This window comes from Pseudobutyrivibrio sp. LB2011 (assembly GCF_000701765.1).
Taxonomy (GTDB): Bacteria; Bacillota; Clostridia; order Lachnospirales; family Lachnospiraceae; genus Pseudobutyrivibrio; species Pseudobutyrivibrio ruminis.
The window spans coordinates 115,343-173,013 of the sequence record NZ_JNJS01000004.1 but is presented as its reverse complement, the minus strand read 5'-3'; the positions used below and the strand labels follow the sequence as shown (position 1 = coordinate 173,013).

At 40.3% G+C, this 57,671-nt stretch carries 45 protein-coding genes and 1 pseudogene (1 of these 46 cut by a window edge); 8 read left to right on the top strand and 38 right to left on the bottom strand.

Translation table 11 applies throughout. The annotated features are described in order from the left end of the window. Positions 1-37: 37 nt before the first annotated feature. The 19 genes from T375_RS08180 to T375_RS08090 all read right to left on the bottom strand — a co-directional run bounded on the left by T375_RS08180 (position 38) and on the right by T375_RS08090 (position 26,304). Entirely contained in the window at positions 38-706 is a 669-nt protein-coding gene (locus T375_RS08180) for a GDSL-type esterase/lipase family protein (protein ID WP_044937186.1), read from the bottom strand. A gap of 157 nt (positions 707-863) precedes the next feature. Next, on the bottom strand, positions 864-2,045 hold the full coding sequence (locus T375_RS08175; protein ID WP_256377532.1) for an ABC transporter permease subunit: 1,182 nt from the start codon (positions 2,043-2,045) through the stop codon (positions 864-866). An 18-nt stretch (positions 2,046-2,063) separates the two neighbouring features. Next, positions 2,064-3,233, bottom strand: coding sequence for a multiple monosaccharide ABC transporter permease (gene mmsB, locus T375_RS08170; RefSeq protein ID WP_044937183.1), 1,170 nt, complete (start codon positions 3,231-3,233; stop codon positions 2,064-2,066). Positions 3,234-3,247: 14 nt separating this feature from the next. After that, complete coding sequence (gene mmsA, locus T375_RS08165) at positions 3,248-4,753, bottom strand: multiple monosaccharide ABC transporter ATP-binding protein (protein WP_442960135.1); 1,506 nt, start codon at positions 4,751-4,753, stop codon at positions 3,248-3,250. 119 nt (positions 4,754-4,872) lie between these two features. Next, entirely contained in the window at positions 4,873-6,003 is a 1,131-nt protein-coding gene (chvE, locus tag T375_RS08160) for a multiple monosaccharide ABC transporter substrate-binding protein (protein WP_044937179.1), read from the bottom strand. A 171-nt stretch (positions 6,004-6,174) separates the two neighbouring features. Further along, positions 6,175-7,224, bottom strand: coding sequence for a sugar ABC transporter substrate-binding protein (locus tag T375_RS08155; RefSeq protein WP_049960357.1), 1,050 nt, complete (start codon positions 7,222-7,224; stop codon positions 6,175-6,177). Between the two features lie 21 nt (positions 7,225-7,245). After that, a complete protein-coding gene (locus T375_RS08150; protein WP_044937177.1) occupies positions 7,246-8,838 on the bottom strand; it encodes a response regulator in 1,593 nt (530 codons plus the stop codon). Continuing rightward, positions 8,838-10,334, bottom strand: a complete 1,497-nt coding sequence (locus tag T375_RS08145) for a sensor histidine kinase (RefSeq protein WP_044937175.1) — start codon at positions 10,332-10,334, stop codon at positions 8,838-8,840. The genes T375_RS08150 and T375_RS08145 overlap by 1 nt, the downstream gene beginning before the upstream one ends. After that, a complete protein-coding gene (locus T375_RS08140; protein WP_044937173.1) occupies positions 10,327-11,373 on the bottom strand; it encodes a sugar ABC transporter substrate-binding protein in 1,047 nt (348 codons plus the stop codon). Before T375_RS08140 ends, T375_RS08145 begins: the two co-directional genes overlap by 8 nt. Before the next feature lie 42 nt (positions 11,374-11,415). Next, on the bottom strand, positions 11,416-12,426 hold the full coding sequence (locus T375_RS13240; protein WP_049960356.1) for a hypothetical protein: 1,011 nt from the start codon (positions 12,424-12,426) through the stop codon (positions 11,416-11,418). Positions 12,427-12,555: 129 nt separating this feature from the next. After that, positions 12,556-13,425 (bottom strand): CPBP family intramembrane glutamic endopeptidase, encoded by an 870-nt coding sequence (locus T375_RS13235; RefSeq protein ID WP_049960355.1) that lies wholly within the window; start codon positions 13,423-13,425, stop codon positions 12,556-12,558. 26 nt (positions 13,426-13,451) lie between these two features. After that, the gene (locus T375_RS08125; protein WP_044937171.1) at positions 13,452-15,908 is read right to left on the bottom strand and encodes a glycogen/starch/alpha-glucan phosphorylase; all 2,457 of its coding nucleotides are present in this window, start codon (positions 15,906-15,908) and stop codon (positions 13,452-13,454) included. Positions 15,909-15,967: 59 nt separating this feature from the next. Further along, positions 15,968-19,123: an isoleucine--tRNA ligase gene (gene ileS / locus T375_RS08120; RefSeq protein ID WP_044937168.1), complete on the bottom strand. Its 3,156-nt coding sequence runs from the start codon at positions 19,121-19,123 to the stop codon at positions 15,968-15,970. A gap of 98 nt (positions 19,124-19,221) precedes the next feature. Next, complete coding sequence (locus T375_RS13230; protein ID WP_049960354.1) at positions 19,222-19,758, bottom strand: DUF4190 domain-containing protein; 537 nt, start codon at positions 19,756-19,758, stop codon at positions 19,222-19,224. A gap of 123 nt (positions 19,759-19,881) precedes the next feature. Further along, positions 19,882-20,685: an enoyl-CoA hydratase-related protein gene (locus tag T375_RS08110; protein ID WP_044937166.1), complete on the bottom strand. Its 804-nt coding sequence runs from the start codon at positions 20,683-20,685 to the stop codon at positions 19,882-19,884. Positions 20,686-20,764: 79 nt separating this feature from the next. Beyond that, on the bottom strand, positions 20,765-23,347 hold the full coding sequence (locus T375_RS08105) for a bifunctional diguanylate cyclase/phosphodiesterase (RefSeq protein ID WP_044937164.1): 2,583 nt from the start codon (positions 23,345-23,347) through the stop codon (positions 20,765-20,767). Beyond that, complete coding sequence (locus T375_RS08100) at positions 23,347-24,018, bottom strand: DUF6320 domain-containing protein (RefSeq protein ID WP_044937162.1); 672 nt, start codon at positions 24,016-24,018, stop codon at positions 23,347-23,349. Before T375_RS08100 ends, T375_RS08105 begins: the two co-directional genes overlap by 1 nt. After that, entirely contained in the window at positions 24,018-25,265 is a 1,248-nt protein-coding gene (locus T375_RS08095; protein WP_044937160.1) for a condensation domain-containing protein, read from the bottom strand. The genes T375_RS08100 and T375_RS08095 overlap by 1 nt, the downstream gene beginning before the upstream one ends. A gap of 124 nt (positions 25,266-25,389) precedes the next feature. Beyond that, on the bottom strand, positions 25,390-26,304 hold the full coding sequence (locus T375_RS08090) for an alpha/beta hydrolase (protein ID WP_044937157.1): 915 nt from the start codon (positions 26,302-26,304) through the stop codon (positions 25,390-25,392). A 210-nt stretch (positions 26,305-26,514) separates the two neighbouring features. On the opposite strand from T375_RS08090, the gene T375_RS08085 reads away from it, so the two are divergent. Next, complete coding sequence (locus tag T375_RS08085; protein WP_033153446.1) at positions 26,515-26,712, top strand: YjfB family protein; 198 nt, start codon at positions 26,515-26,517, stop codon at positions 26,710-26,712. Positions 26,713-27,003: 291 nt separating this feature from the next. On the opposite strand, the gene T375_RS08080 is transcribed toward T375_RS08085, so the two are convergent. From T375_RS08080 to T375_RS08055, 6 genes are read right to left on the bottom strand one after another with little or no spacing between them, the layout of a single operon-like run. Then, complete coding sequence (locus tag T375_RS08080; protein ID WP_044937154.1) at positions 27,004-28,071, bottom strand: GntR family transcriptional regulator; 1,068 nt, start codon at positions 28,069-28,071, stop codon at positions 27,004-27,006. Positions 28,072-28,073: 2 nt separating this feature from the next. Next, positions 28,074-29,288: an LL-diaminopimelate aminotransferase gene (locus tag T375_RS08075; RefSeq protein ID WP_044937151.1), complete on the bottom strand. Its 1,215-nt coding sequence runs from the start codon at positions 29,286-29,288 to the stop codon at positions 28,074-28,076. A gap of 23 nt (positions 29,289-29,311) precedes the next feature. Continuing rightward, positions 29,312-30,100 carry a phosphoribosylformimino-5-aminoimidazole carboxamide ribotide isomerase gene (hisA, locus tag T375_RS08070; RefSeq protein ID WP_044937148.1) on the bottom strand — a complete coding sequence of 263 codons (789 nt, stop codon included), beginning with the start codon at positions 30,098-30,100 and terminating at the stop codon, positions 29,312-29,314. Positions 30,101-30,147: 47 nt separating this feature from the next. Beyond that, complete coding sequence (locus tag T375_RS08065) at positions 30,148-31,452, bottom strand: M18 family aminopeptidase (RefSeq protein ID WP_044937147.1); 1,305 nt, start codon at positions 31,450-31,452, stop codon at positions 30,148-30,150. Further along, positions 31,449-32,027 carry a flavin reductase family protein gene (locus T375_RS08060; protein ID WP_044937144.1) on the bottom strand — a complete coding sequence of 193 codons (579 nt, stop codon included), beginning with the start codon at positions 32,025-32,027 and terminating at the stop codon, positions 31,449-31,451. The genes T375_RS08065 and T375_RS08060 overlap by 4 nt, the downstream gene beginning before the upstream one ends. A 1-nt stretch (position 32,028) precedes the next feature. Then, complete coding sequence (locus T375_RS08055; protein ID WP_044937141.1) at positions 32,029-32,925, bottom strand: exonuclease domain-containing protein; 897 nt, start codon at positions 32,923-32,925, stop codon at positions 32,029-32,031. 315 nt (positions 32,926-33,240) lie between these two features. On the opposite strand from T375_RS08055, the gene pflB reads away from it, so the two are divergent. Next, entirely contained in the window at positions 33,241-35,499 is a 2,259-nt protein-coding gene (gene pflB / locus T375_RS08050; protein ID WP_044937137.1) for a formate C-acetyltransferase, read from the top strand. After that, entirely contained in the window at positions 35,499-36,233 is a 735-nt protein-coding gene (pflA, locus tag T375_RS08045) for a pyruvate formate-lyase-activating protein (RefSeq protein ID WP_044937134.1), read from the top strand. Before pflB ends, pflA begins: the two co-directional genes overlap by 1 nt. A gap of 13 nt (positions 36,234-36,246) precedes the next feature. Here the strand turns inward: pflA and T375_RS08040 are convergent, their stop codons facing one another. From T375_RS08040 to T375_RS13720, 12 genes and pseudogenes are all read right to left on the bottom strand, one after another. After that, on the bottom strand, positions 36,247-37,869 hold the full coding sequence (locus tag T375_RS08040; RefSeq protein WP_044937131.1) for a glycoside hydrolase family 13 protein: 1,623 nt from the start codon (positions 37,867-37,869) through the stop codon (positions 36,247-36,249). A 154-nt stretch (positions 37,870-38,023) separates the two neighbouring features. Then, complete coding sequence (locus T375_RS08035) at positions 38,024-38,728, bottom strand: adaptor protein MecA (protein WP_044937127.1); 705 nt, start codon at positions 38,726-38,728, stop codon at positions 38,024-38,026. A gap of 137 nt (positions 38,729-38,865) precedes the next feature. Continuing rightward, positions 38,866-39,774 (bottom strand): dihydroorotate dehydrogenase, encoded by a 909-nt coding sequence (locus T375_RS08030; protein ID WP_044937123.1) that lies wholly within the window; start codon positions 39,772-39,774, stop codon positions 38,866-38,868. Continuing rightward, complete coding sequence (locus T375_RS08025) at positions 39,774-40,538, bottom strand: dihydroorotate dehydrogenase electron transfer subunit (protein ID WP_044937119.1); 765 nt, start codon at positions 40,536-40,538, stop codon at positions 39,774-39,776. Before T375_RS08025 ends, T375_RS08030 begins: the two co-directional genes overlap by 1 nt. 24 nt (positions 40,539-40,562) lie before the next feature. Next, positions 40,563-41,483, bottom strand: coding sequence for an orotidine-5'-phosphate decarboxylase (gene pyrF / locus T375_RS08020; RefSeq protein WP_044937116.1), 921 nt, complete (start codon positions 41,481-41,483; stop codon positions 40,563-40,565). Next, on the bottom strand, positions 41,464-42,750 hold the full coding sequence (locus tag T375_RS08015) for a dihydroorotase (protein WP_044937113.1): 1,287 nt from the start codon (positions 42,748-42,750) through the stop codon (positions 41,464-41,466). Before T375_RS08015 ends, pyrF begins: the two co-directional genes overlap by 20 nt. A gap of 1,020 nt (positions 42,751-43,770) precedes the next feature. After that, positions 43,771-46,587: pseudogene (locus tag T375_RS13225) on the bottom strand (starch-binding protein); the annotation flags it as partial. Between the two features lie 435 nt (positions 46,588-47,022). Continuing rightward, complete coding sequence (locus T375_RS08005) at positions 47,023-48,345, bottom strand: aspartate kinase (protein WP_033153416.1); 1,323 nt, start codon at positions 48,343-48,345, stop codon at positions 47,023-47,025. 83 nt (positions 48,346-48,428) lie between these two features. Continuing rightward, positions 48,429-49,229: an ABC transporter ATP-binding protein gene (locus T375_RS08000; protein WP_044937108.1), complete on the bottom strand. Its 801-nt coding sequence runs from the start codon at positions 49,227-49,229 to the stop codon at positions 48,429-48,431. Next, on the bottom strand, positions 49,230-50,174 hold the full coding sequence (locus T375_RS07995; protein WP_044937105.1) for an ABC transporter permease: 945 nt from the start codon (positions 50,172-50,174) through the stop codon (positions 49,230-49,232). Beyond that, positions 50,174-51,235, bottom strand: a complete 1,062-nt coding sequence (locus T375_RS07990) for an ABC transporter substrate-binding protein (RefSeq protein WP_044937103.1) — start codon at positions 51,233-51,235, stop codon at positions 50,174-50,176. Before T375_RS07990 ends, T375_RS07995 begins: the two co-directional genes overlap by 1 nt. A 135-nt stretch (positions 51,236-51,370) precedes the next feature. Further along, positions 51,371-51,508: a hypothetical protein gene (locus T375_RS13720; RefSeq protein WP_167541216.1), complete on the bottom strand. Its 138-nt coding sequence runs from the start codon at positions 51,506-51,508 to the stop codon at positions 51,371-51,373. A 246-nt stretch (positions 51,509-51,754) separates the two neighbouring features. Between T375_RS13720 and T375_RS07985 the strand changes: the two genes are divergently transcribed. The 4 genes from T375_RS07985 to T375_RS07970 all read left to right on the top strand — a co-directional run bounded on the left by T375_RS07985 (position 51,755) and on the right by T375_RS07970 (position 55,169). Then, entirely contained in the window at positions 51,755-53,632 is a 1,878-nt protein-coding gene (locus tag T375_RS07985; RefSeq protein ID WP_044937100.1) for an OPT family oligopeptide transporter, read from the top strand. Continuing rightward, a complete protein-coding gene (locus tag T375_RS07980) occupies positions 53,622-53,966 on the top strand; it encodes a PqqD family protein (RefSeq protein WP_044937096.1) in 345 nt (114 codons plus the stop codon). Before T375_RS07985 ends, T375_RS07980 begins: the two co-directional genes overlap by 11 nt. A 198-nt stretch (positions 53,967-54,164) precedes the next feature. Further along, on the top strand, positions 54,165-54,563 hold the full coding sequence (locus T375_RS07975; protein WP_044937094.1) for a Fur family transcriptional regulator: 399 nt from the start codon (positions 54,165-54,167) through the stop codon (positions 54,561-54,563). Between the two features lie 18 nt (positions 54,564-54,581). Beyond that, positions 54,582-55,169: an NADH peroxidase gene (locus T375_RS07970; protein WP_044937091.1), complete on the top strand. Its 588-nt coding sequence runs from the start codon at positions 54,582-54,584 to the stop codon at positions 55,167-55,169. A 160-nt stretch (positions 55,170-55,329) separates the two neighbouring features. On the opposite strand, the gene T375_RS07965 is transcribed toward T375_RS07970, so the two are convergent. After that, positions 55,330-55,692 (bottom strand): hypothetical protein, encoded by a 363-nt coding sequence (locus T375_RS07965; protein ID WP_044937089.1) that lies wholly within the window; start codon positions 55,690-55,692, stop codon positions 55,330-55,332. 227 nt (positions 55,693-55,919) lie between these two features. Between T375_RS07965 and T375_RS07960 the strand changes: the two genes are divergently transcribed. Continuing rightward, on the top strand, positions 55,920-57,671 hold the 5' portion of the coding sequence (locus T375_RS07960; protein ID WP_044937085.1) for a methyl-accepting chemotaxis protein. The gene runs 69 nt beyond the window's last position; the window shows 1,752 of its 1,821 coding nt (coding positions 1-1,752); it begins with the start codon at positions 55,920-55,922; its stop codon lies off the right edge, out of view.

The window sequence follows — 57,671 nt, the reverse complement described above, 5'->3', positions numbered from 1 at the left end:
ACCTGCCGGCATAAAATGTCAACAGGTTTATTGAAAATTATTTTAAATTAGAATATACCTCATCAGCTATAAGCTCATAGCCCTTAGCATTAAAGTGAATTCCGTCAGTATAAAGCTCATCCTGACCCTCAGTAACACCGTACAAATCAATCACCTCTACGCCAGTCTCAGCCGCAACCTTTTCAATGATTCCACCCAATTCATCAGATACAACCTTCGGCTGAATATCATACTCTGCCACATCACTTCCATCCAATGAATAGCAATATGGACTACGCATCAAGTACACTGTAGGCTTAGTATCCAGCTGCTGATAAGACTCCACAAGCTCCTTCAGCCCTGCCTCATAGTCTGATGCATTCCAGTTATAAGTCTTTGTATCATTTGTTCCAAGCATAAGCACCACAATATCAGGCTTAGACTTCAGGGACTGCTGATACTCCTCCGACTCCACATAAGGCAAATCCCCAGATGCAGATGCCGTAGCATTGCGCAATCCAAAATTTGAAACAAGATGATCTGTCCCCATCTTTATTTGCAGCTGTGCTGGATACGCATCCGTATCCCTAGTCTTCAACACTCCACTTCCATAGGTAAGACTATCGCCCACGCAGGAAATCTTAATTCGCTCATCCTTGCCCCCAAAGAATCCCGAATTAAACAGCACAAAAAACACCAGTACAACCGCCGCCAGTAATATAACCATTTTCCTCTGTAAGAATCCTTTTATTATTTCCATACCTAAAATATTAGCACTCTTGGCCGCGATATTCAAAACAAAAGCTCGCGGCCAATGGGAGGTCGCGAGCTTTTAGTTATAATAACATTAAGAGAATATAATGAAGAAAATAAAATCTTATGTATTACTTTGTTGCGCTTTTCTTGTTGTTGAGGATTTCGAAGACTACGGCTCCGAGAAGTACTACGCCTTTAACAACCTTCTGCCAGTTGGCATCGATACCCATGAGGGACATACCAAGGTTGATTACACCGATGAGGGTAGCACCAACAATCATTCCGAATACTGTACCTGATCCACCGTATGCAGATACACCACCTACTACGCAGGCTGAGATGGCATCCATCTCGTAGTTTGTACCAGCTGTTGAGTTTGCAGCCTGGAAACGAGCCATTGTAAGGAATGCAGAAATAACTGTAAGTACAGCCATGTTCAAGTATGCGATAAACATGATTCTCTTTGTATCGATACCTGAAAGTCTTGTTGCCTCTGAGTTACCACCGATTGTGTAGAAGTAACGTCCGATATCTGTCTTTGATGTAATGAAGCTGTAGATAAGTACTATTACTGCTACCCAGATGAGTGAGTATGGTACACCACCAGCAAGTGAGAACTTGTATGCAAAGAGCATGATTACAAAGTCGATAAGTACACACTTAACGATTACTGCTACAAGGCTGTCTGCAACATAGCCCTTCTTAAGCTTGTTTGCACGTGATCTGAAAAGAAGAACTACTACGATGATTGAAGCGATAAGTCCAATTACAATACTTGTCATGTTGTACTGAACACCACCGATTCTTGGACCACCGAAAAGGTCATTCATCTTGCCTGAGAATAATGCACAAAATTCTGGTGGAAGTGGGCTGATGTTTGATGAACCGTTAAGTAATGCAACGCCCCATCCACGAAGTGCAAGGAAACCTGCAAGTGTAGCAATCCATGGTGGAATATTGATGTAAGCAATTACATATCCAAGTAAGCATCCATAGATGATTCCGATGAGGAGCATTACAAGGATTCCAACAGGTGTTGAAGCACCCATGTTTACCATTACTTTTGCTCCGATGATACCTACTAAGCAAACAAATGAACCGCAGGAAAGGTCGATGTTACCACCTGTTAACATACACATCAACATACCTATTGCAAGAACATATACATATGCATTCTGTGTAATCAATGCGTTGAACTGGCTTGGCATAAGCATTGTGCCATTAGTTGTAAAGTTAAAGAAGAGAACAACCAGGACCAGAACAATGAGCATTGTGTTTTCTTTTAATATTTTAAAAATCTTGTCTTTCACTTTTTCGCTCCTCCCTTCCTACTTTTTCTCTCTCTTAGACATAACATCAAAGATAACCGCTGCAAGAAGTACTAAACCTTTAACTACCTTCTGATAGTTTGCATCAACACCCATGATTAACATACCCTGGTTGATAACACCCATCAAAAGAGCACCAATGATTGCGCCGAATACTGAACCTGTTCCACCATATGCAGATGCACCACCGATAAAGCAAGCACCGATTGCATCCATTTCGTAGAACTGACCGTATGTAGGCTGTGCAGAAGCTGCACGAGCTACTGTAAGGATACCAGCAAAAGCTGCTAAGAATCCCATGTTTGTATAAGCGAAGAAGTAAACCTTCTTTGTGTTGATACCTGAAAGCTGTGTAGCTTTTTCGTTACCACCTACTGCATATAAGTAACGTCCGATTGTTGTCTTTGTTGTGATGTAGTTGTAAACAAGGACAATAAGGATAATCCATAATAATGATGTAGGAATTCCTTTGTAACCAGCAAGCTTATATGCTAAGAATAAAATTACAAGTGAAAGAATAACAAGCTTTGCGTAGAAGCTAGCTGCGCTTGTTGTAACGTAGCCTTTTCTAGAAGCTGATACTCTGTTTTTAATTGAGATTAATACATAAACTGCAACTGCAATAAGGCCTGCAAGTAAACATGTAATGTTGAGGCTTTCTCCATGGAAGAAATCAGGGATGTAGCAATCAGCACCACCACCAAATACATTAAGGAATGTTGTATTTGAAATAGAAACTGCATAACCATTTAATACTACATTTGATAAACCTCTGAATGCGTACATACCAGCAAGTGTTGCAATGAATGGTGGAACATTGATATATGCAACCCAGAATGCCTGCCATGCACCAACTAAAACACCAACAAGGAGCATTACAAGAACTGCAAACCATACGTTCATTCCCTTGCTCATCATTACTGCTCCAATACCACCTACGAAGCAGACAACTGAACCAACAGAAAGATCGATGTTACCACCAGTTAAGATACAAAGTAACATACCAGTTGCTAACACAAATACGTATGCGTTCTGTGAAAGCAAGTTGTTTACGTTCTGAGACAGAAGAATTGTTCCGCCTGTTCCAACGTAGAATATTCCGATAATAATCACCAGGGCGATAACCATGGTGTATTTTTTTAATGTGTCTTTAATATTAACTGAGACCATGTTTTCTCTCCCTTCTATGACTTCAAGATGCAAGACATAATGCTTTCCTGTGAAGCTTCTGCCCCTGCCATTTCGCCAACCATTTTACCTTCGTTCATAACGTATATACGGTCTGACATACCAAGTACTTCTGGAAGCTCTGATGAAATCATTATTACTGATTTTCCTGCTGCAACCAAATCATTGATGATGCAGTAGATTTCGTACTTAGCACCAACGTCAATACCACGTGTAGGCTCATCAAGGATAAGTACATCTGGATCTGCAAACATCCACTTAGCAAGAAGAACCTTCTGCTGGTTACCACCTGAAAGGTTTCCAACGTTCTGCTCAACTGTAGGACATTTTGTCTTGAGCTTATCTCTGTACTCCTCTGCTACCTGATATTCTTTATCCTGATCGATAACGCGTCTAGAACAAAGTGATGAAAGATTTGAAAGAGTTGTATTAATCTTGATTGGATTTGTAAGAACAAGTCCGTTGCCCTTTCTATCTTCTGTTACGTATGCAATCTTGTGCTTGATTGCATCCTTGATATTCTTTAAGTGAACTTCTTCACCGTTTAAGAAAAGCTGACCTGAAATGTTAGTTCCATAAGCCTTTCCGAAGATACTCATTGCAAGCTCTGTACGTCCAGCACCCATAAGACCAGCGATACCAACTACTTCGCCTTTACGGATATTCATTGATACTCCATCAACAACCTTACGCTCTGAGAACTGTGGATGGTAAACTGTCCAATCCTTTACTTCCATAGCGATGTCACCGATTTCTACACCGTGACGCTTAGGGAAACGGTCTGTCATTTCACGACCAACCATGCCTTTAATGATTCTATCTTCTGAAATATCATCTACACTCTTATCAAGAGTTTCGATTGTGGAACCATCACGGATAACAGTAATCTTATCTGCTACATAAGAAACTTCATTAAGCTTGTGAGAAATGATAATAGATGTCATTCCTTCCTGCTTGAATTTAAGAAGTAAATCAAGAAGTGCTCTCGAATCTGTTTCGTTAAGTGATGATGTTGGCTCATCAAGAATGAGGAGCTTAGCATTCTTTGCTAATGCCTTTGCAATTTCAACAAGCTGCTGTTTACCAACACCTATATCTTTGATTAAAGTACGGCTGCTTTCTGATAAACCAACCATCTTTAAATATTTGTCTGCTTCTGCGTATGTTTTGTCCCAATCAATAGCTGCCTTGCTTCCCTGTTCATTTCCAAGGAACATGTTCTCACCTATAGACATATAAGGGATTAACGCCAATTCCTGATGAATGATAACGATTCCTTTTTCCTCAGAATCCTTGATTTTCTGGAACTGACAAACTTCACCATTGTATACGATGTCTCCAGTGTAAGATCCAAATGGATAAATACCACTTAAAACGTTCATAAGAGTAGATTTACCAGCTCCATTCTCGCCTACAAGAGCATGAATTTCGCCTTCCTCTACCTTTAAGTTTACGTTATCAAGGGCTTTTACTCCTGGGAACTCTTTGGTGATTGATTTCATCTCAAGTATTGTTTTTCCCACTTAAGTCTCCCTCCTTAAAATAACTTTTATTTTCTTAAAAACATTCTCTTCTCTAAAATAGGGCAGGTTGCCCTGCCCTAAAAGCATTACTTTTTTTATTACTGAAGCTGATCTTCTGTGTAGTAACCAGAATCGATAAGAAGCTCTTTGTAGTTGTCCTTATCAGCGAATACTGGCTCGCAAAGGTATGAAGGAATAACTCCTGTACCATTGTCATATGTCTCAGTATCGTTAACATCAACTGTCTCACCGCTGAGGATCTGACCTACCATCTTAACAACCTGTGAAGCAAGTGTACGTGTATCCTTGAATACTGACATAGACTGCTTTCCAGCGATCATGTTCTTTGTGTTCTCAATATCGCAATCCTGACCTGTGATGATTGGATATTCACCCTTGTAGTTTGCTGCAAGTGCGTTCTCAACACCAAGTGCTGTAGAATCGTTAGAGCAGAGGCAAACGTCAAGATCTTCGTTAGCGTAGTTAGAAGAAAGAATTGTCTCCATACGTGACTGAGCTGTTTCTGTAGCCCATGCTGGAGTAGCAACTTCTGCGAAATCTACCTGACCAGACTTAACAACAAGTGTACCAGCCTCGATGTATGGCTTAAGAAGATCCATAGCACCATCATAGAAGAAACCAGCGTTGTTATCACCTGGATCACCAGCTGTGATTTCCATTGTGAATGTCTCTGATGTGTTCTCAAGATCAAGCTGATCAATGATGTACTGACCCTGAACCTGACCTACCTTGTAGTTATCGAATGTTGCATAGTATGAAACTGCATCTGAGTTCATAATCAAACGGTCATATGCGATAACTGGGATGTTATTCTCAGCTGCCATATCCATAGCTTCACCAAGTGATGAACCTTCGATAGCTGCAACTACAAGAACGTTACATCCTGAGTTGATCATGTTTTCAATCTGTGAAACCTGAGTCTGAACATCGTTTGAAGCGTACTGAAGGTCTACTTCGTAGCCAGCTGCTTCAAGCTCTGACTGCATGTTAGCACCATCCTGATTCCATCTCTGGAGATCCTTTGTAGGCATTGCAACACCAACCTTTGTTCCTGTTGCTGCTGTAGAACCACCATCATCTGTTGTCTCTGTAGCTGTATCCCCACCAGCTGCACCTGTGTCTGTTGTCTCTGTGCTAGTTCCGCAACCTACAAACATTGAAGCTGCAAGAGCACCTGTCAAAAGTACACTTAATAACTTTCTCTTCATTCTTTGAAAACCTCCCTTTCATTTAGGTTTGTTTGTTACTATAGATACGATATCATGAAGATGTCTGAAAATGGTTGTCACTTTCTTCACATTTTTGTCTAAATTAATTCACACAATGAAAAATGACTAGCACATTTTTGTGCTAGTCATTTTTTGTCATGCAAAAATTTGCTATTCATTTTCACCGGATTCCTCAGAAACATTCATATAAACGTCCTCTTTAGAATGGAATCCACTGTCTATAATCACTTCATCGATATTGTCTCTGGTCACTGCCACTGGCTCTGTAGCTACATATGGGATGTCGTACTGCCCGTCACTTATTGTGGAATCCACATCAATATCCTCTCCACTGGCAAGCTGCACAGAAAGCTGCGCTGCCTGTTCTGCCAATTTACTTACAGGCTTGAACACCGTCATCAGCTGTGTTCCCTCAACAATGTGCTGACACGCAGGTAAATCTGCATCCTGGCCAACCACCGGCTTTTCACCTGCCAGCTGGCATACAGCCAAAGCTCTGATTACAGATGTAGCCACATCATCATTGCCACACATTATGGCATCCGCCTGCTTGATAGTGTCCAAATTGTCATAAACATAGGCGCCACCTAACTCAGCCTTCCAGCCCTCGCAATAGTATGTGTCCAGAATTTCGATATTGTTCTCATTCATGACTGAATAGAAACCATCGTTTACCATAGGCACATTGCCATCAGTAAGCGGCCCGCAAATCATTACTACACTCTTAGCTCCAGAATCTGCCAAGGATTCCCCAAGCATTTGGCCTACCATGTTGTTGTCGAATGATATGTAAAGATCCGTATCTGCATTTGGAATTATTCTATCGTAGCAAACCACCGCAATATCCTTTTCCTTTGCGGCTTTGATTACGTCTGTTAGGGCTTCACCATCTACTGGAATTATTACCAGACAATCCACGCCCTTATCTATCAGATATGTAATCTGCTCGATTTGTTTATCCACATCACCGTTTGCATTTTGAACATTAACCGTCGCCCCTAAAGATGATGCTGTATCCACAAACACATCTCTATCCTTCTCCCAGCGCTCGATTACAAATGAATCAAAACACAAACCAATTTCAATACCATCTTCTTTATTAGAAGATGTACTTGCGCTATCTGCAGAGCTACTAGCGCATCCTGAAAGCATCGCAAGGGATAGTGTCATCACCACTATCTTTTTCATATATCCTTTCATTATTATTCACCCCAATAATTATTAGTTACATTTCGCGTAGTCTGTAGGTGTCTTTCCAGTATACTTTTTAAAGTTACGTGAAAAGTAGTTTGGATCCGGATATCCTACCTCCGCTGATATCTCCTTCATGGACTTGCTAGTTGTCTTAAGCAGCTTTTTGGCCGCCTCGATACGTAGCTTTGTAAGATAGTCGATGAAGTTCTCACCTGTCTCCTCTTTAAATACCTTTGAAAAATAATATGAACTGATATTAACCATTCGAGATATATCATCTAAAGTTAATTCCTTCATATAGTTTTCATCTATGTATTGCCTTGCTTTATTGACAACGCTCATTGACTGCTCTTCCTGCTTGTTTGCCACCCAAACAGCAGCAGCCTTCATCTTTTCAATAAACCAATGCTTTACTTCGTTTAATCCCCCAAGATTCAATAGCTCTGACAAATAATTTGCCCTGCTTTTAAACTCGTATACACGAGCTGTCTTTTCATAAGATAGATGCTCCGCCCAAAGAACGAACTCCAAGCATTTCAATCGAACACTGTCATTATCATTTGCGTAGTTTTCTTCCATCCACTCAAAGAACGCCTGTGATAATGCCACCGTCTCATTAACATTTCCAAGGGATATCTCGTTAAACAGACGCTTTTCCAAATCCATTGGATAACTTTCCTCGTACTGACATGCAACAGGCATATCATCCACGTGGGCTACATGGCTTGTGGTTGCAATCAGCACTGAGTTTGCTTCCTCGTATGATTCCGCCATTCTATCCAGCGGCTTCACCGAACCAAATCCGATTCGAAAATCCATATCGAATCTATCTGAAAGCTTTCGGCATAGTGCTCTTGCACTTTCTACCACATTATTTCTTTCATTATACGGCAATGTGCTACTGTCTGTTGGAATAAGTATTGGTATTTTATTAGACATTACCGCGCCCATGATTCCCTTTATATAGTCCTCGGTTATGGTGTGAATCTCTCGATATGATTTCTGAGCCTGAATGGAAACTGCTACAGCACTGGTCATGTAGTTTCCCACCATCTCTCTACCAAATACCATGCAGGCCATGTATCCATATTCCGAATCAATTCCCAGCAAGGTCTTGTAGTTATCAATATCCTCTTTAAAGTATTCCTTGAAAAGTAAATCCTGAATCAAACCATTTTCAATAATTGGCACTACAGTTTCCAGCTTTTCTCTAACTCGAAGGTCGTTGCTTCGCTTTGCTCTTTCACCATCGATTTGCCCCATTGCTTTATTTAGAATGTTGATGATTCCATCTCTACTAACCGGTTTGTTTAGGTAGTCCAAAACCCCCAGGGAAATAGCTTCCTTGGCATAATCGAATTTGTCGTACGCAGTCATTACTATAAATACGATATGACTGTTGGTCTTTCGAATTTCTCGCATAGCTTCGATGCCGTTGATGCCAGGCATCTGAATATCCATAAAGGCTATATCCGGCTGATACTCTTCTGCAAGCTCAATGACCTGTCTACCGGTTTTGGCTGTACGGATATCGCACTTGCTTCCGAATTCCTTTTCTATTATGAATTTCAATGAATCGATGACTATTCCCTCGTCATCCGCCAACATTATTTTGTACATTACATTTGTTCCTTCTCATAATCCTTCTTTGGAAGATAAAGAATTGTCTCCGTTCCCATCTTTTCTCCCTCAGATATAATATCTAATACATCTTCGCTTTCGTAGAAGATGTTAAGACGCTCAATACAGTTGTTTAATCCAACTCCATTGGATGTGGATTTAGCAGGATTGCTCTTGTATGTGCCATCCAAAACCTGCTCAATCTTTTCCTGTGTCATTCCAATACCATTATCTTTAATGCTGACACATATATAGTCCCCCAGCTCGTACACAGAAAGCTTGATTTTCTTGGTCCAATCAATATTCCTAAGGCCATAGTTGATACTATTTTCAACAATAGGCTGAAGTATCATACTAGGTATCTTTACCCCGAGAAGTGACTCATCAATCTCCTTGGTGAACTGGATTTCCCCTGCAAATCTTACATTTATGATGTAAATGTAGATGTCTACCAGCTCAATTTCCTCCCGCAAAGACACAACATCCTTGTTCTTTTTGATGTTGTATCTAAAGAAATCTGCCACCCTTTGAATGTAATTGCTGGTCCTGTCTGCCCCCTCCATCATGGCAAGCTGGGCGCCGGCATTCAAAGTATTAAACAAGAAATGTGGATTAATCTGCGCCTGCAAGTATCGAAGCTCTGCATCCTTAATATGGTTTTCCATTATCAGCTCGTTTTCTTTAAGCCTTCGTTCCACTTCCATAGATTCACGAAGCTTTTCGATATAGTTCTTTATAGATACAACCATTTTGTTGAATGCTTTTGTTACTACGCCAACCTCATCATTGCTCTTAACAGGAAGAAGCTCTACATTGAAGTCTCCCTGAGACACACTGTTGGCTGTGGCAGCCAGCTTTATAAGTGGGTCTGCAATAGTTGATGCGATAAGTACTACGAAAAACAAATTGGCAATACCGATAATTACAAGTGTTAAAATATTCAGCTCTTCCAAGGTTTGAAGGGCTGTCATCATAGCTCCATAGGATTTAGAGTTGTTGATGAACTGCTGATTGTTGAGGTTTGTAATGCTGGTATCTATGTAGCCATATGTTCTGGCAGCCTCCTCATAGATACTCTTATATTTTTCTACATTACCACCACGTTTACTTTCAACTGCCTGATTGGTAAGCTCCAGATAGTTTTCCGACATGTTTTTGATATTTCTTTCAAGGACTCTGTTTTCATTATCATCCTTGTTGTCATCCAGATTATCTACCAAATCAGAATACTCTTCTTCGTAGATATAGTACTGTTCCAAAGCATCACTGGTTTTGGTATTTAGATAGCCTGCTGTGGCATTTTGTAAACGGTCCAGACTCTCACTCAAATCGTTTAGCGTATTATTGCTGGCGTAGATAACATCCAGAGAATTAAGCATCTGGGCAGTTCCCAAGTACAGCATCATGTTTACAAGGAACAGCAGTACAGTAGGAATACAAAATGACATAATCATCTTTTGTCTGAGGGAGATGGATTTGCGTTTTATTTTACTCATTTTCCGCCTCCTCCATCGCTTCATCGATGTTGGTGGCATCGATTACATTTGCGTCAACACTGATGTAATCAGATACATATCCTGCATCCCTATATTCAATATATGCTTCTGCTGCAGATACACCAATGCTCTGTGCATCCACATATACTGTGCTAAGAATTACCCCCTGTTTAATTCCAGTAAGAATGGTAGGTGAAACATTACTTCCTAAAAGCATTATCTGACCAACCTTGTTGTAGTCAATCATGGCCTGATAAAAGCTTTCTGTAGATTCCTGGTCAAGACAGATTACAACTGGCGCCAAATCATTTTCCTTAAAGAGATTTTGGATATACTCTTCATTTGCAAAAGCATCCTTGCTTTCAACTGTACGTACTTCAAAATCCAAGTTTCCATTTGGCAATTCACGACCGTCCAATGCTGACTGCATATTATTAACAAAAGCACTTGCCTCTGTAGGATTGACTGTATTACCAGCTAAAACCATTACCTTCTTTTGCTTTGCGAGATTCTCAATTAAAGACTCTCCGTATAAGCTGGCGATAGTATAGCTATTAGCTCCAATATAGCTGACGCGATTTGCCATATCAATATCCGATTCCAATGTGAATACAGGAATATCTGCATGCTTTGCCTTTGCCACCATTTCGGCAGTCTCTGGGGAATCGTCGCCCTCTAAAAAGATGGCGTCACAATTGGATTCGATGGCCATCTCCATATACTCCGCCTTGGAATATGATTTGTCGATACTGGTAGAAAGCATATCCACATACACGCCCTGTTCAGCGCCATATTCCTTGGCAGATTTATAGACTTCCTGCCAAAAGTCCGATGAATCATTTGAAGAAATCATAATTACATAGGAATCGTACTGCTCATACTCCGCCTCAACCAGCAATTCCTTGGCTTCATCCATGCGTTGCTGATAGATTCCTATACTGATAACCGTAGCTATAAACATAAAAGCAACAGCACAACCTGCTGCAATAGCAAGTGCACTGTTGCTCTTTAATCTTCTTTTGCCCCCGAATATTTTCATATCATTAAACCCACCTAAAATACTTAGGTCAATTATAGCAGATTAGGTGGCAAAATCAACGTGCTGAATACTTCCGGCATGTCCGTCTGACTCATGTAAAAAGATACCTGTCTCACGCATAGCAGCCATTGCTTTGTGTTCATCATCATGCTGCACAAAATCTGTTCCTACACGGCCAAGATATATAGCTCCCACATCAGACTGCTTTAATGTATATAGCTCCATATCTCCTTTTTCATTCATGGTCCAAACTCTTAGTTTCTCAAAGATGCTGTCATTTTCATCAATCCATCCGTTGCAATCCTCATCAAAGATTTCAAGCTCTCTAAAGCCATCTCCTGACGTTGCTCCAAACAGCTCCTTTCCATCATTGATTTCTCCGTCTTCATTTCTATCAAGTGCCAGGAAACCTGAGCCAGCTTCCAACTGATGAAGATTGTCTTTTTCCCCATCTCCATCCAAGTCAAAATAGAAAGGCTGATCTGATACCCTGGTTGGGCTATCATTAAGATTAACCACCAACGGATCAATGTATCTTACGAAGTTTTCCTCTACTGATTTAAACTCCTCCTTGAATGATTCCGACATTGCAAACCCATAATTGAAATTCAGATGTCTCCCATCTGCAGTAACTGCTGTACCTACAGCCGAGTATGCAAGCTCCTGGCTTTCACTGTATTCGTAGTTGATTGTGGTTGTTTGATAATATCCCTCATTGCTTTTAAAGATTTCCTGCAGAATGTTTTTAAACTCAGAATTATCGCCAAATATCTTGCTCATCAAGATTGCTCTGAGCAAATAATGCATCGTCTGCATTCTGGTTTGCATATTTGCAACCACTGACTCTACAGGAGCTTTCTCTCCTGCTTCCTGAACTTCCCCACTCTGGTTCAGCTCATAGTTTAGAGATGAGAGAAAGCCTTCTCCATCATCTGCCATCACCACATTGCCCAGCTTGATTGCCGGCCGGATAGTGTCCTCATACTCCACTTTCGTTGATGCAGTGAAAGTACTTTTTGCGGCCATTTTGACCTCGGAATTTTGAATTACCATGCTCTTTCCTCCTATAAATGAAACTTAATTTATAAAGGGAAAGTCCGTTTTCCTTATCACAGTTTCTAGTAAATAGAAAAACCAGGAAGGCGTGCCTTCCTGGTCCTGTGATTATTATCGTCCGTGTAATTATATATCGGCTGTAAATTCCTTTTCCTTAACAGATGAAGCCCCTTTTCTGAGAAGAATTATTGAAACGTAAGTAACAACAAGGGAACCCAGCATCCACAAGAAGAATCCGATAACTGTATCGCCACCGTATGGCAAGAAATCTGAGCCATAGGTGCCAATCAAGTTAAATATCATATGGATAATAATTGTAACAAATATATTGTTGTATAAGTGCATTACATAGCCCATTCCAAGTCCAAGGACAAATGCATAGCAGCCTTGGATTGCATTCATATGGAAGGCACCAAAGAGGATTGCCTGTACAATGATTGCAAGGTAATATGGCATAACCTTTTTAGCTGCGCTAAATGTAACACCTCTGAAAATAAGTTCCTCGCATATTGGTGCAAGAATAACTGCATATATGCCCATAATAAGTGTAAGGCTGTCATCCAGGCCTGCAGTCTCCATAAGCTCTTCGTATTCCTCAAGCCATGATGGAAATGCACTAGCTAATGCAGCTGTAAGGTAGTTGCTAACGTATTGCATGCCTAAGCAAAAGAGCAACACGCCTGCTATTGTAGCTGGAACATTCTTTGATACCTCTGATAGCTTAGTCTGCTTATCATCACTAAATATCTTCTTCTGAACGAATGTAAAAATGATGATTCCAGCAACAGCATATATGATATAAAGAACATTTGCTCCATCCGATAGCATTGCATCTACAAGCGCATTAACAAGATCTTCGTAGGTACTGCCATTAAATGTAGCAAGTACATAAGTAACGATTGCTTGAATTACGAATAAGCTGGCTCCAACCTGCAAAACAAATGCAAGAATACATGGAATAAATATCCAAGGTATATATTTTCTTTTGTCATTCATAGTCTGTAAACATTCCTTCTAGGCACTTATTTCAAATCAAGCTTATCCAAGTGCCAAATATCATCTACATACTCCTGGATTGTTCTATCTGATGAGAACTTGCCAACATGAGCTACGTTTTCAAGTGCCATCTTTGCCCATTTATATTTATCCTTGTAAGCCTCCTGAATCTTTTCATGAGTCTCACAATAAGATGCGAAATCCTTTAATACAAAGTATGTATCAGCCTTTGCTGTACACTGTGTATTTAAAAGAGAATTGTAAAGTGGGCGGAACAATTCCGGATTATCAATACTGTAATTGCCATTTACAAGCTGCTGCAATACCTTTTGAATGTGATGATTTCCATTCATAACATCTACTGGATTGTAGTCGTTATTCTTTTCGTGAGCAATTACCTCATCTGAGCTCATACCGAAGATGTAAATATTCTCTCCGCCAAGCTCCTGGTACATCTCTACATTTGCGCCATCCATTGTACCGATTGTAACGGCACCATTAAGCATGAACTTCATGTTTCCAGTACCAGATGCCTCCTTTGAAGCTGTAGAAATCTGTTCTGAAACATCTGCTGCTGCAAATATCCATTCAGCATTTGATACACGATAATCTTCAATAAAGACAACCTTGATTTTGTCGTCGATTGATTTATCGTTGTTGATTACCGCTGCTACATTGTTTATCAGCTTGATGATAAGCTTTGCATTTTCATAACCTGCAGAAGCCTTAGCACCAAAGATAAATGTAGTTGGATAGAAGTCCATCTCTGGATTTTCCTTAATCTGATTGTAGAGATACATTACATGAAGAATATTTAAAAGCTGACGCTTGTATTCATGTAATCTCTTAACCTGAACATCGAAAATCGAATTAGGATCAACCTCGATTCCATTATGCTCTAATATATACTTAGCCAGACGCTTTTTGTTATCGAGCTTGATATCCATAAACTCATCAAGAGATTTCTTGTCATCAACAAAGTTCTCTAACTTCTTCATCTGAGATAAGTCTGTAATCCAACCACGGCCAATCTTTTTGATTACCCAATCTGAAAGCTTATAATTGCCGTGCATCAAGAAACGACGCTGAGTAATACCATTGGTCTTGTTGTTGAATTTCTCAGGATACATTTCGTAGAAATCATGAAGAGATACGTTCTTCAAAATCTCTGTATGAAGAGCTGCAACACCGTTTACACTGTAGCTTGCGGCGATTGCCATGTGAGCCATCTTGACCTGGTCGTCTGCAAGGATTGCCATACGATGTACTCGCTCCTCGTCACCAGGGAACTTGGCTCTGATTTCATCACAGAATCTGCGGTTGATTTCCTCAACGATCATAAAGACACGTGGAAGCAATCTCTTGAAGATATCCTGTGGCCATTTTTCAAGAGCCTCTGACATGATGGTGTGGTTTGTGTAGGCAACACAGTGTGTTGTAATCTCCCACGCCTCATCCCAGCCTAAGCCATGTACATCCATAAGGATACGCATAAGCTCAGCAACTGTCAGAGTTGGGTGAGTATCATTCATCTGGAATACAACCTTTTCAGGAAGCTTCTTGATATCCTTGTGATAACGCAAATACTTTGCAAGAGCTCTTTGAATAGATGCAGATACAAAGAAGTATTGCTGCTTCAATCGAAGCTCTTTACCCTGAATATGATTGTCGTTTGGATAAAGAACCTCAGTAAGGTTTCTTGCAAGGTTCATATCCTCAACCGCTCTGCTGTAGTCACCCTTTTCAAATGAGTCAAGTCTGAACACTTCCTTTGGTTTGGCATCCCAAATCATAAGAGTGTTAACCATACCATTATCAAAACCAGTGACAGGTAAATCATAAGGTGTTGCTATTACAGCATTATATCCCTCATGAATATACTTTGTTGTGCCATCTGGCTGACTATCATAGCGAACCCATCCGCCAAATCTAACTTCAAATTCATACTCGGTACGCTGAAGCTCAAATGGGTATCTAGTCTGAAGCCAATTATCTGGAACTTCCTGCTGATAGCCATCCTCGATTTTCTGCTTGAACATACCATAGTGATATCTAATACCGCAGCCATAAGCTGGGTACTGTAAAGTCGCAAGAGAGTCAAGGAAGCATGCTGCAAGTCTACCAAGACCACCATTTCCAAGGGCTGGATCTGGCTCCTGGTCCTCCACTTCGTTTATATCAACCCCTAATTCATCCAGGGCATCCATAACCTCTGTATATCCACGCATATTAATCATGTTGTTTCCAAGAAGTCGACCAATCAGAAACTCCATAGACATGTAATATACGCACTTTGGATCCTGCTGCACAAATGATTTTTGAGTAGTGAGCCAGTTATCAATTACCACGTCGTTGACAACTTCGGCGCAAGCTCTATAAATCTCCTCCTTAGTTGCCATCTCAAAGTCCTTACGGAACATAGTCTTGACGCGGCCTACTATCTCCTGCTCAATCTCTCTTGTGCTTGGCATCTGTCTCTTCATATCTCAAAACCCCTCCTAATGGCTCGCTCGTTACCTACGAGCTATCTTTAGTATACGAATTACTTACGTGTTACGGCTAAGGTTACTTTCTCACCGTTGATGTTCCACTCTTTAACGAGGGAGCCTTCTGAACCCTCTGCGATTTCATCAGCGAGAACCTCACCTGCAATAAGCTCTTTGTTCTTAGCGAAGATTTCGTTAGCCTTTGGTGTTCCGGCATACGCTACTGTGATGCGGTCCATAACTTCGAAATCAGCTTCCTTACGCATTGTCTGAATCTTTGAAACGATTTCACGAACAAAGCCTTCCTCAAGAAGCTCTTCTGTAAGGTTTGTATCAAGAACTACTGTTACGTAGTTGTCTCCATCTGCTACGAAGCCTTCTGTCTGAGCCATAGAGATAAGTAAGTCTTCCTCTGCAAGCTCGATAGATGCATCAACCTCAGGCAATTTAATAACCCCATTTGCCTTAAGCTCTGCATATGCTGCGTTTCCATCAAGTGATGAAAGTGCCTTCTGGATGCCACCCAAGAACTTACCATACTTAGGTCCTACTGTACGAAGCTGTGGCTTGAATGAGTATGATGTGAATGCTGAAACATCCTCTGTGAATGTAGCTTTCTTGACATTAAGCTCATCCTCGATGATGCTAACGTACATTTCATCAAGCTCATGCTCAGCCTTGATGTACATCTGACCGATTGGCTGACGGTTCTTGATGTTGGCTGTATTTCTACATGCACGACCGTGAACTACGATCTTTAAGAGCTCATCCATATCCTCCTCAAGCTTCTTGTCAATGAATGATTCATTAACAGTTGGGAAGTCGCAAAGGTGGATTGACTCTGGTGCAGTCTTGTCTACTGAGCGAACCATGTTCTGATAGATTTCTTCTGTCATGAAAGGAATCATAGGTGCTGCTGCAAGTGAGATATCCTTTAAGCATGTGTAAAGTGTCATGTAAGCATTGATCTTGTCCTGCTCCATGCCCTTTGCCCAGAATCTATCACGGCAACGACGAACATACCAGTTAGATAAGTCATCTACGAACTCATCAAGAGCTCTAGCTGCCTCTGGAATCTTGTATGAACCAAGGTTGTCATCAACAGCCTTGATTGCTGAGTTGAGACGAGAAAGAATCCACTTATCCATAACTGCAAGCTTGCTGAAATCAAGCTCGTACTTTGTAGGATCAAACTCATCAATGTTTGCATATAAGATATAGAAAGCGTATGTATTCCAAAGTGTTCCAAGGAACTTTCTCTGGCCCTCCATAACCGCATTCTCACCAAATCTCTTTGGAATCCATGGTGCTGAAGATGTGTAGAAGTACCATCTGATTGCATCTGCTCCCATTTTCTCAAGTGCGTCAAATGGATCAACAGCATTGCCCTTAGACTTAGACATCTTCTGTCCGTTTTCATCCTGAACGTGACCAAGTACGATAACGTTCTCATATGGTGCCTTATTGAAAAGGAGTGTTGATTCTGCCATAAGTGAGTAGAACCATCCACGTGTCTGGTCAACAGCCTCAGAAATAAACTTAGCTGGGAACTGCTGCTCAAATACCTCTTTGTTCTCAAATGGATAATGGTGCTGAGCAAATGGCATAGCACCTGAATCGAACCAGCAGTCGATAACTTCTGGTACACGCTTCATTGTGCCCTTACACTCAGGACATGTGCATGTAACCTCGTCGATGTATGGACGGTGAAGCTCAATTGTCTCTGCGTCAGCACGTCCTGAAAGCTCTGCCAATTCCTTGCGGCTACCGATTGAAATCTGCTTGCCACAGTCTGGACACTCCCAGATGTTGAGTGGAGTTCCCCAGTAACGGTTACGAGAGATACCCCAGTCCTGAACGTTCTCAAGCCAATCGCCGAAACGTCCCTTACCGATTGAATCTGGAATCCAGTTTACAGTGTTATTATTCTTAATCAGGTCATCCTTAACTTCTGTCATCTTGATGAACCATGACTCTCTAGCATAGTAGATAAGTGGAGTATCGCATCTCCAGCAGTGTGGATACTCATGCTCAAACTTTGGTGCTTCAAAAAGCTTGCCTTCAGCATCAAGATCCTTAAGTACGTTAGGATCTGCATCCTTAACGAACTGACCAGCATATGGTGTCTCAGCTGTAAGCTCACCCTTACCATCTACGAACTGAACGAATGGAAGGTCGTATTTACGTCCAACCTTTGCATCATCCTCACCAAATGCAGGAGCGATATGTACGATACCAGTACCATCTGACATAGTAACGTATGTATCACATGTAACGAAGTGTGCCTTTTTATGCTGCTTTGTAGCTGCAACGCCAGCGCACTCGAAAAGTGGCTCGTACTCTTTGTACTCAAGGTCTGTACCCTTATATGTCTCAAGTACTTCGTATGCCTTTTCGCCTTCTTCAGCAAGCTTGCCCAATACTTTGTCTGCAAGTGCTTCAGCAAGAATATATGTATATCCATCAGCTGCCTTTACGCGGATGTATGTCTCATCTGGGTTAACGCAAAGTGCAAGGTTTGATGGAAGTGTCCAAGGTGTTGTTGTCCAAGCAAGGAAGTAAGCATCCTCACCTACGATTTTGAAACGAACGATTGCTGAACGTTCCTTAACTGTCTTGTATCCCTGTGCAACTTCCTGTGCAGAAAGTGGAGTACCACAACGTGGGCAATATGGAACGATTTTAAAGCCCTTGTAAAGGAGCTTCTTGTCCCAAATAGTCTTGAGCGCCCACCACTCTGACTCGATGAAATTGTCATCATATGTGATATAAGGATTGTCCATATCTGCCCAGAAACCTACTGTGCCAGAGAAATCCTCCCACATTCCTTTATATTTCCATACAGACTCCTTACATTTTTTAATGAAAGGCTCCATACCGTATTCTTCGATCTGTTCTTTTCCATTGAGGCCAAGAAGCTTTTCAACTTCAAGCTCAACTGGAAGACCATGTGTATCCCAACCAGCCTTACGAGGAACGAACTTGCCCTTCATAGTCTGATATCTAGGAATCATGTCCTTGATTGCACGAGTCTCAACATGCCCAATGTGAGGCTTACCGTTTGCTGTTGGAGGGCCATCATAGAATGTGTATGTCTCTCCTTCTTTTCTTGAATCCATTGATTTCTGGAAGATATCATTTTCCTTCCAGAACTTTTCTACCTGCTTCTCCCTTTCAACGAAGTTCAGGCTTGCGTCTACCTTGTTGTACATATAAAAGTAATTCCTTTCTAGAGGATATCCTTTCTCGTCAGATATCCCTTCTCTTATTTAAATATGCCAAAAAGTGCTAAAAGCACCTCTAACCAAAATTATAATGTATCATCCTCATCTAATGAATGAAGCTCGTCCTCTAAGATTTGATTATCATCAAGATAATTGTCTAAGTAATCTTCATCGTACTCTTCGTAGTACTGAAGAATATCTTCGCTTGCGTCATAGATGTTTGCAATGTTTGCAATAATAACTACGTAGCAAACACAGCAAAGAACAATGCTTATGATTGATGTGACGATACCTGCAATTGCAAGACCCTGGTTTCCTTTTTGTCCTTTTGCCTGTGATAAATAAATGCAACCAAGAACTATTGAAACCAAAGCTAATAAAATATTAAAGAATGATAAGAATAACAGCAAAGCAATGATGCCTAACACCAGTGATGCTATAGCTAAGCCATTATCTGCCTTTTTAGGAGGCTGCTGATAATAGTATGCCTGCTGATTATATCCGTAGTTTGGATTGTTGTATTGATTATTAAATTGATTATTGTACTGATTGTTATTTTGGTTGTTTGTATTCTGCTGTGATGACTGTTCATTTTCATCTTCAAACATGTAATCGTTACCCATAATATCTCCTAAATTATATAATTAACCTAATCTTAATTATGATAACTGTTTATGCCCTATTTTACAAGCAAAACCAAAAAAACCACCCTTTTTGCAAGGGTGGTAAAAAATCAATTAATTTTATTAGAAATCTGTAAGATTTGCAGCACGTCTCTCAAGGAATGCACCCATGCCCTCTGCCTTGTCGTGTGTAGAGCATGTAATACCGAAGAGGTTAGCCTCCATCTCAACTGCATTCTTGATGTCCATGTCGTAACCATTGTTGATTGCAGCCTTTGCAATAGAAACAGCATAGCTTCCCTTTGAAGCAATCTTCTTAGCCATTTCCTTAGCTGTGTTCATAAGCTCTTCCTTAGCAACAACCTTGTTTACAAGACCAATTCTGTATGCCTCGTTTGCATCGATTGAATCGCAAGTGAAGATAAGCTCCTTAGCGCGTCCCATACCAACAAGACGAGCAAGTCTCTGTGTGCCACCGAAACCTGGGATAATTCCAAGGCCTGTCTCTGGCTGACCAAATGTAGCATTGTCAGCAGCGATACGGATATCGCAAGCCATAGAGATTTCGCAACCACCGCCAAGTGCAAAGCCGTTAACAGCAGCGATTGTAACCTGTCTCATATTCATAAGCTTAAAGAATGGAACTGAAGCCTTCATACCAAATGCACGTGCCTCAGCTGCTGTGAAGTTAACCATCTCAGAGATGTCTGCTCCAGCAACAAATGACTTGTATGGGTTATCCTTCTTATCAGGACCGCCTGTAAGGATAAGAACCTTTACATCGTCTCTTGCTTCGATTTCTGTTAATGCAACATCAAGCTCATCAAGAGTCTCGCTGTTAAGTGCATTAAGTGCTGCTGGACGAGAGATAGTAAGTACCGCAATCTCATCAGCAACTTCAAGCTTTAAATTGTTAAATTCGCTCATAGTAATCCTCCTCTTTGTGGGGCATTCCCCTTCGATTTTTCATGATTACTATATTAGAGCATTGTTAAAGTTTTGTCAATCATTTTTGTTTCCTATTTTTAATTATTTCTTTCATCTTCTTTTTGTTCTCGTACATAGCGGAATCTGCCCTGTCAAAAACATCGGAAACAAATCTGTCCTCCGGACCAAATTTAGCCCAGCCAACAGCCATTGTCACGCTATTAGCCTTATCGTTTCTTTTATTGGCCCTATCAATTTTGCCAAGTCTGTTTTCAATCATTTCATAGTCTTTGCCCTGGGCTATGGCGACAAATTCATCACCACCGATTCTATATACAGGGCTTCTTGCAAAGGCATCGCACAAAATCATACAGCCTTCTTTTATATAATCATCACCTGCCTGATGTCCCTGATTGTCGTTTACTTGTTTCAAGCCATTTAAATCACAAACAATAATGGCAAATTTTACCTCAACTCCTGCCTGTATCTGTGTATTTAAATGCTCCTCCTCATCAGCGTATGCTCTTTTGTTTTTAACACCTGTAAGCTGGTCTTTTGTAGCTCTTTCCTCTGCTTCAATAAGCGAAGTTGCATATTCTCTTTCTTGAACCACTTGCTTTTCGATGTTCATAACACCTACAAGAAGGCGTGCTTCATTATCCTCTTGTATAAGGGTTGCTCTCAAACACCAATGAACAACCTGGTTTTCAACCATCACTCTATACTTGTATACAAAGATTCCATCCTCTTCTATTCTTTTAAGAACAGTTTTTTTATCAAAGACCTTTAAAAAGTCCTTAATGTCATCTGGATGGAAAGTGTGCCAAACATTTCGTGCAGTCTCCTCAAAGAAATCTTCACCCTTCATTGCCAGATTAAGCCTTCCATATTCTTCTGAGGAATTATAGCTGACATAATTATTGGTGACCGGATCAACAGAGTAGATGTTTATGAAGTCACCCGACAACGCCATGATACGAGAATAAGCTTTTCTCTCTTCTTTTATCTTCTCAATCGCCTCGCGCTGTTTCACCTGGTCATCAACATTATTGATACCTATCAGAATATAATTATCGTCTTCTCTGACCTTTACTGCCTTCAAGTTGACATATATAGGTTCACCGTTCACTATACGTCTATAGGTTATTGAAAATGTACCCTTATTCTTTAGACTCTTTATAATTTTATCCTTTGTGAAGGATTTATTCATCATATCTAAATCTTCAGAATAGATTCTGCTAAAGAAGTTCTTCAAAGTTTTATTGAAGAAATCAGTTCCCTTCTTTTCAACAGATACATCTCTATTGAGACCATCAGGATTGTATTCCACAAACTCATCTGTTTCCATATTTACATAGAAAAGATTAATATAATCCTCTGATAAAGCTCGCGCTATATAGTTGTATGTAAGAGTATCTGCTTGATTTATCTTTTCTCCAATTTGAAGAATTACAATAGCAATCGCTGCCACCTTAGTAACCGGATTCACTGCTACTCTCTGCAACAACATTTGAATCGTTTTTTCATGTCTTGTTCTATCATCAATAATAACTCTCTCGCCATCTTTAGCACATTTAATTATCGCATTTACGGTATATCTTCCAATTTCATTTTTTGCATCTTTTTTTATATTGTATGTTACTTTTCCACCTTCAATACCTAAATGATTTGATAAGAAGTTTCTGAAAGCCATATTTACTCTGACTGTTCTTAGTACATCTTTATCTAATTCAACAATTGCTGCCGGAAATGTGTCAAAATAATTGTCCAAATCCCCATTCTTTCTTGCAAAAGAAATATCATAAAGGTTTATCTTTCCAATTGACGCATAATAATCGGTTTCCTTTGGATTCTCAAAACCAATTGCTTTTCCTTTTTCATAACGTTCAAGGACCTGGCTAACCGAAATAGGCTTGCAGTAATAGAATCCCTGCATACGGCTACATCCAATTTCATTTAAAAAGTCAACCTGTTCTGCTGACTCAACGCCCTCTACTACAGTCTCCATACCTAGTGACATAGCCATTCTGACAAATTCAGTCAAAATAATTCTAGCGCTTTCACTATTAGCAATTTGTCTTACGAAGAATATGTTTATTTTTAAAAGATCAAAATGCATCAACTGAAGCACAGCTGGCGCAGCATCTCCACTGCCATAATCATCAAGCCAAATCTGGAATCCCAGCTCCTGCAACTGCTCCAATTGAGAAAGGATAAAGTTATCCCCTGGATTAATGGAATCTTCAGAGACAGAAACTGCTATCATATGCTTTGATATTTTAGATTTTTCCACTCTGGTTGCAATTTCATCTACAACATCACAAGTATAAAAGTCCACTTGTGAAAGATTAACTGATGTAGGAACAATAAAAAGACCTCGCTTTAGTTGCTCTTCCATTTTCTCAAGTGTTCGTTCTAGCACAAACAGGTCCAGCAAGTGGACCTTGTTTACTGCCTCCACGGCAGGAACAAAATCGATTGGATTAAGCATCCCAAAGACAGGGTCTTCCCATCTAACAAGCGCTTCCTCACCGCAGACTCGACCATTAGATGTACGAATTATTGGTTGATAGTACACCTCAATCCAGCCCTCAGAAAGCGCTCTGTCGATATTGTCGACAATGTATTTATTTTTGTTAAACTCTTCCCCGAATACTCCCATTAAACGTTTAGTCTCCTTTGGATTTCGCCAACCACTTCACGTCCTTTGAATATTATTGCGCCTACAAAGAGAATAACGCTCACCAGCAAGCATATAATCCATACTAGAGGACAATCTCTTTCAGCAAAATAAAATACAATGTAAGGTAAAATTCCAACCACTAAATTGGTTAGAAGATATACCATTGAATTTCCATTTTTATCAAGCATCGCCAAAACAAAATTTGCAATCAGAGTACCCATGATTACAATAGGCGCTACCCATTCAGCTATAACCCATAACTGGCCTATATAGTATGATGTAATTCCCAACATACCTAAGACAATAAACACAAACAGCGTCATTATTCTTGATGAACTAATACCTTTTTTGAATAATCGCATGATGCCAAATTCAAAAACAATAAGCCACATGGCCACAATCAAGCTCCAATGAATGTGAGCAAGTGCTGGCCAAAGCTTTACACCAAAGAGAAAATCTACCCCTAAGCTTGCAATTACAATGGCCCAAATGATAAACAATTGAACCTTGTAAAAAAATGATTGTAACTGAAGTGTAGTCTGCTTTGGAAAATAAGGAGCCTCTGCTTCTCCATTTAACTTGCTTTGGCATAGTGGACATTTTTTAAGGTTGCCACCTACCTCTATCTTACAATAAGGACAGTTCTTCATTATCGAATCACCTCCGTAGCATAAACTCTAATGTTAATTCCCTCGTCCGTCAGTCCGCGTACCAGATTCTTAACAACTCTGGTGTTGGAATAAGGTGATGATATTCCAAGTGACAAATCCCCATTGTAGCTAGACATTGTAGAGAAAAGATTTCCTGAGCTACAGAATGCACTGTAGTTCTGAACCTGCTCTGCCACTTCCTTTGGTGGTTTCTGAACTCCCAAATTAGAAAGAACCATTGAAACCTTTTTATCTGTAATCTTTGAACCATAGCGAACTACCCACTGCTTTATGAAAAGCGGAACAGCTCGAACTGGAGCTACATACTCCATGGTCTCAAAGTTATCCATCTGTTTTTTAATGTTTTCCTCAGTAAGATTTGCTTTAAGCTTCTCATCGAATTCCTTAACCAAATCCTCAAATGAAATATCCTCATCAAAGACATGGGAAACATTAACATTGTTGAAGAAGTTTCTGGATGTCTGACTTGGATAGTAATTTCTAAGATTTACAGGCATCGACACATTTATAGGTGTCTTACGCTTTCTAGGAGGCATATCCTCCATGATTGCCAGCATGAATCTGGCGCCGATGTAGCTTGTAAGGGATACTCCAAGTTCCTTTGCCTTTGGCAGCAACTGTTCTGTAGGCATGTGAACCTCGAAAAACTGAAGCTGATCGTATGGAAGCTTTAATCCACTTGGATGATATGCGTACTTAAGGGATGAACCTTTAAGTCCCATACTTCCAAAGAACTGCTTGTAACTATCCTGATTCAAGTCATCCTCTGACGCTCCAGAGTGGATAGTTGTCTCCTCGTATCGTCCTGGATATTTTAGCTTTAAATAATCCAAAACTATGATATTTAAAAACTCTAGTGCACCTGTTCCATCAGAAATTGCATGGAACAAATCTAGATTAATTCTCTTGCCGTAATAAGTAACTCTGTAATGAAGCATTGGCCTGCCAGGAACATAAAGAATCGGACAAACTCTTCCGTGTTCTTCTGTAACAACTGGCTGAATATCTGTGTCCTCCATATAGTGCCAGAAAATGCCTCGGCGAATTCTCACCTGGAACTGTGGTCTTATTTGAATTGCAGAAAGCACTGCTTCCTGAAGTAAATCTGGATCAATATCCTCCCATAATGTACAGCTGACCCTAAGAGTTCTCGTATCCCTCTTAGCTGCCGTAGCAAGAAAAACCTTCGCTACGTTGTCAACCTTATACCAATTATCTCTACTCATTCTCTCTTATCCTAACCCGCTGGTTACGTCCACAAGCCTACTGATTTCTCCGTTCGACAACACGTCTCACTTGAGAAATAGTAGAGCTTGTTTACTACCAGCTCATTTAAATATTATAGTTTTTCTAATAGATCACACTCGTGACGAACCGTGACAGACGTTTCATGGCACGCCCCGCCATTGGCAGGGGCATCTGCTGATACACATGCCATCCGTCTTTTTCGGTATCTAAAGTCACCTGTCCGCCAGCCTTATGAATCTTTTTTGACAGCTGTGCGCTATCCTCATAAAGAATTTCGTTTTTACCAACCATAATAAGGGTTGGTGGAAAATCCTTGAAATCTCCATATAAAGGGCTGTATTTTGCATCGGCTTTGTCTGCCTTCGCACCTATGTAAGCATCTCTCACTCCCTCCACATAATCCTTTGTAAGGATTGGATCCTTATCTTTGCAGGATTCGTAAGATGAAGATGTGGCTGTCATATCCGTCCATGGGCTAAACAACAATAAAGCTTTAGGCCCAATTCGACCTTCTTCTATAAGCTTTTGTGTCATACACAATACAAGATTTCCTCCTGCTGAATCTCCTGCAAGAAGAATCTGTTTTGCTCCATAGCCCTGCTGCACAAGATGATTCCATACAACCATTCCATCATCCAAAGCAGCTGGATATTTGTTTTCAGGGGCGAGTCTATACTCGAACGAGACTACAGAAAAGCCTGTGGATATAGCTAATTTTGCTGCAAGAATCCTTGCATAACCTAAACCGCCGCAAGTATATCCACCGCCATGCGCATATAAAATTATGTAGTTTGGATTATGGGCCAAATCTGGTTTAACCCACTCACAAGAAACGCCCTCTGCAATGAAGCTTTCTACAGTAAACCCATCGTTTGGAGTGGCAAGCTTACTTGCCAATTCCATAGAAGATCTTTGCTTTTTAAGGTCCTCCTGGGTAAGTGATTTACCGCCAATAGAGTTGACTGCCTTTATTGCTTTCATCAAAGGATCGTTCAAATTGATTTTTAGTATAGCCATGTTTCCCCTCTAATTATAACTATGTTTATTATAATTATTCTTTTTTCATTTTTCTACAGTGCACATAAAAACTACACTTATTTCTCACACTTCTGCATAATTCACAGTTTGTTCACATATTAGTCACAATTTGGCACCAAATAAAATATGGCAAATGATACACTTAAATAGAAATGAAAAAGATTCAGTCTTTTTTAGGGGAGGCGCCATATGGATATAGCCGAAATTTCTATGAGCCTAAGTCAAAATCAGTTAATGTCAGCAGTGGGGACTGCTATGCTCGGTAAGACATTAGATCTTGTAGAAGGACAGGGTCAGGCGCTAGCACAGAGTATGAGTATGAATACTCCTTCACTAGAGAGCTTGGTCTATCCCACTTCCGGCACCATGATAGATGTGCGCGTATGAGTTAATTTAATGTATTTGGTGTTTTTATTAAAGCTGGTACGATGGTACCAGCTATTTGTTTGTAGCGTATTAAGTTACATGCATTAACATCTTTCTATTATTCCACACCATCGGTTAGCAATTCACAAATACTATTTTTATTTTGCATTCTTTATTCACATATTTTCCATTGTTCCTTCAGAAATTGATTGTATTATAATTACATCGCAAGACAGAAGCGATGAACCATTTTTTTCATAACATTATTCTCCCTTTTTAAAAAAGACGCCCCGCCGGCGTCTTTTTTACTGCTTAAAAACAAGATTTTCTTTCTATTACTTTTGGCTCCAATAATATGTGAGCCTCTTTTTTCGAGATACTTCCATCGATAAGCCCCAATAATGTCTGGGCAGCTTTCTTGCCTAACTCCTCCTGAGGATGGGCAATTGTGGTGATGCCTTTGCTGTGTGCAAGTAAAGAATTATCGAATCCCGTAACTGAAATATCATGAGGCACATTTCTGCCTATATTGGTCAATCCCTTTATTACATCTGCTGCGATTTCATCGTTGTAGCAAACTACTCCATGACATGAAATTCCGTTTTCAAAAATCCTGAGAAGCCCTTCCATAGGCTTTGTAGTTTTGTCCTTTGTGTGATACCACACAACTAAATCAGGATCATAGGCAACGCCTGCAGAAGCCAATGCTTTTACATATCCCTTGTGTCGAAGAATACCCTGAGTATCATCTGCCTTGAAAATACCTGCAATCTGTCGATGTCCTAAACCAAGCAAATGCTCTGTGATAAGCTTTCCGCCTTCCACATCGTCAAGCATTACATAAGGCCTGTCCATCATAGCCTCGTAACAGCCCTGAATAAATACATAAGGGATTCCCATTGCATCCATTTGCTCGTACAAGACCTGATGCTGGCAGCTGATAGCGCTTTGGCTAGGTTCAATAATCATGCCGTCAATGTTTTTAGACAAAAGCTCTTCCATACACCAAGCCTCACCCTTACGGGAATTGTTGGTGGTTTTAAGAAGGATACTATATCCGTTTTCATCCAGGACCTGATTGATACCCTGAATAACTCTCGGGAAAATATAATCCGACATGTAAGTCGAAACCACAGCAATATTTTTGCTGTGGCCTCTTTTTGTTTTGGGACGTGCAACAAAGGTTCCGCTTCCATGACGTGCATAAAGATAGCCTTCAGAAATAAGCTGTCCTATGGCTTTTCGTACCGTTTGTCTACTAACACCATACTTTGCGGCCAGCTCATTTTCCGAAGCTATTTTCTCATCCACCCCATATTTTCCGGAATTGATTGCCTTTTTTATGTCTTTAATTATTAGTTCATACTTAGTATTAACCATATTTATAAGTTTTTGATTCGCTCAATAGCTCTAACTGTATTTTCAGCTGAACCAAAAGCAGTAAGTCTAAAGTAGCCCTCACCTGATGGTCCAAAGCCAGCACCTGGTGTTCCAACGATTTGAACATTCTCAAGAAGATAATCAAAGAAATCCCATGATGTCATGTTGTCAGGTGTCTTTAACCAAATATAAGGAGCATTAACTCCACCATATACCTGATATCCAGCATCCTTAAGACCAGTGTAGATTGTCTTGGCATTGTTCATGTAGAAGCCGACCTGCTGCTTAATCTGAGCCTGACCTTCTGCAGAGTAAACTGCCTCTCCTGCTCTTTGGATGATGTAAGGTGCCCCGTTGAACTTTGTACCGTGACGACGAGCCCACATACCGTGAAGTGACACTCCGTCATATACAAGATCCTTTGGCACTACTGTGTATCCCAAACGAACGCCAGTAAAGCCTGCATTCTTTGAGAATGAATGAATCTCGATAGCGCAAGTCTTTGCGCCTGTACATTCATAAATAGAATGAGGAACATCTTCCTCTGAAATATATGCTTCGTATGCTGCATCAAAAATGATGAGGCACTTGTTTTTGTTTGCATAATCAACCCAAAGCTGAAGCTGGCTCTTTGTAAGAGTAGTTCCTGTAGGATTGTTTGGAAGACATAGATAGATTACATCTGGTGTCTCCTTTGGAAATTCTGGAACGAAATTGTTCTCAGCTGTTGTTGGCATGTAGATAAGATCTGACCACTTGCCAAGAGTAGCATCATATGTGCCACATCGTCCTGCCATAACATTTGAATCTACGTAAACTGGATAAACCGGATCACAAACAGCGATTTTAACATCTGCTGCAAATAATTCCTGTATGTCTGCAGAATCTGATTTTGCTCCATCCGAAACAAAAACTTCATCTGCTGAAATATCACAGCCTCTGCTTTGATAATCATTCTTTGCAATGGTCTCACGTAGGAATGAATATCCTAAATCTGGAGCATAACCATGGAAGGTTTTAGCGTCTCCCATTTCATCAACTGCACTGTGAAGTGCGTTAATCATAGCTGGTGCAATTGGTTGTGTTACATCGCCAATACCAAGTCTGATTATATCTGCATTTGGATTAGCTTCTTGATATGCAGCTACTTTTTTTGCGATTGTAGAGAATAGATAGCTGCCTGGGAGTTTTTGGAAATTTGTGTTTACTTTAAACATGTGTACCTTCCTTTGTTGCCTTATTACCTAGTTACAATTCGTTTCACTATTCTTTCGTAGGATAAATCTCCGCCAAATAAATCCAGGCATGAGCCTACAGTGAAATCCATATTATTATCAGATAGATAGCTAATGAGTTCTATATCTCCGTAATCTGATACTCCACCTGCATATGTAATTGGAACACGCTTGTAACCTGATAAAAAACCAACTAAATCCCTATCAATACCGCTCTGTCTTCCCTCCACATCTGCTGCATGAATCAAAAACTCATCGCAATAGTATGCAAGTCTATCAAGGAAATTGTATGTGATAACTTCCTTGGAAACCTTCTGCCATCTGTCTGTAACAATGACATATTTATCATCTATTCTGGTACAAGATAAATCCAGAACCAAATGCTCTCTTCCAACGACCTCTGATATGCGCTTCAAAGCATCGTAATCGACTCTTCCATCGTTAAAAACAAAAGAAGTAACAATAACATGGCTGGCACCAGCAGATATAAAATCTCTAGCGTTTTTATCATCTACTCCGCCACCATACTGCATTCCACCAGGATATGCTCTAAGAGCTTCCATAGCTTCTTCCTTTGAAGCCTCATACTCTGGTGTGCCTTTCATATTCAGATTGATAATGTGTCCACCTCTAAGATCATCTGACTTGTAAAGGTTCGCAAAATAAGCTGCACCTTTGTCCGCTACAAAATTCTCCTTCGGCTGACCATCTGCTTTCCCCAAATCTGAAATAGTTGAACCAACAATTTGCTTTACCTTACCGTTGTGAATGTCAATGCATGGTCTGAATTTCATCTCATTTTCCCCCAAGTGTCAATATAAGTGTGTCAAAGCCTTCAAAATTAATCAAAATTATAATCTGAGCCCGAAACATTTTCAATGACAGTTTCGTAAAATTTCGTAGCAATTTTAAGCAAATATTCGGTATCTTTCACACCTGCTGTCTCATATGGAGAATGCATAGCAAGCTGAGCTAGTCCGATATCAACACCATTGATTGAAACATGAGCGTTTGAAATGTTGCCAAGTGTAGAACCACCAGCTACATCTGAACGGTTTACAAATGTCTGATATGGAACCTTTGCCTTGTTGCACATTTCTGTGAAAATTCCAAATGCCAAACCATCTGTCATGTATTTCTGATTTGCATTGAACTTGATTACAACGCCTTCATTCATATAAACCTTGTTTGTTGGGTCACTCTTTTCTGCATAGTTTGGATGTAGTGCATGAGCATTGTCTGCAGAAACCATAAATGAATTTGCAATTGCTGTGAGAAGGCTTGAGTTATTGCCACCCATAGCTTCGTTAATGCGAACCAAAGTATCATATAAGAATGTAGAATCAGCACCCTGCTTTGTACCACTTCCTACTTCTTCATTATCAAATGTTACGTGAATCTGAGCTGCTGTGTTTGAATTCTTAGCTGCAAGAAGTCCCATCATTGAGCTGTATGAGCACTGAAGGTCATCAAGTCTTCTGATAGAAATAAATTCTTCGTCTGCACCCCAAACTTTACCTGGCTCTCTGTTGTAGAGGAATAAATCAGAACCTACGATTTCCTCTTCCTTAACTGAAAGCTCTGCTGCAACAAGCTTCTTAAGATTAAAGTTTTCATCCATAGATACAAGTGGAAGTAAATCCTTCTGTGGATTGTATTTGTAACCATCGTTTGCTTCTCTGTTCATGTGGATTGCAAGTGAAGGAAGCATGCAAAGATCTCTGTCGAAATCTATAAGCTTTGTCTCGATACCATTTTTGCTTCTGACAATTACACGACCAGCGATTGAAAGTGGTCTGTCAAACCAAGGAGCCATAAGCATTCCGCCGTACTTTTCTGTGTTAAGCTTTACATAGTGGCCCTCTTTCATTTCTGGCTGTTCTTTGATTCTGAATGTTGGTGAATCGCTGTGTGAAGCCATAATCATGAAGCTCTTAAGTGAATCCTTAGGCATTCTGAATGCAAGAATTGATGAACCGTTTCTTGTAACGAAATAGTTCTTACCAAGCTCGATTTTCCACTCTTTAGCTTCGTTTAACTCTACGAAACCAGCATCTAAAAATCTCTGTCTCTCGTTTGCCACAACGTGAAACTGAGATGGGCTCTCCTCTATAAATTCAAATAGTCCTCTTACTGTCTTGTTCATTTTTTCTTTCCTTCTTTCTTTTTTATAGAGTAACCAAAGGTACCCTTTGGTTTTGTAAGGCCAAAATAAGTGCCATGGCAATATGCCAATGGCTCTGATTCTTCCAATTGAAACTTTCCTGTTTCATTCATATATTTCTCATCTGCGTGCACAGCAAGAACATCTGCAACGAACATAGTATGGCTACCATATTCATGTGCTTCTCTCACCCTACACTCGATGTTGACTGGCGATTCAACTAGCATAGGAACATTGACTTCATCAGCCATTTCCTTGTGAAGGCCGCAAGCTTCGAACTTATCTACATCCCTACCACTTTTGACACCACAGAAATCTGTAGCAAAAGCAAGCTCCTCTGTAGTCAAGTTGATTACAAATTCACCTGTCTCTTTTATCATATTGTATGAGTATCTGCTAGGCCTAACTGAAATGTATGCCATAGGCGGATTGGTACATACTGTTCCTGTCCATGCAACAGTAAACACATTATCATTCCCTTCCTTATCTCGGCATGTAATCATTACAGCTGGAAGTGGATAAATCATATTACCTGCTTTCCACTTTTGTTTTCCCATTTTATATCTCCTTAGACTTTTCTTCCATCATCTCAGAGAAAGTACCCATATATACATTTCCCTGACCGAGTAAGAATCCTAAATCATCCATAAAAGCTTTTGTCTTTGGATTCTCGTGGAAGCCTTTACGCTTTAATTCTTCCAAGAAATCAGTACCTATCTTAGAATCGATGATTAGCTCATCATCCTCTTCCACATCACCAAAGCTTCTATTTTTAACGTATTCGCCTCTGAACTTTTTATATTCAGCTGCTCGTACTCCATCGTACTTCATCTGATCCTGTTCGATGATTCTGATGCAGTTAAGCATGTCTTCAGCATCTGCAAGAGCGTTATGCTCCACATGACCGCCAAGGCCACAGATTGTTTTCATATCTGCAAGGGAAAGATTTGCATCTAAACCTCCAGTAACATCCAAGCTGACTTCTTTTTGAATATTGTCAAAAGTGCTGATAAACTTTGCAACGCTTCGCTTAAGTGGCTTTTCCAGATTTCTGGATTCGTAATCTCTTTGAAAGCTGTTTTTATCTCCGCCCCAAACGCAGATTTTTCCAACCTGAAACTTACGAATGCGAGTGATAAGCTCAGTCATAACATCCTCGTAAGCTGGAGCGTCCTCTAAATCTTCATTGGTAAGACCAGTGAGCTCAGTAATAAGCGGCGGTAACTTATGGCCAGGTCTTAGCTGAACTGTTGAGTAGAATCTATCAAGCTCCTCATGGGCTGGGTTTGTAATAATTACGCCCACAGAAATAACATCCTCGATGGAACTCTTTTTATATCTCGCACTAAGATATTCCGCATCAAGGAATGCTTGATTCTTGCCTTTGTATCCTGCAGGAGCAGTCTGACTAGGCCCTTTTACTTTGTTTTTTGTACTTGTATTATTTGTAGCCAAATTTATCTCCAAACTTTGTAAATTAATGTGAATTCATTGTACCAAAAAAATCTCTACTATACAAAAGCCATAAATAATAAATCACACGCAATTTGTTTTTGCAGAAATACATCCAAAAATGTTTTTATTTTAATACATTGTGAATTTTTTGTCACTCCTATGGTATATTATTAGAGGCTAGATTGTTAGACACAACTAACTGTCCAAATTGTGGCTAATATAACCCCACTAGCCGGCGTTTGTAAGGCTTCCACTTAGCTTACAAACAGAACTATAAATTTTTATATTTTTATAAACAGAAAGGGAAACAAATCAATGGCAAATCATGATTTCGCACAATGGAATGGTTTCGTCGGTCGCGTTTGGAAAGATAACGTTGACGTACGTGACTTCATCCAGAACAACTACACTCCTTATGATGGAGATGAGTCTTTCTTAGCAGGTCCTACAGATGCTACTAACACACTTTGGGGTAAGCTTCAGGAACTTCAGGCAGCTGAGCGTGCTAAGGGCGGCGTTTTAGACATGGAAACAGAAATTGTTTCATCTCTTACTTCTTATGGCCCAGGTTACATTTCCGAGGACACAAAGGATCTTGAACAAATCGTTGGTCTTCAGACAGACAAGCCTCTTAAGAGAGCTTTCATGCCATACGGTGGTATTAAAATGGCTGAGCAGTCTTGCAGAATGTACGGTTATGAGCCAAGCGAGAAGCTTCACGAAATCTTTACTGTTTATCACAAAACACACAATCAGGGAGTTTTCGATATCTACACACCAGAGATTATGAAAGCTCGTCACAATAAAATTCTTACAGGTCTTCCTGATACATACGGCCGTGGTCGTATCGTAGGCGATTACAGAAGAGTTGCTCTTTACGGTATCGATTACCTTATCGAAAAGAAGCAGATTGACTTCGCTAACACAAATCGTCAGGGTATGAGACGTTATGACTTCCAGCTTCGCGAGGAAATCACAGACCAGATTAACGCTCTTAAGGGCATGAAGGAAATGGCTGCTTCTTACGGCTTTGATATTTCTAAGCCAGCTGCAAACGCTAAGGAAGCTGCTCAGTGGTTATACTTTGGTTACCTTGCAGCTATCAAGACTCAGAACGGTGCTGCTATGTCAGTAGGACGTGTTTCTACATTCCTTGATATCTACATGACACGTGACCTTGCAAACGGTGTTATCACAGAGTCTGAGGCACAGGAAATCATAGATCACTTCACAATGAAGTGCCGTATGGTTAAGTTTGCTCGTATCGAGTCTTACAACCAGTTATTCTCAGGTGACCCAGTTTGGGCTACACTTGAAGTTGGTGGTATCGGTCTTGATGGACGTCACCAGGTTACAAAGACTTGCTACAGATTCCTTCACACACTTGAAAACATGGGTCCTTCACCAGAGCCAAACCTTACAGTTATGTACTCTAGCCGTCTTCCTGAAAGCTTCAAGAAGTACGCTGCAAAGATTTCTGTAAACACATCTTCTATCCAGTACGAGAACGATGATGTTATGAGAGTTACATGGGGCGATGATTACTCAATCTGCTGCTGTGTATCTGCTACAGAAACAGGTAAGGAGCTTCAGTTCTTCGGTGCTCGTGCAAACCTTGCTAAGTGTCTTCTTTACGCTATCAATGGTGGTGTTGATGAGAAGTCACATGATCAGGTTGGTCCTGAGTACACACCTATCACATCTGAGTACCTTGATTACGACGAGGTTATGCACAAGTTTGATCAGATGATGGATTGGTTAGCTCACATGTATGTTGGTGCACTCAACATGATTCACTACATGCATGATAAGTATTACTATGAAGTTTGCCAGATGGCACTTATTGATACACACGTACGCCGTTCATTTGCTACAGGTATCGCTGGATTCTCACACTGTGTAGATTCACTTTCAGCTATCAAGTACGCAAAGGTTAAGGCTATCCGTGATGAGAATGGAATCACAAAGGATTTCGAAATCGAAGGTGACTTCCCACGTTACGGTAACGATGATGACAGAGCTGATGAGATTGCTGTATGGCTTCTTAGAACATTCATGACTAAGCTTCGTCACATCCACACATACAGAGATTCAGAGCCTACAACATCTATCCTTACAATTACATCAAACGTTGTATACGGTAAGGCAACAGGTGCTCTTCCAGACGGAAGACCAGCAGGCGAGCCACTTTCACCAGGTGCTAACCCAGCATACGGTGCAGAGAAGAACGGTCTTGTTGCTTCACTTAACTCAGTAGCTAAGCTTCCATATGAAGAAGCACTTGACGGAATCTCTAATACACAGACAATCAACCCAGGTGCCCTTGGACACTCAGAGGAAGAGCGTGTTAACAACCTTGTTAACGTACTTGACGGATACTTCGATCAGGGTGCTCATCACCTCAACGTTAACGTATTCGGTAAAGAAAAGCTTATCGATGCTATGGAGCATCCAGAGAAGCCAGAGTACGCTAACTTCACAATCCGTGTATCTGGATACGCTGTTAAGTTCATCGACCTTACTAAGGAACAGCAGATGGACGTTATCGCACGTACTTGCCACGAGGCACTATAATGCGTGAAATACTTGGTTATATAAATAAATTTGAGAGCTTCGGGGCCGTTGATGGCCCTGGAGTTCGTTATATAATATTCTTAAATGGATGCAAGATGCGCTGTGCTTTTTGCCACAACCCAGAGACATGGGCTGAGCATCAGGGCGAGCAGTATACTGCAGATCAGGTCCTTGAGAAAGCTCTTCGCTACAAGCCTTACTGGAAGAAGGATGGAGGAATCACTGTCAGCGGTGGCGAGCCACTTCTTCAGATTGATTTTGTGTTGGATTTATTTAAGAAAGCCAAAGCTAAAGGTATCACCACTTGCCTTGATACTGCCGGCCAGCCATTCACTCATGAAGAGCCATTTTACAGCAAATGGAAGGAGTTAATGAGCGTTACCGACACTGTTATGCTTGATATCAAAAACATCGATCCTGAGGAGCATAAGAAGCTCACAGGGGTGCCTAATGACAATATCCTTCAGATGGCAAAAGAAATCTCTGATATGGGTGTAAAAATTTGGATTAGACATGTGCTTGTTCCTGGTGGAAGTGATAATGATGAACTGCTCCATCGTACACGAGAATTCATTGATACACTAAAAACTGTAGAGCGTGTAGAGGTTCTTCCATACCACAGTCTGGGAGTTCCAAAGTATGCTGAGCTAGGCATACCATATCGCCTTGAAGGCGTAGAATCACCAACTGCGGAAAGAATAAAAAATGCAAAAGAAATCCTAGGTGCAAACTAGCACCTAGGATTTTTTAACATATCGTATATACGGTAGGACTTGTAATTTTAATGGTCATTGTTTTTCCTTTGTAGCTTCTTATGATATTAATAGCATTATCATCCTCTACAATAGAAGTATCTCCTAACTGTAGTATTGGATTCTTTTTTAAAGCTATTAAGCTCTTTACCTTCTCTAAGAAATCCAAATCCCACTCTTCCTTGTTCCAATTAAAACAGCGTCTGCAATCAGGGTCATGATTGCCCTCCATAGCCTGTTCTGTTCCATAGTACAAACAAGGCGTGCCCGGCATAAACATTGTCATTGCTATTGCTGCTTCCAGCTTCTTTTTATCTTTGCCTATAGCAGTAAAGAAGCGCTCTGTATCATGAGAATCAAGCAAATTCAGCATCATATAGTTTACCTGCTTCATGTTACGCATCAAAATTCCATTTAGATGCTGGACAGTTTTTGCCTCATCACATGTTCCTTTTGCAAAATAATCAAGACATATCTTCGTATATGCATAATTCATAATGCTATCCTGCTGGTCACCTTGCAAAGCTGGGTATGCATCATGCCAGTTTTCTCCGATGATTACGGCATCACTCTTTTTCGCTTTTACAGCCTTTCTGAACATTCTCCAGAAATCGTGAGATACCTCATCAGCCACATCAAGGCGCCATCCATCAATGTCTGCAACATCTATCCAATAGGTAGCAATATCCAGCAAATATTTTTGCACATCAGGATTCGCTGTGTTAAGTTTTGGCATGGACTTTGAATATGCAAAGCATTCATAATTACGATTTTCTACGTCTGCCTTATCTCCATCAATAATGAACCAATCGTGATACTTTGATTTACGTCCATTTTTTACTACGTCCTGAAACTGCTCCATCTTTGTGCTGCAATGATTAAAAACTGCATCCAGCACAAGTCTAATACCTCTGGCATGAGCTTCCTTTACCAGTTCTATCAAATCCTCCGTCGTACCAAACTGTGGGTCGATTGTTTTGTAATCTATAATGTCGTACTTGTGATTTGATTCCGATAAAAATATAGGCGTTAAATATATTCCTGAAATCCCCAAATCTTTAAGATAATCAAGGCGCTTAATAATGCCTCGCAAATCGCCACCAGCATGGCTTTTAGGGGTAGGTTTATCTCCCCATCTCATGTCGATATAGGACATATCTTTGTTTTCATCCCCAATGCAGAATCTATCAACAAAAATCTGATAGAAAACAGAACCTGGCATCCATTCTACAAGTGGCATTACATCATTTTCATTGATATAAGGCAACTGGAAGAAATTATAATAACAATCGTCGTAATTATAGCTTTCAGTAAGGCCATCTTCGCTGTAAAAATATATTTTGTTATTCTTCTCCAGCTGGAAAATATAAACAAATCGAACGTCGTTTATTTTCAGCTGGATTTCATAATAAGCGAATAGCTCATCTTTATATTTAAGTGGAACATCCACAGTGTATCTCTCTTCTTTATAATCATACTTAACACCGTAGATTAAGCTTACCTTAAGCCCACTTTCTGCATCTTCTCTGGCAGTTCTAAGTCTAAGAACTATTTCATCCGTCGATAATGGAAAACAATATCTTGATTCTGGTATGTGTAATAATGCGTGTCTGTTCATAAAACTCCCTTATACGTAATACAATATCAATAAACTCCTTCTAATAGTTTATCGATAAATGGCGATTTATCAACTGGTTATGCTGTTAACTAAACTTTTATTTTTCAATAAAAAATAGTCAGGAGATAATCTCCTGACTATTGGTATTTTTGTATTAAATTTGTGATAAAACATTTGCACAATCTTCGCAAATCAAATCGCCGTGCTCTAATAGAAATGCCCCATCAAAGCTTTCTGTAAACATCTGATTTGCAAACTCTGCTATTACTAAAATCACAGCTGAAATCTGTCTGCGTGTAAGCTCAAAATTCAGCTTGATGTAGTAGTCATCTCCGTAACGGTACAAAGTACTCTTCATTCCGTCGTACTTTGGAAGATGCTTGCAAAGTAAAATTGCTGAATCTAAATCATCAAGTATTGCCCAAAGTGGAGTGTCCAGATACTGATCTGTCACCTCATCACTTTCGTCTGTAATAGCCTTTGCAGGCTGTACTGGAACATCAGATGTACTAGCTGAAATTGCAGCACTCTGAGGTGTTTTCGTAGTTGAAAGCGTCTCCTGTAAACCTGTGAGATGCTTTTTTAATTCTTCAATTGCTGTAGCCAGTCCTGTGCTTGAATCTGGAGATATAAGTAATGCAACATCACCCTGTGGCATCACTGTCATTTGAACGCTGTACGCCTTTGCATGAGTCTCAATTCCGAGGGTCTCACAGGCTTCAGCAAGAATATCCCTAATAAAGCTCTGGGTCTTTTCCTGGTCACTGACGAAATCACCAAGCTCCATGCCGTTCTGTTCCATTTCTTCTTTTGTGATGACACATCTAATCTTGTCCTCACCTATCTTCTTGAACTTCATCAGCTCCCCTCCTTTCAAATTGTGGACGTAAATAAAGTTTAGCAAATGAATTTGAAAGTGTCACGGAAAAATCTGAGTATATTGTGAGAAATTTCCGTGAACAATGCAACCATTCAATTATTATGTGTAGCAAAACCTTATTTCACTATGCCTATTATATCGTTGATATCCTCAATACCCTTCCTCTCCATATATTCCTTCATTCCGCCAAGTATATCCAGTGTTGCTGTAGGATTGTAGAAATTAGCTGTACCAATTGAAACGGCTGTTGCCCCCGCAAGCATCATTTCAATTGCATCTTCCCATGTTGAAATTCCACCCATTCCTATAATTGGAATTGAAACTGTAGAAGCACACTCATAGACCATACGAACAGCTATAGGATGAACAGCAGGACCTGACATACCACCGGTTTTGTTTGCCAGTACAAAGCTTTGACGTTCAACATCGATTTTCATCCCTGTAAGAGTATTAATAAGGGAAATGGCATCCGCTCCCCCAGCTTCCGCAGCTTTTGCCATAACCTTGATGTCTGTAACGTTTGGAGAAAGCTTCATGACGATTGGCTGCTTTGCATGAGATTTCACAAGTCTTGTGATTTCTTCTACTGCCTTAGGATCCTGACCAAAAGCGATTCCGCCCTCCTTAACGTTAGGACAAGAGATGTTGATTTCTAGCATATCAACTCGCTTTTCATCTGCCAATCTATCTACCACTTCAATATATTCTTCGGCTGAATGACCGCAAACATTAACCACTACCTTTGCATCTTTGTACTGTTCAAGGAATTTTAAATCTCTTTCACAGAACACCTCAACCCCTGGATTTTGTAGGCCGATGGCGTTAAGCATGCCTGATTTTACCTCGGCAATTCTTGGTGTTGGATTACCTGGCCAAGGCACATTTGCAACGCCTTTTGTAACAACAGCACCAAGCTTATTTAAGTCTACAAACTCTGAATACTCCATGCCTGAACCAAAGGTTCCTGAAGCTTCCATAATAGGATTCTGAAATTCTACTCCTGCGATAGTAACCTTTGTATTCATTACAATTCCACCTCCGTAGATAAGAAAACTGGACCGTCTTTGCAGACTCTTTTATTTTTAACGTGGCTGTGATCATCTACTTCTTTAGACTGGCATACGCATCCCAAGCATGCACCAACGCCACATGCCATTCTCTCTTCCATTGAAACATAGCATTTGATGCCTTTTTCAAGGGCATACTGTGCAACACCTCTAAGCATAGGCTTTGGACCACAAGCATAGATAACATCAGCAGTCAATTCGTTTTCCTTCATTGCATCAACAACAGTGCCGTGAACTCCAACTGAGCCATCATCTGTAGCGATAATCACATCAGCTGCTGCATCAATGAATTCATCAGCAAGGAATAAATCATCGTTGCGATATCCCATTACTGCTGTAACAGAGCCCTTCAACTGCTTTGCAAGCTCTAGCATTGGAGGCACACCAATTCCGCCACCAACTACAATAGCCTTTTCTCCCTCAAGTGGAAAACCATTTCCAAGAGGGCCAAGAATTTCAACTTCATCGCCAACTGCAAGCTTTGAAAACTCAGCTGTTCCTTCCCCGACTACACGAAATACCACTCGAAGGGTATTTTTTAACTCATTGATTTCGCAGATGCTGATAGGACGAGGTAACAGCTTGCTATTGTCATTTGAGAAAATGTTTATAAACTGACCTGGGACGGCATATTTACTTGCATTTGTCTCAAGCTCAAGGCTGAATACGCCTTCTGCCAGTTTTTTCTTAGCTACTACTGTAGCGCTTTCCTTTATTTTCATATTTTATTAAACTCCTTACTTAACTTACTTAAGTGCTCCGCGGATATCAGCGAGCATATCCTCTACAGCTGCTCTACTTGCTCCTGCAAAGTTCTCTTCCCCATACTTCGCATATTTCTCCTGCTGGTATGCTGCAATGATGCCACGGCTTGAGTTTACAATAGCGCCAAGGCCATCCTCATTGAAGAAGTTTACAAGGTCAGCACCCTTGCCTCCCTGTGCACCGTAACCTGGCACAAGGATATATGTGTGAGGCATAAGCTTGCGGAGCTTTGCGCCCATCTCTGGATAAGTTGCACCAACTACCGCACCTACATTAGAGTAGTTGCCCTCGCGAGTGTCTACGCCCCACTCTTCGATTTTCTCAGCCATGTGCTCGTAAAGTGGTCTGCCGTCGATAAGTCTATCCTGGAATTCTCCTGATGATGGATTTGAAGTCTTGCAGAGTACAAAGATTCCCTTGTCCTCTTCTTTACAAACATCAACGAAAGGCTTTACGCCATCTGTTCCAAGATATGGATTTACTGTAGCCATGTCTGCATCAAAGCCCTGATATTTGTACTCGCCCACTTGAACTGAACCAAGGTGTCCAAGAGCGTATGCTGTAGATGTTGAGCCAATGTCACCACGCTTGATATCTGCAATAACTATAAGTCCAAGTTCCTTCGCATAATCAACTGTCTTTTTGTAGGCAATCATACCTGGGATGCCATAGCTTTCATACATGGCAATCTGTGGCTTTACTGCTGGAATCAAGTCTGCAGTAGCATCCATAATCTGTCTGTTGTAGTCGAACATAGCCTCGCCTACTGCCTCAAGTGTCTGGCCCATCTCTGCAATATGCTTATCAACAAGTGACTTTGGCATAAGCTTCATTGTTGGGTCTAAACCTACAACTATTGGTGCGTTCTTCTCCTGAATCTGGTTAATTAGCTTCTGAATCATATACAACATTACCTCCAAATATAGTTTTTACAACTTTTCCCTGTACCTTACGATTCTCATAAGGCATATTCTTTGACTTGCCAACAAAGTCGGCAGCATGAATTTCATATTCGATAGTTGGATCAAAGATTGTGATGTCTGCTGCTTTACCAACAGATATATCACCCAAATCCTGTCTGCCAAGGATCCTAGCTGGATTGCTACTCATATATGCAGCCATTGTAAGCGGTGTAATAAGACCTGATAATACAAGCTCTGTATAAGCAAGACTTGCCGATGTTTCAAGTCCAACTATTCCAAATGGTGATGCAAAGCCCTTGGCCTTTTCTTCTGCAGTGTGTGGAGCGTGGTCTGTAGATATTACCTCAAATACGCCCTCCGCAAGGCCACGTCTAAGCGCCTCTCTATCTTCAGCTGTACGAACTGGTGGATTCATTTTATAGTTACCGTCGCCTGGGACGATATCGTCTTCTGTAAGTGTAAAATGATGAGGACAAACTTCGCCAGATACCTTGATTCCTCTAGCCTTTGCCTCTTTAAGAATGTCATAGCTTTCCTTTGTAGAGCAATGACAAAGATGAAGTGTAGCCCCTGTCTCTTCTGCAAGCATAATGTCACGGGCTTCAATGATGTTTTCTACTGCGTTGCTGATTCCCTTTTCTCCCATAGAATCAGACTTTGTTCCCATGTTCATAACGCCGCCCTGAACAAGATTAATATCCTCACAGTGAGCGAGAACCGGAACATTTTTCTTAGCTACGATTTTCATAGCTTCTCGGTACAAACCGGAATCCATAACCGATTTGCCATCCTCTGAAATAGCTGGGATGCCGGCATTAATCATGCCTTCCAAATCAGAAAGCTCCTTGCCTTCCATTCCCTTTGTAACCGAGCCAACCTGAAGCACTCTGCATAGGCCAACTGACTTGCCCTTATCATGGACATAGTTTACAAGCTCTGGATTATCAACCACCGGCTTTGTATTTGGCATGGCAAGAACAGTAGTAACACCGCCTCTTGCAGCAGCCTTTGAACCGGTCTCAATGTCTTCCTTGGCAGTCTGCCCTGGATCTCTGAAATGAACGTGCATATCGATAAGCCCCGGGAACACATAGCAGCCCTTGGCATCGATTACCGTATCAGAAAAAACGGGAACAATTTCAGCCTCAATAGCTGAAATACTGTTCCCGTCTATCTTAATATCTAATATTTCGTCTGTGTTTGTAGGTGGATTCAAAACCCTTCCGTTTTTTATTATAAGGCTCATATTGTACCTTCCTTCCTAAACTGTAGGTAGTATACCATATTGAGCCTTTTGAGGAAACAAAAAATTCACCCATTAATGCACTATTATGTATTATTTTTTCTTAGTTAAAATTCTGGCTATTCCTCCCTGAGATATCACAAAAGCTCCACCACCGGCAAATGCTATCATCACTACTATTAGTACTATAACAAGTGCAGTATTTCCGCTTTCTGTTTCAGTAGCTGCTGCTGGTGTTTCTGCATCCTGAATGCTCTGAGAATCTGTGTTGCTATCAGCTTCCTCTGTAGTTGCAGTTGATGCTGTAGTATTAGAATCATCTGAAGTTGTATCCTTTGTTGATTCCTTAGTAGCATTTGATGCAGTCTTTGTAACTGTAGTCTTCTCATTAGAAGTTTCTGACTCAGTGTCTGCAGTAGCTGTATTGTCTGTAGTTGTTGTAACATCTGTAGCAGCTGTTTCATCTGTGCTTGTAGAAGCACTTACACTTGTTGATGAGCTTGATGTACTTGTGCTTGTTGATGAAGTTGCGCTACTTGATGTACTTGTGCTTGCCTGGCTTGAGCTTGATGATGAACTTGTCTGGCCTGCGCTTGTAGAGCTCTCATTATTAGAAGTGTTATTCTCTTCCTTATTGTCATCTGTGGCCTCTGTTGTCTTTCCAAGCTCTTCATCTGATGGACGAGTAGTTGTTACTACAGTCTCCGCGTCCTCAATCTGCTGATGAATTCCTTTATCGTTAATAATTAGCTTTAATGTGTAGCCTGTAGCACCTACTACATACACATTATTACTTGCTATAGTTAACCCCTCATCCTCTGCTTCTTCCTCTTGAGCATCAGCATCCTTATCTTCTGCTTCTTCCTCTTGAGCATCAGCATCCTCATTTACTTCTTCATCAAATTCTTCATCACTCTCTTCTGGCAACTCTTCTTCAATATCTTCGTTGTCTTCCTCTTCTACATCTTCATCTTCAGACAACTCTTCGCTCTCCCCGCGCATATTCCAGTATTCCTCTGGAATATCCACATAGTGCCAACCTTTTCCGATATGAGTCATCTTGGTTCCTGGCCACTCTCCTAAAGGTAAGCCAGCACTAGTTTCATCAGCCTGTTTCAGCCATGCATACATATATACATCGCTATCCCAATCTGCGCTAAGCTGATAGTACACACGAACCATGCCATCAGCTACTTCTGTCTCTTCCTCTACATCTTTATATGTAACATCATCATCGTCATTATCTTCTTCTGTGGTCTTTCCAACTAGCTCCATAACCTCATCTTTAGAAGAAAATGCATCAGTGCTTCTAGATACAAAGTAAAGCTTTGTCTTGTCTGTCATTACATTGTCAGCTAGCTGTGTTCCATTTCCATTATTGAAGATTAAGTGTAAATCAGTATTCTCAATAGCTTCTGTTAATACATTTGCTGCGTACCAATTATCTCCAATAAATGTCATCTGGGTACCTGGCCACGTTCCAATGCAATTGTTGTAATTTCCGCCCCAAGCATATACGTATACATTATCCCACTGATTTTCATCGTAGAAATATACTAGGGTGTATCCGTCCTTTTCTTCAACCTCTTCTGCCTCTCGCTCTGATGCTGCCTTTGCAGCCGCCTCAGCCTCTTTCTTAGAGCTGTAAGCATTGCTGCCCCAGAAGTAAACATTTTTAATACTTGTAACCTTTAAATCACCAGTCTGACCACCATTTCCCATGTCATTGAAAATGATATTGAAGTCATCACCTGGTGCAGCGTTGATGGTCATCTTCCACCAATCATCGCCATCATAGGTTGCCTCTTTGCCTGGCCAATCCCCAAGGCTTACAGCACCCCATGTATAAACTCCAACTGTCTCCCAGCCTTTTGTGTTGTAGAAGTAAACAGTGGTCTTATCCGGATAAATTCCAGTAGCATCCATAGCTTCATCCTTTGAGCTATAAAGACCTACTGTAAGATTTCCATTACTGCTACCACCATCCAAAGCGATATATGTCTTTGTCTTATCGGAAATCTTTATATCTACAGTCTGTGCGCCAGAGCCGTTATTAAATATGATAGAGAAATCATCGTCGCTCATAAGCTTGACATCAGCTCTCCACCAATAGTCTCCCTCATTTTTAGCTGTAGCTCCTGGCCATCCTCCAAAAATCTGTGCACCACCATCAAGCCATGCGTATGCCTTTACAGTTGACCATTCCTCAGTGTTATAGAAATACACTGATGTGGTTACAACTCCAATTGCCTTTTCTGCCTCAGCCTTTGTCATGTAGCAAGTGCTGTTTTCTCCGGTTAGATACTTTCCAGAAGTACTTGTAATTGAAAACTTATCTGATTTGCTTGTTCCATCTGTAAATACTACTTCGAATTCTTCTGATGGAATGGTAACTTTCCACCAACCATCACCAGTGCTATCACAATCATAAGTATTACCATCAACAATGGCGCTAACAGTAGACCACTGTTTTGAGTTAAAGAAGAACAGCGTGGAATACTCCCCATCAGTTGCTTCATCAAGAACAACAACTGACTTAGCTGCTATTTTTCCAGAAATAACTCCATCCTGCACTGTAAAGATGCTATCTTCACCTTCCACAGAATTAATGTATGTGCCATCTGCAAGATTTGTCTCTGACTCTAAATCAAATGATTCATCAGATCCATTGATTATAACTGCTCCCTTTGTACCTCTCTCAACCATGAGAACAGAATTATTTCCATTTGGATTTCTAAGGTATTCATCCTCACCTGTCATGGCAGTTCTAAACTTATTAACTGCAACAACCTGAGGATCTTTATATAAATCTGAACCTGCTGCACCTAACACATTATCTCCCCAAGGATTTTCAGCAGAGCTGTTATTTGGTCTACTGAAAAACAGTGGTGTTCCAGCTTCTCTTGAAGCAATTATAGCCCAACCAAGGATTACCTCTGTGTCATCAACTGTGTTATAAGATTTGTCATTTATGTAGTTGTCGTGCGATTCAACCCAGGTAACAAGCTTGTCTGAATCGGCTGTATAGGTTGTTCCTGTAGTAGTATCATTACTTATTCCATAGCTTTCAAGCTTGCTTGCAGAAAGCGAACCTGATGAAACAGCGCTTCTGATTTTAGCACCGTAGTTGCTTGCTGTAGTTCCACCAAGCATATCCTGATATGCTGCAAGTCTGTCTGTATCGCCCTGAAGAACTTCGCCATATACAAACAAATCATCATAATCTACATTATCTAATTTATCTATATATGATTTCATATTTGGATAGAAATCATTTCTATCTTCCTGACCTGCATAAGCTGCTGGAACTCCATCATCTGGAAGTGCAATATGCTTTGCAGTATCAATTCTGAATCCATCAGCACCGCAATCAATACAATCTGCTAAGAACTGATAGAAATATGCCTGGAAAGCATCACTTTCTGTATCTACATCTGGCAAGCCACCCATTGGATCATAGACAACTGACACTCTATCACTGTAATCAATATTTCTTGATACATCTGAGCCATTGATGTGATAAAGATTAGTCACATCGTCATAGCTTGCATCTACAGCATCAAGGAAATCCTGGCTGATTTCTGAGAATAATGGTGTAGTATGATTTGGATCAATATCTACAATAACAGCGATTCCATATTCATCTGCTGTTTTGCACATAGCCTTAAACTCGTCTCTTGTGCCAAGCTGATAGTTTCCAATAACCCAGTCAGTTGGCTGATAATGGTAATACCATTTACCCGTATCACTATACAAAGTAAGACCTGGCTCTGTAGACAGGCAATCGTTAATAGGCGATGTCTGAACAGCTGTATATCCTGCAGCTGCAATATCTGCCATATTCTCCTTGATAGTATTAAAATTCCAACAAAATGCGTGAAGAATAGCTCCGTCGTGAACCGACTCTCTGCTGACCTTTGATGCGGCCTGAACTGTGTTTAGGCCATTTTCTGATAGCATTGCTAGATTTGCACCAGGTAATCCTAGTAACATAGCAAAAGCAATGCAGACTGTGACAATTCGTTTTGTCACCTTCCCCATTCTTTTCATGAATAGAACCTCCCTTTCCATTACATGCTTTGAATCCTTAGTCGGCCTAATAACTAAAGCTTCAAAATTGAAACATTATTAAGTTGTTGCGCAATTGGTTGCGCGTCTTGATTATTGGGGATTTTTTCCATCCCCAATAACAAGAATATAAGACAATTTAATTGTTTAGTCAATAATGAAAATAGAGTTTTTTGATATTAATAAGAATTTGTAAAATATGTCAGATTATAGCTTGGTAGTTACAAAAATATCATAGATAGCTTTTACTGCTGCTTCAAAATCAGCATTTTCTACACCAATTATGATATTAAGCTCTGAAGAACCCTGATCAATCATGCGAACATTTACATGAGCATGGCTAAGTGCAGCAAAGATTCTACCAGCAGTACCACGAGTGTTTTTCATACCACGACCTACAACTGCAATAAGTGCAAGGTCTGATTCAATTTCGATAGAATCTGGTGAGCAATTTCTGTGAATAGCTGAAACTACAGCCTGTTCCTTGTTAATGAACTCATCCTCATGAACAACAACAGTCATAGTATCAATACCTGATGGCATGTGCTCGATACAAATTCCATTGTCCTCAAATGCCTGAAGTGCCTTTCTACAGAAACCTACCTCAGAGTTCATAAGAGACTTTGTAATAAGGACTGTACAGAAGCCCTTCTTACCAGCAATACCTGTAATAACGTATTCATTGCGCTGTCCTGTACTTTCAACAATCCATGTACCTTCATCATCTGGCTTGTTAGTATTCTTGATGTTGATTGGAATACCTGCTGAACGAACAGGGAAAATTGCATCTTCGTGAAGAACTGAAGCGCCCATATATGAAAGCTCGCGAAGCTCTCTGTATGTGATTGTCTGCATAGCAACAGGATTCTTTACGATACGTGGATCACAAATCAAAAAGCCTGATACATCTGTCCAGTTCTCGTATACATCTACCTTGGCTGCGCCAGCTACGATTGAACCTGTAACATCGGAACCACCACGTGAGAATGTCTTTACCTTGCCATCCTTGCCACATCCATAGAATCCTGGAATAACAGCATGTGGATGCTCCTCAAGTGCCTTTGACATTGTCTTTTCTGTTTTATATGCGTTGAGCTGTCCTTCTTCGTTAAAGAAAATCACATCCTTTGCATCGATGAAATCATAGCCCAAATACTCTGCCATAATCTTACCGTTAAGGAACTCTCCACGGCTTGCTAAATAATCTAATGAAAGGTCTTCTTTAATATCGGCGGCAATCTTCTTAAAATCTTCATCAAGAGAAAAGCCTTTTAAATCAAGACCTGTAATAATCTCATCATATCTAGCCTTTATAGCTGCAAGATTCTCAGTAACATCCTTGCCTGCCTTTGCTGCCTCATATGTGGCAATAAGCATGTCAGTAACCTTTGTGTCCTTGCTGTTTCTCTTGCCTGGTGCAGATGGAACTACGAATACTCTGTTTTCGTCTGCACGGATGATGTCCCCAACTTTCTTAAACTGACCTGCATCAGCTAGTGAACTTCCGCCAAATTTAACTACCTTTTTCATTATTATTTCCTCTTCCTAAATTTTATATAGCTTATATAATACTAGAACACTTTAGTGATTTAAAGTGGTAACTTGCATAAAAGTTATGAAAGTAAAACCCTATCATTGTCTAATTCTTCCCCAGCGCCGGTTTTAAACTTCTCTAACAAATCTGCAACCGTAAGCTTGGCTCTCTCTTCTCCTTCTGTATCAAACACAATGTGACCAGCATTCATCATAAGTGTACGATTGCCAACTTCCAATGCCTGATGCATATTGTGTGTAACCATAAGGCAAGTAATGCCCTGCTCTTTAACAATTGATTTTGTAAGGTCCAAAACCTTTTCTGCTGTGGCTGGGTCAAGAGCCGCTGTATGCTCATCTAAAAGTAAAAGCTTTGGAGTAACAAATGTAGCCATTAAAAGTGTAAGAGCTTGTCTTTGTCCACCTGAAAGCAAACCAACCGGCTGTTTCATTCTATCCTCTAGTCCCATTCCAAGCAAGGATAATTGTTCTCTAAATCGAGATTTATCCTTTGCACTGATTCGTGAAAAGAGTTTTCCAGAAGAATGAGATGCGCGAAGATATGCTAAAGCCATATTTTCTTCTATGGTCATATTAGGGGCTGTGCCTTTTAATGGGTCCTGGAAAAGATGTCCAATGACTCTGCTTCGCATATATTCTTTTTTGAAGGTGATATCCTCATCATCCAAATAGATATTGCCTTCATCAACAATGAACGTACCTGCAATTGCATTAAACATTGTAGATTTTCCAGCTCCATTTGAACCCACGATTGTTGCAAAATCTCCATTCTTTAGCTCTAAAGAAAGATTTGTTAGCGCAGCTTTTTCATTAACTGTGCCCGGGTTGAAGGTTTTAGAAATATTATCGATTTTCAGCATTTACTTTACCTCCCCCTTTGCATTTCCTCTATAGTTGGCAAATTCTCTCTTTTTAAGAGCAACCTTTTTCTTTACATAAGGAGCCGCAATTGCAATAGCAACGATAAGTGCCGATACAAGCTTTAAAGCCTCTGCTGGTACAGAAAGTCTAAGAGCTATTGCAACTATAAAACGATAAAGCACCGATCCAAGAATTGTTCCTAAAATCCTGCGCAGCATGCTTCCCTTATTTCCAATCAAGGTTTGACCAATGATTAAGGAAGCAAGGGCTATCGTAACCATTCCTGTTCCTATATTAATATCCGCTGACTTTTGATACTGGGCAATCAATGCCCCAGAAAGTCCTGTAAGTGAGTTTGCTAAGCAAAGTCCTACTGTAATGGTGAATGTAGGATTGATAGATGATGATCTGACCATATCTGCATTGTCACCTGTAGCACGAATAGACATACCTAAAGTGGTGCCAAGAAACCACCATAAAATAGAAGATATCACCGCCACAATAAGAGCTACCAAAATAACCTTGTACCAATCTCCAAGGAATGTGCTGCCGAGAGTATCCTTTCCTATAGAAAATAAAGTGTCACATCCAAAGAGGTTTGCTATAGAAGAAAATCCCATAACAGCAATGTTTATTGTATATAACCCGGTATTAACAATGATACCTGCAAGAATAGATTCTACACCAAGCTTTGTCTGCAAAAAGGCTGTGACAAATCCAGCCATTGCACCTGCCACCATGGCAGCAATTAGCGCAAGAAATGGATGGCCAGCTAAAGTAACCATAGCACCAACGGCGCAACCTAATGTAAAACATCCATCTGTTGTTAAATCTGCAATATTAAGTATTGTAAAAGAAATAAAAAGTGCCAAAGCAACTAGGGCGTATATACACCCTAGCTCTAAAGCACTTTGAAAAATCGACACTGTAAAAATACTAGACATTAATCAAATTCCTCCGCTGTCTGCACTTCAACTAATCCATCGCACATATCGCGAAGCTTATCATAATCTAGATTGAGAGCTGCTGCTGTTTCAGTGTTAACAGTAGCTGTTCCATTATCAAGAGTCTTAACAGGAAGTGTTGCTGGGTCTTTGCCTTCTACAAGGATTTCTGCAACCATGTTTGCAGTCTCCTTGCCAAGTGTCGCATAGTTTACACCATAGCCAAGGTAAGCACCATTAAGAGCGAATGAATCAGCACCACAGTAATGTGGGATTCCAGCTTCAATAAACTTCTCATAGATTCCAAGCTCTGCTGTCATGATAGTGTTGTCAGTTGGAGTGAATACTGCTTCTACCCCTTCTGCAACAAGTGCATCTGCAGCAAGCATAACCTCATCATTTGTGTTTCCTGTCTTTTCAACATATTCAATACCAGCAGCCTCAAGGTACTTCTTTGCATCCTTGATTGGTCCTGCTGATGAATCCTGCCCCTTGTCGTAAAGTAAGCCTACTTTATCTAAGTCTCTATTCTGCTCAAGCATTAAATCGAGAACTGCCTCTGTATTTAACGCATCTGATGTTCCTGTAACATTTGAACCAGGTGCATCATTGCTCTCTACAAGGCCTGCTGCCTCTGGATCTGATACAGCTGCAAATACAACAGGAATCTGATTGTCCTCTGTTGCTGCCTGGCAAATCATTGCTGTAGGTGTTGCAATTGGAACAAGCACATCCACTTCATCATTAATAAGCTCAGTAACAATCTGGTTGATTGTTGTTGAATCCGCATTGCCATTATAATAGTAATCTTCGTACTCAAATGTGCATCCGTTTTCCTTTGCAAGTAAATCAAGCTGTGACTCAATATTGGCTACAATCTGATTTAAAGAAGCATCGTCTACATACTGAACAATACCAACCTTATAAACCTGCCCCTCAGCTGATGTTGTAGCCTCTTCAGTAGTTGTTGACTCGTTATTATCTGAAGATGCGCCACAACCAACTAACATTGCAGTTGCCATAGCCATACTTAAAACCATCGATAAGACTTTCTTTTTCATATATCTCTTCTCCTTTACCCAAAACTTATCATGTGATTCATTCTATCATATTACTTTAGTAAGTTAAAGTGTAAAATTAAATCAACAATATAAAAAGGACCGATGGATAATTCCATCGGTCCAAGCATTTCGGATTTATTTTGTAGTAACGCTGACAACCTTTAATGTGTTACGTGCAACGAATACTGTTTTAACTCCTTTTTGAAGTAAGTCCTCTGCTCTTCTGTACAAATCTTCAGGACTTGTGCAAGTAATAATTTCACCAATAGCCATTTTTTCATGCCTCCCCATCTATAAATTTATCGTCTATACAGCGAACTTCTATATAATAGTCTCACAACTCAGTTTTGTCTATAGGCATTTTGTGAACAATTAGTGAACTTTTTAGCCTAAAACGTTTAAGTTTCAAGGTTTACCGGTTGCACTTTAGTGCTTTAATACTTTAATACATCAATTTGCATCCACTTTAAAGTGAATATATAATGTAAAAACTGTTGTTATTAAAGGAGACAAAATATTATGAATCAGGAATTTAAACCTTACGTTCCTGCTGACAAGGTAACTCCAGAGATGACTCTTACATCTATTATTATGGGTCTTCTTCTTGCTGTAATCTTCGGTGCAGCGAACGCTTACTTGGGACTTAGAGTTGGTATGACAGTTTCAGCTTCTATCCCAGCAGCTGTTATTTCTATGGCAGTTATCCGTGTTATCTTAAAGAAGGATTCAATCCTTGAAAGTAACATGGTTCAGACTATTGGTTCAGCCGGTGAGTCACTTGCTGCAGGTGCAATCTTTACAATGCCTGCACTTTTCCTTTGGGCAAAGGAAGGCGTTATGGAAACACCTTCACTTGTTACAATTACTGTAATCGCTTTATTTGGTGGTTTACTTGGAGTATTCTTCATGGTTCCACTTCGTAGCGCACTTATCGTTCAGGAGCACGGTGTTCTCCCTTATCCAGAAGGAACTGCTTGTGCAGAAGTTCTTCTTGCAGGTGAAGAGGGCGGCTCATCAGCTAAATCAGTTTTCATCGGTATGGGAATTGGTGCTGTTGTAAAGCTCCTTGTAGATGGTTTCTATGCTATCCAGGGTGTAGTTACACTCAAGCTTGACGCTTTAAAGACAGAGCTTTCTGCAGAAGTTTATCCAGCACTTGTTTCAGTTGGTTATATCTGCGGTGCTCGTATTTCAGCTTACATGTTCGCCGGTGGTGTAATCGGATGGTTCGTTCTTATCCCAGCTATCGTTACATTTGGTGGCGACATCGTTATGTATCCAGCTAGCGTTTCTGTTGCAGAGCTTTATGCTACAGGCGGTGCTTCAGCTATCTGGGCAAGCTACATTAAGTATATTGGTGCAGGTGCCGTTGCTTCTGCTGGTATTATCAGCCTTATCAAGACACTTCCACTTATCGTTAAGACATTTATGGATTCAATCAAGAGCATTAAGAATGCTGGTGCTACAACAAACGAAAGAACAGCTCTTGATATGGATATCAGATTTGTACTTGGTGCTATCGTAGTACTTATCATTGCTATCTGGCTTGTACCTGCTGTACCAGTTTCATTACTTGGTGCTATCATTATCGTAGTATTCGGTTTCTTCTTCAGTGCCGTTTCTTCACGTATGGTTGGTCTTGTAGGTAGCTCAAACAACCCTGTTTCAGGTATGACAATTGCTACTATCCTTATTGCTACAATCTGCTTAAAGGTTGCTGGTGATACAGGTGCTCACGGTATGCAGGGTGCTATCGCAATCGGTTCTATCATTTGTATCGCAGCTTGTATGGCCGGTGATACATCACAGGATCTTAAGACAGGTTACATCCTTGGTGCTACACCTAAGAAGCAGCAGTACGGTGAAATCATGGGTACTATCGCAGCTGCTCTTGCAATCGGTGGTGTTATGATTCTTCTTAACTCTGCTTACGGTTTTGGTACAGACGCTCTTGCAGCTCCACAGGCTACAATGATGAAGATGATTATCGAAGGTGTTATGAATGGAAACCTTCCATGGGCACTTATCTTTATCGGTGCATTTATCTCAATCGCTGTTGAGATTCTTGGTATCGGTGCACTTCCAGTTGCTATCGGTCTTTACCTTCCACTTGAGCTTTCAGCTACAATCATGCTCGGTGGTCTTGTAAGACTTTTCACAGACAAGAAGCGCGCAGCAAAGAACGAAAACGGAAAGGGTATCCTCTTCTGCTCAGGTCTTATTGCTGGTGAAGGTATCGTCGGTGTATTACTTGCAATATTCGCTGTAACAGGCCTTCTTGATAAAATGAACCTTTCATCTGTTATTCCATCAGGAAACGTTCAGGCCTTCATCCTTTTAGCTCTTGTAGTTGCTGCAGTTTGGTATGCTGCTAAGGGAAAGAAAAATGAAAAATAATAAATCAGACAACTTTTTAGATTATGTATTCGAAATTAAAAATGGACTTACCTGGACTACAGATGAATCTGGTGAAGTTATAGTTGACATGGAAAACACAGGCATTACGAATCGTATTGCTCAAAAGTTTTTCCATAAGCCAGCTATCTCCCACATACATCTTGAAGGAATGGGTAGCTACATATTCACTTGTATTGATGGCAAGAAATCCGTATACGAAATTGGACAGCTTGTCAAAGAAAAGTACGGTGAAGAAGCTGAGCCACTTTATGAGCGACTTAGCGTATACATGAACAATCTAAAAAATGTAGGATATATTACACTTAAAGCATAAAGAAATCCCGAATCCAAATGGATTCGGGATTATTTTTTTATTCTATTGAGAGCTCAAGGAATTTTTAGACTAACTAAAATTAGTTTTGTAAATTAGTAATTATTACTATTTTGATATTGACTTTTCACATCTACATGATATTATATAGATAATCATTATTGATTTTGCCAATGTAGTTTTAAAAGGCAGGTGCATTTTATGAATTATAGTAGACAAAGAGAATCCATAAAAGAATATTTAATGTCTACCAAGGAGCACCCTACAGCAGATGTGATTTATCAGCATGTTAGGGAGGAAAATCCAAAAATCAGTCTTGGTACGGTTTATAGGAATCTCACTCTTCTAGTAGATTTGGGAGAGGTACGAAAGATTTCAACTGGCGATGGAACCGACCACTTCGACGCTGATACTTCAGCTCACAGCCACTACTTCTGTAGATGCTGTCACAGACTGATGGATGTGGATGTTACTCCTAGTGTAGATCAAATTCTTGCAGCATCTAGCGCCGGAATTGGCACAGTCGAGCAGGCCTCACTTTTATTTACAGGCATTTGCAAGGACTGTGTAATTAATAATGAAACAAATAACAATGGTTAATGTGAAAGGAGTCTAATTATGGCAAAGTATGTTTGTTCTGTATGCGGTTATGTTTATGAAGGCGAGAATCCACCAGAGGAGTGCCCTATCTGCCATGCAAAGAGCGATAAGTTTAAGAAGGTTGAAGGAGAGCTTACACTCGCTGCTGAGCACGAATTTGGCGTATATGCGTCTACAGTAAAAAATAATCCTGAGATTTCTGATGAAGATAAGAAATATATTTTCGAGCAGCTCAAGTCTAACTTCGAGGGCGAGTGCTCAGAGGTTGGTATGTACCTTTGCATGGCTCGTGTAGCTCATAGAGAAGGTTATCCTGAAATTGGTTTATATTGGGAAAAAGCTGCTTTTGAAGAAGCTGAGCATGCAGCTAAGTTTGCAGAATTGCTTGGTTCTGACTTAGAAATTAATATGACAGATTCTACAAAGAAGAATCTTGCTTGGCGTGTAGATTGTGAATACGGCGCTACATCTGGTAAGTTCGATCTTGCAAAATGTGCAAAGAAGAACAACCTTGATGCAATCCATGACACAGTACACGAGATGGCTCGCGACGAAGCTCGCCACGGTAAGGCACTCGAAGGCTTACTCAAGCGCTACTTCGGATAATATCGGCTAGCCGATAGAATACAAAAAACAGCCTGTTACAGCAACAAGCCTACTGATTTCTCCGCTCGATGGAATATCTCGCTTGAGAAATAGTAGAGCTTGTTGCCTACAGGCTGTTTTAATTTATGCTGTGAATAGCTTGCATCATCCGTTCTTACGGTTATGAATAAAGACGACGTACGTTGCTCTCAACAATATTTTCAGCTTTGATTGTAAAATCTCCGTTAAGGAAAGATTCAAGCTGTCCCTTAGTGTTGATTGTCTTGCCATTTACTAAGATGATGAATGGCTTCTGGCCATCAGCGTTAAGAGTCATTCTGTAATCAACTCTGTCCAAGGCGTACTCAATGCTCATTTCGTATGAATCGAAATAGCATCTAGCATTTCCTAATGTATGATCTGATGTAATCCAGTACTCCTCAACCAAATTAATCTCTGGCTCAAGCTGAGTCATCTTTATAAATTTTTCGTTACTTTCTTCACGTAACAATTTGTACTCTTTATTAAGTGTTGTAAGTTCCATATTTCACCTCACAATAAAACCTAGTTAAAATATATCATCACCTAAACTTAGAGAACTTTATCATGATTATTGTTATATGTCAACAATTTTTTCACATATTTTTTGTGAATATAACCTATTTTCTAAAAAAGGTTATAAAATGCAACAAAAATGCCGAAAAACATAGTAAAATGGAGCTACTCACTAGATTATTGTATACATAATTATGAGAAGGAGATTAATGTATTATGGAAAAAAAGTCTAGGGCTGGATTCAGCCTAAATGCACTATTGCTCACAATGGTGCTTCCCCTTATTGTTGCTTTATTAATCAGTAATCTTGTAAGCGGATACCGCCAGTCAGAAATCATGCTTCAAGACGAAAAGGTCTATTTTGACACCTTATATTCAATAAGCAACCTTCTTACAAATGCGGATCGTGATTTTTACCAGGCACAGTTAGCAGGAACTCAATACAATGCTTATGAACGCTACGTAGATAACGCTACTGCGCAGCGCTACCTTGATGAGGTAGAGGAAAACAATGCGGAAGTTTTAGAGCGTGTAAACGAGGCTGTAGAGCTTGCCAAGACAAATGACTATCTGTGGAATCAGGTAACATCTGAAAACGGCAACACAATGTCTACTCTCTACGATGATTTCAACACTAACTATGCTCTATGGGAAAAGGACTATGACTTTGTTACAGGCCAGGGCGATTTCATTACTTGGATTAATCACTTTTCAGCAGCCCGCAATGCTCTATCTGAAATGAGCGATATTGTAGAGCTTTGGGCTGAGCAGGAAAGAGAATATAACCATACAAATGCTACTATCGCAATCCTTATAACACTTGCTGTATTTGTCGTGATTTCACTCATACTTTTACTCTTCTCAATTTTCATAATCATGACTATCAATAAAAACCTTAAGAACATTAGAGCTTCTGTTGATATAATCTCTGGCGGTGATTTTGTCACAAAGATACGTCCAAACTCATTTATTCGTGATTTCAACGCCATCGGCAACTCACTTGAGTCAATGCGCCACGATTTGAGAAATGCTCTTGTAAGAGTTATTAACCACGCTCAGGATGTTAATTCAAAAGCAGAAATTGCAAAAGACAACCTTTCCGCTTCTCAGCAGACAACAAACAACATCAATTCTGCTGTTTATGATATTGCAGAAAGTGCTACCGCTATGGCACAGGATGTTAGCAATGCTTCTGCTATCACAATAGAAATCGGTGAAGCTGTTGATAAGGTTCTTGAATCAGCAAATAACAACCTTGAAAACGGCCAGATGGTATATGACAAGTCTTCTAAATTAAAAGAGATGCTTGAGCAGATAAAGATTCAGGATCAAAATACAGATACAGTTGCTAGCGAGGTTTCAGATTCTGTTGGTGAGACCGCAAACGTTGTATCCCAGATTTCTGCTGCTGCAGAGGGTATCATCAACATTTCAAGCCAGACAAACCTTCTAGCCCTTAATGCTTCTATCGAAGCAGCACGTGCAGGAGAAGCCGGCCGTGGATTTGCAGTTGTTGCAGATAACATCAAGAACCTGGCAGAGGAAACAAATACACTTGCAGGTGAAATTACAGGCATGTTATCAACAATTACACACTATTCTGAGAACAATAAACAGCTTGCTGAAGAAATAAAAGCAGCAACCACTACTGAGGCCGCTGCTCTTGAAGAAATGAGCGTATCATTTGATGAAATGCTTAACCTGCTTCAGGAAACCGAAGCTGGCAATAATCAGATTGTTGAGCTTGTAAAGAATGTGGATGACGGTAAGAATAATATTCTTCAGTCTGTAGATTCTCTATCTTCTATTTCACAGGAGAATGCAGCATCTACCGAAGAAACCAGTGCATCACTATCACAGCTTGATGAATCAATGACAGCTGTTGTAGAACAAGCAAATGAGCTCCAGGCAATTGCTGAAGCTCTTACTGAAAACGTACGATTCTTCCAGGTGGAATTACCATCAGAA

Bases quoted from the DNA above. Each gene is read 5' to 3' on its own strand.
- mmsA (WP_442960135.1), bottom strand. From the start codon at position 4,753: ATGAAATCAATCACCAAAGAGTTCCCAGGAGTAAAAGCCCTTGATAAC.
- T375_RS08145 (WP_044937175.1), bottom strand. From the start codon at position 10,334: ATGAGTAAAATAAAACGCAAATCCATCTCCCTCAGACAAAAGATGATT.
- T375_RS08080 (WP_044937154.1), bottom strand. From the start codon at position 28,071: ATGGTTAATACTAAGTATGAACTAATAATTAAAGACATAAAAAAGGCA.
- T375_RS13720 (WP_167541216.1), bottom strand. From the start codon at position 51,508: ATGGCTATTGGTGAAATTATTACTTGCACAAGTCCTGAAGATTTGTAC.
- T375_RS08180 (WP_044937186.1), bottom strand. From the start codon at position 706: ATGGTTATATTACTGGCGGCGGTTGTACTGGTGTTTTTTGTGCTGTTT.
- T375_RS08090 (WP_044937157.1), bottom strand. From the start codon at position 26,304: ATGGCTATACTAAAAATCAATTTGAACGATCCTTTGATGAAAGCAATA.
- T375_RS07990 (WP_044937103.1), bottom strand. From the start codon at position 51,235: ATGAAAAAGAAAGTCTTATCGATGGTTTTAAGTATGGCTATGGCAACT.
- hisA (WP_044937148.1), bottom strand. From the start codon at position 30,100: ATGAAATTCAGACCATGCATTGACATTCACAACGGTAAGGTAAAGCAA.
- T375_RS08035 (WP_044937127.1), bottom strand. From the start codon at position 38,728: ATGAAGTTCAAGAAGATAGGTGAGGACAAGATTAGATGTGTCATCACA.
- T375_RS08025 (WP_044937119.1), bottom strand. From the start codon at position 40,538: ATGAAAATAAAGGAAAGCGCTACAGTAGTAGCTAAGAAAAAACTGGCA.
- T375_RS08040 (WP_044937131.1), bottom strand. From the start codon at position 37,869: ATGAACAGACACGCATTATTACACATACCAGAATCAAGATATTGTTTT.
- T375_RS07995 (WP_044937105.1), bottom strand. From the start codon at position 50,174: ATGTCTAGTATTTTTACAGTGTCGATTTTTCAAAGTGCTTTAGAGCTA.
- T375_RS08065 (WP_044937147.1), bottom strand. From the start codon at position 31,452: ATGAACAAGACAGTAAGAGGACTATTTGAATTTATAGAGGAGAGCCCA.
- T375_RS07965 (WP_044937089.1), bottom strand. From the start codon at position 55,692: ATGGAACTTACAACACTTAATAAAGAGTACAAATTGTTACGTGAAGAA.
- T375_RS08085 (WP_033153446.1), top strand. From the start codon at position 26,515: ATGGATATAGCCGAAATTTCTATGAGCCTAAGTCAAAATCAGTTAATG.
- T375_RS07985 (WP_044937100.1), top strand. From the start codon at position 51,755: ATGAATCAGGAATTTAAACCTTACGTTCCTGCTGACAAGGTAACTCCA.
- T375_RS08155 (WP_049960357.1), bottom strand. From the start codon at position 7,224: ATGAAAGGATATATGAAAAAGATAGTGGTGATGACACTATCCCTTGCG.
- T375_RS13230 (WP_049960354.1), bottom strand. From the start codon at position 19,758: ATGGGTAACGATTACATGTTTGAAGATGAAAATGAACAGTCATCACAG.
- T375_RS07980 (WP_044937096.1), top strand. From the start codon at position 53,622: ATGAAAAATAATAAATCAGACAACTTTTTAGATTATGTATTCGAAATT.
- T375_RS08110 (WP_044937166.1), bottom strand. From the start codon at position 20,685: ATGAGCGAATTTAACAATTTAAAGCTTGAAGTTGCTGATGAGATTGCG.
- T375_RS08095 (WP_044937160.1), bottom strand. From the start codon at position 25,265: ATGAGTAGAGATAATTGGTATAAGGTTGACAACGTAGCGAAGGTTTTT.
- T375_RS08140 (WP_044937173.1), bottom strand. From the start codon at position 11,373: ATGAAAATATTCGGGGGCAAAAGAAGATTAAAGAGCAACAGTGCACTT.
- T375_RS08125 (WP_044937171.1), bottom strand. From the start codon at position 15,908: ATGAAGAGACAGATGCCAAGCACAAGAGAGATTGAGCAGGAGATAGTA.
- T375_RS08005 (WP_033153416.1), bottom strand. From the start codon at position 48,345: ATGAAAAAGGTAGTTAAATTTGGCGGAAGTTCACTAGCTGATGCAGGT.
- T375_RS08105 (WP_044937164.1), bottom strand. From the start codon at position 23,347: ATGGGAGTATTCGGGGAAGAGTTTAACAAAAATAAATACATTGTCGAC.
- T375_RS13235 (WP_049960355.1), bottom strand. From the start codon at position 13,425: ATGAATGACAAAAGAAAATATATACCTTGGATATTTATTCCATGTATT.
- ileS (WP_044937168.1), bottom strand. From the start codon at position 19,123: ATGTACAACAAGGTAGACGCAAGCCTGAACTTCGTTGAAAGGGAGAAG.
- T375_RS08000 (WP_044937108.1), bottom strand. From the start codon at position 49,229: ATGCTGAAAATCGATAATATTTCTAAAACCTTCAACCCGGGCACAGTT.
- T375_RS13240 (WP_049960356.1), bottom strand. From the start codon at position 12,426: ATGGTAATTCAAAATTCCGAGGTCAAAATGGCCGCAAAAAGTACTTTC.
- T375_RS08015 (WP_044937113.1), bottom strand. From the start codon at position 42,750: ATGAGCCTTATAATAAAAAACGGAAGGGTTTTGAATCCACCTACAAAC.
- T375_RS07975 (WP_044937094.1), top strand. From the start codon at position 54,165: ATGAATTATAGTAGACAAAGAGAATCCATAAAAGAATATTTAATGTCT.
- T375_RS08060 (WP_044937144.1), bottom strand. From the start codon at position 32,027: ATGGGAAAACAAAAGTGGAAAGCAGGTAATATGATTTATCCACTTCCA.
- chvE (WP_044937179.1), bottom strand. From the start codon at position 6,003: ATGAAGAGAAAGTTATTAAGTGTACTTTTGACAGGTGCTCTTGCAGCT.
- pflA (WP_044937134.1), top strand. From the start codon at position 35,499: ATGCGTGAAATACTTGGTTATATAAATAAATTTGAGAGCTTCGGGGCC.
- T375_RS08075 (WP_044937151.1), bottom strand. From the start codon at position 29,288: ATGTTTAAAGTAAACACAAATTTCCAAAAACTCCCAGGCAGCTATCTA.
- pyrF (WP_044937116.1), bottom strand. From the start codon at position 41,483: ATGATTCAGAAGCTAATTAACCAGATTCAGGAGAAGAACGCACCAATA.
- mmsB (WP_044937183.1), bottom strand. From the start codon at position 3,233: ATGGTCTCAGTTAATATTAAAGACACATTAAAAAAATACACCATGGTT.
- T375_RS08100 (WP_044937162.1), bottom strand. From the start codon at position 24,018: ATGAAGAACTGTCCTTATTGTAAGATAGAGGTAGGTGGCAACCTTAAA.
- T375_RS08030 (WP_044937123.1), bottom strand. From the start codon at position 39,774: ATGAATACAAAGGTTACTATCGCAGGAGTAGAATTTCAGAATCCTATT.
- pflB (WP_044937137.1), top strand. From the start codon at position 33,241: ATGGCAAATCATGATTTCGCACAATGGAATGGTTTCGTCGGTCGCGTT.
- T375_RS07970 (WP_044937091.1), top strand. From the start codon at position 54,582: ATGGCAAAGTATGTTTGTTCTGTATGCGGTTATGTTTATGAAGGCGAG.
- T375_RS08150 (WP_044937177.1), bottom strand. From the start codon at position 8,838: ATGTACAAAATAATGTTGGCGGATGACGAGGGAATAGTCATCGATTCA.